This is a genomic window from Sinomonas atrocyanea, assembly GCF_001577305.1.
GTDB classification, from domain to species: domain Bacteria; phylum Actinomycetota; class Actinomycetes; order Actinomycetales; family Micrococcaceae; genus Sinomonas; species Sinomonas atrocyanea.
Genome location: NZ_CP014518.1, coordinates 3,002,348 through 3,058,175 on the forward strand (window position 1 = coordinate 3,002,348; position 55,828 = coordinate 3,058,175).

The 55,828-nt window shown below is 72.6% G+C and carries 55 protein-coding genes and 1 tRNA gene (2 of these 56 cut by a window edge); 21 read left to right on the plus strand and 35 right to left on the minus strand.

All coding sequences use genetic code 11. The annotated features are described in order from the left end of the window. Positions 1–52, minus strand: partial view of an MFS transporter gene (locus SA2016_RS13800; protein WP_066499080.1) — the 5' end (the start) only. The gene continues 1,205 nt to the left of window position 1, outside the view; the window shows 52 of its 1,257 coding nt (coding positions 1–52); its start codon is at positions 50–52; its stop codon lies off the left edge, out of view. Positions 53–153: 101 nt separating this feature from the next. Between SA2016_RS13800 and SA2016_RS13805 the strand changes: the two genes are divergently transcribed. The 5 genes from SA2016_RS13805 (at position 154) to SA2016_RS22510 (ending at position 3,937) form a co-directional block, all read left to right on the plus strand. Continuing rightward, entirely contained in the window at positions 154–690 is a 537-nt protein-coding gene (locus SA2016_RS13805) for an Lrp/AsnC family transcriptional regulator (RefSeq protein ID WP_066499083.1), read from the plus strand. After that, positions 687–1,685, plus strand: a complete 999-nt coding sequence (gene corA / locus SA2016_RS13810; protein ID WP_066499084.1) for a magnesium/cobalt transporter CorA — start codon at positions 687–689, stop codon at positions 1,683–1,685. The genes SA2016_RS13805 and corA overlap by 4 nt, the downstream gene beginning before the upstream one ends. Then, a complete protein-coding gene (gene zapE, locus SA2016_RS13815; RefSeq protein ID WP_066499090.1) occupies positions 1,682–2,137 on the plus strand; it encodes an AFG1/ZapE family ATPase in 456 nt (151 codons plus the stop codon). The genes corA and zapE overlap by 4 nt, the downstream gene beginning before the upstream one ends. Positions 2,138–2,146: 9 nt before the next feature. Beyond that, positions 2,147–3,136: a malate dehydrogenase gene (locus SA2016_RS13820; protein WP_066499093.1), complete on the plus strand. Its 990-nt coding sequence runs from the start codon at positions 2,147–2,149 to the stop codon at positions 3,134–3,136. A 99-nt stretch (positions 3,137–3,235) separates the two neighbouring features. After that, the gene (locus SA2016_RS22510; protein WP_084249530.1) at positions 3,236–3,937 is read left to right on the plus strand and encodes a DUF805 domain-containing protein; all 702 of its coding nucleotides are present in this window, start codon (positions 3,236–3,238) and stop codon (positions 3,935–3,937) included. A gap of 90 nt (positions 3,938–4,027) precedes the next feature. Here SA2016_RS22510 and SA2016_RS13830 read toward each other — a convergent pair. From SA2016_RS13830 to galU, 5 genes are all read right to left on the minus strand, one after another. Further along, positions 4,028–4,100 (minus strand) — tRNA-Ala (locus SA2016_RS13830). A gap of 88 nt (positions 4,101–4,188) precedes the next feature. Further along, positions 4,189–4,815, minus strand: a complete 627-nt coding sequence (locus SA2016_RS13835; RefSeq protein ID WP_066499098.1) for a hypothetical protein — start codon at positions 4,813–4,815, stop codon at positions 4,189–4,191. Next, the gene (locus SA2016_RS13840) at positions 4,758–5,087 is read right to left on the minus strand and encodes a hypothetical protein (protein WP_066499099.1); all 330 of its coding nucleotides are present in this window, start codon (positions 5,085–5,087) and stop codon (positions 4,758–4,760) included. The genes SA2016_RS13835 and SA2016_RS13840 overlap by 58 nt, the downstream gene beginning before the upstream one ends. Positions 5,088–5,205: 118 nt before the next feature. Then, positions 5,206–5,826, minus strand: a complete 621-nt coding sequence (locus SA2016_RS13845; protein WP_066499106.1) for a GNAT family N-acetyltransferase — start codon at positions 5,824–5,826, stop codon at positions 5,206–5,208. An 8-nt stretch (positions 5,827–5,834) separates the two neighbouring features. Further along, positions 5,835–6,755, minus strand: coding sequence for a UTP--glucose-1-phosphate uridylyltransferase GalU (galU, locus tag SA2016_RS13850; RefSeq protein WP_066499108.1), 921 nt, complete (start codon positions 6,753–6,755; stop codon positions 5,835–5,837). A 48-nt stretch (positions 6,756–6,803) separates the two neighbouring features. On the opposite strand from galU, the gene SA2016_RS13855 reads away from it, so the two are divergent. From SA2016_RS13855 to cpaB, 3 genes are all read left to right on the plus strand, one after another. After that, on the plus strand, positions 6,804–7,448 hold the full coding sequence (locus SA2016_RS13855) for a 5-formyltetrahydrofolate cyclo-ligase (RefSeq protein ID WP_066499111.1): 645 nt from the start codon (positions 6,804–6,806) through the stop codon (positions 7,446–7,448). A gap of 126 nt (positions 7,449–7,574) precedes the next feature. Further along, positions 7,575–7,841 carry an FmdB family zinc ribbon protein gene (locus SA2016_RS13860; RefSeq protein ID WP_066499112.1) on the plus strand — a complete coding sequence of 89 codons (267 nt, stop codon included), beginning with the start codon at positions 7,575–7,577 and terminating at the stop codon, positions 7,839–7,841. A gap of 94 nt (positions 7,842–7,935) precedes the next feature. Next, the gene (gene cpaB, locus SA2016_RS13865) at positions 7,936–8,751 is read left to right on the plus strand and encodes a Flp pilus assembly protein CpaB (protein WP_084249531.1); all 816 of its coding nucleotides are present in this window, start codon (positions 7,936–7,938) and stop codon (positions 8,749–8,751) included. Here cpaB and SA2016_RS13870 read toward each other — a convergent pair. The 13 genes from SA2016_RS13870 to SA2016_RS13930 form a co-directional block, all read right to left on the minus strand. Next, entirely contained in the window at positions 8,670–13,127 is a 4,458-nt protein-coding gene (locus SA2016_RS13870) for a DUF4011 domain-containing protein (protein WP_084249532.1), read from the minus strand. The two genes, cpaB and SA2016_RS13870, sit on opposite strands and share 82 nt — an antisense overlap. 122 nt (positions 13,128–13,249) lie before the next feature. Beyond that, complete coding sequence (gene guaA / locus SA2016_RS13875; RefSeq protein ID WP_066499114.1) at positions 13,250–14,800, minus strand: glutamine-hydrolyzing GMP synthase; 1,551 nt, start codon at positions 14,798–14,800, stop codon at positions 13,250–13,252. Between the two features lie 145 nt (positions 14,801–14,945). After that, positions 14,946–15,431 (minus strand): DUF3817 domain-containing protein, encoded by a 486-nt coding sequence (locus SA2016_RS13880; RefSeq protein ID WP_066499116.1) that lies wholly within the window; start codon positions 15,429–15,431, stop codon positions 14,946–14,948. Then, the gene (locus tag SA2016_RS13885; RefSeq protein ID WP_066499118.1) at positions 15,428–16,291 is read right to left on the minus strand and encodes an SURF1 family protein; all 864 of its coding nucleotides are present in this window, start codon (positions 16,289–16,291) and stop codon (positions 15,428–15,430) included. Before SA2016_RS13885 ends, SA2016_RS13880 begins: the two co-directional genes overlap by 4 nt. 67 nt (positions 16,292–16,358) lie before the next feature. After that, positions 16,359–16,853 (minus strand): PTS sugar transporter subunit IIA, encoded by a 495-nt coding sequence (locus SA2016_RS13890; RefSeq protein WP_066499120.1) that lies wholly within the window; start codon positions 16,851–16,853, stop codon positions 16,359–16,361. A gap of 5 nt (positions 16,854–16,858) precedes the next feature. Further along, positions 16,859–18,577: a glycerol-3-phosphate dehydrogenase/oxidase gene (locus SA2016_RS13895; RefSeq protein WP_066499122.1), complete on the minus strand. Its 1,719-nt coding sequence runs from the start codon at positions 18,575–18,577 to the stop codon at positions 16,859–16,861. A gap of 134 nt (positions 18,578–18,711) precedes the next feature. Then, a complete protein-coding gene (locus SA2016_RS13900) occupies positions 18,712–19,842 on the minus strand; it encodes a GuaB3 family IMP dehydrogenase-related protein (protein ID WP_066499124.1) in 1,131 nt (376 codons plus the stop codon). 140 nt (positions 19,843–19,982) lie between these two features. Then, on the minus strand, positions 19,983–21,497 hold the full coding sequence (guaB, locus tag SA2016_RS13905) for an IMP dehydrogenase (RefSeq protein WP_066499126.1): 1,515 nt from the start codon (positions 21,495–21,497) through the stop codon (positions 19,983–19,985). 177 nt (positions 21,498–21,674) lie between these two features. Beyond that, the gene (locus tag SA2016_RS13910; RefSeq protein ID WP_229710893.1) at positions 21,675–23,741 is read right to left on the minus strand and encodes an acyltransferase family protein; all 2,067 of its coding nucleotides are present in this window, start codon (positions 23,739–23,741) and stop codon (positions 21,675–21,677) included. Positions 23,742–23,799: 58 nt separating this feature from the next. Next, positions 23,800–25,848 carry an acyltransferase family protein gene (locus SA2016_RS13915; protein ID WP_066499129.1) on the minus strand — a complete coding sequence of 683 codons (2,049 nt, stop codon included), beginning with the start codon at positions 25,846–25,848 and terminating at the stop codon, positions 23,800–23,802. Between the two features lie 186 nt (positions 25,849–26,034). Beyond that, positions 26,035–27,648: a chaperonin GroEL gene (gene groL / locus SA2016_RS13920; protein WP_066499138.1), complete on the minus strand. Its 1,614-nt coding sequence runs from the start codon at positions 27,646–27,648 to the stop codon at positions 26,035–26,037. Between the two features lie 86 nt (positions 27,649–27,734). Beyond that, entirely contained in the window at positions 27,735–28,031 is a 297-nt protein-coding gene (gene groES / locus SA2016_RS13925) for a co-chaperone GroES (RefSeq protein WP_066499141.1), read from the minus strand. A 229-nt stretch (positions 28,032–28,260) separates the two neighbouring features. Then, complete coding sequence (locus SA2016_RS13930) at positions 28,261–28,647, minus strand: hypothetical protein (protein WP_066502576.1); 387 nt, start codon at positions 28,645–28,647, stop codon at positions 28,261–28,263. Between the two features lie 54 nt (positions 28,648–28,701). On the opposite strand from SA2016_RS13930, the gene SA2016_RS13935 reads away from it, so the two are divergent. Further along, positions 28,702–29,925, plus strand: coding sequence for a class I SAM-dependent methyltransferase (locus SA2016_RS13935; RefSeq protein WP_066499143.1), 1,224 nt, complete (start codon positions 28,702–28,704; stop codon positions 29,923–29,925). Positions 29,926–30,249: 324 nt separating this feature from the next. Here the strand turns inward: SA2016_RS13935 and SA2016_RS13940 are convergent, their stop codons facing one another. Both SA2016_RS13940 and SA2016_RS13945 read right to left on the minus strand, forming a co-directional pair. After that, complete coding sequence (locus tag SA2016_RS13940; protein WP_257125768.1) at positions 30,250–31,068, minus strand: shikimate 5-dehydrogenase; 819 nt, start codon at positions 31,066–31,068, stop codon at positions 30,250–30,252. Positions 31,069–31,111: 43 nt separating this feature from the next. Then, the gene (locus SA2016_RS13945) at positions 31,112–31,234 is read right to left on the minus strand and encodes a ribosomal protein bL36 (RefSeq protein ID WP_066499146.1); all 123 of its coding nucleotides are present in this window, start codon (positions 31,232–31,234) and stop codon (positions 31,112–31,114) included. Between the two features lie 82 nt (positions 31,235–31,316). Between SA2016_RS13945 and SA2016_RS13950 the strand changes: the two genes are divergently transcribed. The 3 genes from SA2016_RS13950 (at position 31,317) to SA2016_RS21485 (ending at position 34,407) form a co-directional block, all read left to right on the plus strand. Beyond that, positions 31,317–33,026, plus strand: a complete 1,710-nt coding sequence (locus SA2016_RS13950) for an acyl-CoA dehydrogenase family protein (RefSeq protein WP_066499151.1) — start codon at positions 31,317–31,319, stop codon at positions 33,024–33,026. A 71-nt stretch (positions 33,027–33,097) separates the two neighbouring features. Further along, positions 33,098–34,240 (plus strand): glutamate--cysteine ligase, encoded by a 1,143-nt coding sequence (locus SA2016_RS13955; protein WP_066502580.1) that lies wholly within the window; start codon positions 33,098–33,100, stop codon positions 34,238–34,240. Continuing rightward, positions 34,237–34,407: a hypothetical protein gene (locus SA2016_RS21485; protein ID WP_157089132.1), complete on the plus strand. Its 171-nt coding sequence runs from the start codon at positions 34,237–34,239 to the stop codon at positions 34,405–34,407. Before SA2016_RS13955 ends, SA2016_RS21485 begins: the two co-directional genes overlap by 4 nt. A gap of 18 nt (positions 34,408–34,425) precedes the next feature. On the opposite strand, the gene SA2016_RS13960 is transcribed toward SA2016_RS21485, so the two are convergent. The 6 genes from SA2016_RS13960 to alr all read right to left on the minus strand — a co-directional run bounded on the left by SA2016_RS13960 (position 34,426) and on the right by alr (position 39,564). Beyond that, a complete protein-coding gene (locus SA2016_RS13960; RefSeq protein WP_141305387.1) occupies positions 34,426–35,334 on the minus strand; it encodes a type IV toxin-antitoxin system AbiEi family antitoxin in 909 nt (302 codons plus the stop codon). A gap of 163 nt (positions 35,335–35,497) precedes the next feature. Next, positions 35,498–36,580 carry a tRNA (adenosine(37)-N6)-threonylcarbamoyltransferase complex transferase subunit TsaD gene (gene tsaD, locus SA2016_RS13965; RefSeq protein WP_066499154.1) on the minus strand — a complete coding sequence of 361 codons (1,083 nt, stop codon included), beginning with the start codon at positions 36,578–36,580 and terminating at the stop codon, positions 35,498–35,500. Continuing rightward, the gene (gene rimI / locus SA2016_RS13970; protein WP_066502581.1) at positions 36,577–37,053 is read right to left on the minus strand and encodes a ribosomal protein S18-alanine N-acetyltransferase; all 477 of its coding nucleotides are present in this window, start codon (positions 37,051–37,053) and stop codon (positions 36,577–36,579) included. Before rimI ends, tsaD begins: the two co-directional genes overlap by 4 nt. A gap of 47 nt (positions 37,054–37,100) precedes the next feature. Beyond that, complete coding sequence (tsaB, locus tag SA2016_RS13975; RefSeq protein ID WP_066499155.1) at positions 37,101–37,796, minus strand: tRNA (adenosine(37)-N6)-threonylcarbamoyltransferase complex dimerization subunit type 1 TsaB; 696 nt, start codon at positions 37,794–37,796, stop codon at positions 37,101–37,103. Next, positions 37,793–38,422, minus strand: coding sequence for a tRNA (adenosine(37)-N6)-threonylcarbamoyltransferase complex ATPase subunit type 1 TsaE (tsaE, locus tag SA2016_RS13980; RefSeq protein WP_084249533.1), 630 nt, complete (start codon positions 38,420–38,422; stop codon positions 37,793–37,795). Before tsaE ends, tsaB begins: the two co-directional genes overlap by 4 nt. Further along, positions 38,419–39,564: an alanine racemase gene (gene alr, locus SA2016_RS13985; RefSeq protein WP_066502584.1), complete on the minus strand. Its 1,146-nt coding sequence runs from the start codon at positions 39,562–39,564 to the stop codon at positions 38,419–38,421. Before alr ends, tsaE begins: the two co-directional genes overlap by 4 nt. Before the next feature lie 135 nt (positions 39,565–39,699). On the opposite strand from alr, the gene mshA reads away from it, so the two are divergent. Next, the gene (gene mshA, locus SA2016_RS13990) at positions 39,700–40,932 is read left to right on the plus strand and encodes a D-inositol-3-phosphate glycosyltransferase (protein ID WP_066502586.1); all 1,233 of its coding nucleotides are present in this window, start codon (positions 39,700–39,702) and stop codon (positions 40,930–40,932) included. A 193-nt stretch (positions 40,933–41,125) separates the two neighbouring features. Then, positions 41,126–42,853 carry a formate--tetrahydrofolate ligase gene (locus tag SA2016_RS13995; protein ID WP_066499156.1) on the plus strand — a complete coding sequence of 576 codons (1,728 nt, stop codon included), beginning with the start codon at positions 41,126–41,128 and terminating at the stop codon, positions 42,851–42,853. A gap of 33 nt (positions 42,854–42,886) precedes the next feature. Here the strand turns inward: SA2016_RS13995 and SA2016_RS14000 are convergent, their stop codons facing one another. Then, positions 42,887–43,180 (minus strand): helicase associated domain-containing protein, encoded by a 294-nt coding sequence (locus SA2016_RS14000; protein ID WP_141305388.1) that lies wholly within the window; start codon positions 43,178–43,180, stop codon positions 42,887–42,889. A 231-nt stretch (positions 43,181–43,411) separates the two neighbouring features. Between SA2016_RS14000 and SA2016_RS14005 the strand changes: the two genes are divergently transcribed. After that, positions 43,412–44,065, plus strand: a complete 654-nt coding sequence (locus tag SA2016_RS14005; RefSeq protein WP_066499161.1) for a MerR family transcriptional regulator — start codon at positions 43,412–43,414, stop codon at positions 44,063–44,065. 89 nt (positions 44,066–44,154) lie between these two features. On the opposite strand, the gene SA2016_RS14010 is transcribed toward SA2016_RS14005, so the two are convergent. Further along, on the minus strand, positions 44,155–45,240 hold the full coding sequence (locus SA2016_RS14010; RefSeq protein ID WP_244932792.1) for an inositol-3-phosphate synthase: 1,086 nt from the start codon (positions 45,238–45,240) through the stop codon (positions 44,155–44,157). A gap of 110 nt (positions 45,241–45,350) precedes the next feature. Between SA2016_RS14010 and SA2016_RS14015 the strand changes: the two genes are divergently transcribed. Then, positions 45,351–45,668: a PLD nuclease N-terminal domain-containing protein gene (locus SA2016_RS14015; RefSeq protein WP_084249534.1), complete on the plus strand. Its 318-nt coding sequence runs from the start codon at positions 45,351–45,353 to the stop codon at positions 45,666–45,668. 86 nt (positions 45,669–45,754) lie between these two features. Here SA2016_RS14015 and SA2016_RS14020 read toward each other — a convergent pair whose 3' ends face one another. Then, positions 45,755–46,651, minus strand: coding sequence for a diacylglycerol/lipid kinase family protein (locus SA2016_RS14020; protein ID WP_066499165.1), 897 nt, complete (start codon positions 46,649–46,651; stop codon positions 45,755–45,757). A gap of 182 nt (positions 46,652–46,833) precedes the next feature. Here SA2016_RS14020 and SA2016_RS14025 point away from each other — a divergent pair, with 182 nt between their 5' ends. After that, positions 46,834–47,097: a GlsB/YeaQ/YmgE family stress response membrane protein gene (locus SA2016_RS14025; RefSeq protein WP_066499166.1), complete on the plus strand. Its 264-nt coding sequence runs from the start codon at positions 46,834–46,836 to the stop codon at positions 47,095–47,097. 478 nt (positions 47,098–47,575) lie between these two features. Here SA2016_RS14025 and SA2016_RS14030 read toward each other — a convergent pair whose 3' ends face one another. Next, positions 47,576–47,887, minus strand: coding sequence for a MerR family transcriptional regulator (locus tag SA2016_RS14030; protein WP_066499168.1), 312 nt, complete (start codon positions 47,885–47,887; stop codon positions 47,576–47,578). A gap of 138 nt (positions 47,888–48,025) precedes the next feature. Between SA2016_RS14030 and SA2016_RS14035 the strand changes: the two genes are divergently transcribed. The 4 genes from SA2016_RS14035 (at position 48,026) to SA2016_RS14050 (ending at position 50,509) form a co-directional block, all read left to right on the plus strand. Then, complete coding sequence (locus tag SA2016_RS14035) at positions 48,026–48,448, plus strand: Hsp20/alpha crystallin family protein (RefSeq protein WP_066499169.1); 423 nt, start codon at positions 48,026–48,028, stop codon at positions 48,446–48,448. A 68-nt stretch (positions 48,449–48,516) separates the two neighbouring features. Then, the gene (locus tag SA2016_RS14040) at positions 48,517–48,876 is read left to right on the plus strand and encodes a J domain-containing protein (protein ID WP_066499171.1); all 360 of its coding nucleotides are present in this window, start codon (positions 48,517–48,519) and stop codon (positions 48,874–48,876) included. A gap of 39 nt (positions 48,877–48,915) precedes the next feature. Then, the gene (locus SA2016_RS14045) at positions 48,916–49,320 is read left to right on the plus strand and encodes a hypothetical protein (protein ID WP_066499173.1); all 405 of its coding nucleotides are present in this window, start codon (positions 48,916–48,918) and stop codon (positions 49,318–49,320) included. A 91-nt stretch (positions 49,321–49,411) separates the two neighbouring features. Further along, entirely contained in the window at positions 49,412–50,509 is a 1,098-nt protein-coding gene (locus tag SA2016_RS14050; protein WP_066499174.1) for a tartrate dehydrogenase, read from the plus strand. A 97-nt stretch (positions 50,510–50,606) separates the two neighbouring features. On the opposite strand, the gene SA2016_RS14055 is transcribed toward SA2016_RS14050, so the two are convergent. The 4 genes from SA2016_RS14055 to treY form a co-directional block, all read right to left on the minus strand. Next, a complete protein-coding gene (locus SA2016_RS14055; protein ID WP_066499175.1) occupies positions 50,607–51,491 on the minus strand; it encodes a DUF2382 domain-containing protein in 885 nt (294 codons plus the stop codon). A gap of 122 nt (positions 51,492–51,613) precedes the next feature. Then, complete coding sequence (locus SA2016_RS14060) at positions 51,614–52,231, minus strand: PRC-barrel domain-containing protein (protein WP_066499176.1); 618 nt, start codon at positions 52,229–52,231, stop codon at positions 51,614–51,616. Between the two features lie 71 nt (positions 52,232–52,302). After that, on the minus strand, positions 52,303–54,132 hold the full coding sequence (treZ, locus tag SA2016_RS14065) for a malto-oligosyltrehalose trehalohydrolase (RefSeq protein ID WP_066499178.1): 1,830 nt from the start codon (positions 54,130–54,132) through the stop codon (positions 52,303–52,305). After that, positions 54,125–55,828, minus strand: the 3' portion of a protein-coding gene (gene treY / locus SA2016_RS14070) for a malto-oligosyltrehalose synthase (RefSeq protein WP_066499181.1). 702 nt of this gene lie beyond the right edge of the window; the window shows 1,704 of its 2,406 coding nt (coding positions 703–2,406); its start codon lies beyond the right edge, outside the window — the gene reads right to left on this strand; its stop codon occupies positions 54,125–54,127. The genes treZ and treY overlap by 8 nt, the downstream gene beginning before the upstream one ends.

Here is a 55,828-nt window from a genome sequence, read left to right on the forward strand (position 1 = left end):
AGCCGGTGCGGGCCGCAGGCGCCCGCATGCGCAGCTCGGCAATCAGGGTCATGGCTACACGATCGGGGACAATGGCCCATGACGATCATCCGGACGGGCATCAATTGGCCTCCATGATCAAAACCTGTTCCGCTGCTGACCCTGGAGTGATCAATGAGCGCACTGGACGCCACCGATCTCCGACTCGTCCTGGCCCTCGTCGAGGACCCGCGGGCCCAGATCGCCGAGCTCGCAACGCGGGTCGGCGTGGCCCGCAACACGGTGCAGAGCCGCCTGCGCCGCCTCGAGCGGGCCGAGGTGCTCCGCGGCACCGGGCGCGACGTGGACCTCGAGGCGCTCGGCTACGACGTCGTCGCCTTCATCACCCTCGAGGTGGTGCACCGCGAGCTCGACTCCGTCGTGGCAGGCCTGCGCCGCATCCCCACCGTGCTCGAGGCCTACGAGATCTCGGGCCGCGGAGACATCTGGTGCCGTCTCGTCGCCGGTGACACCCACGAGCTCCAGGCCTCCCTGCGCCAGGTGCTGCGCATCAGGGGGGTCATCCGCTCCGAGACGGTCCTCGCGCTCCACGCCCACATCGCGTACCGCGCCGATTCGCTCCTGCGGCGCGCCGTGGACCGCACGCGGCGCGCCGCGGAGGCGGCGGCAGCACCGGCGTCGGACGCCGGGCCTTCGATAATGGACCGGTGACCATCATCGACAACGCCGTCTACGTCGACGGCCGCAGGGCGGCCCACCCCGAATCGCTCGAGCAGACCTTCGAGACGCTGGAGGCGACCGGCGGCAGCATGGCGTGGATCGGCCTCTACCGCCCCTCCGCCGAGGAAATGGCCGAGGTGGCCCACGAGTTCCACCTCCATGACCTGGCCGTCGAGGACGCCATCAACGCCCACCAGCGGCCCAAGATGGAGCGCTACGACGAGATGCTCTTCACCGTGCTGCGCCCCGCGCGGTACATCGACGAGACGGAGACGGTCGAGTTCGGCGAGCTGCACGTCTTCACCGGCCCGAACTATGTGGTCACGATCCGGCATGCCGAGACCGCCGGCGTGGGCCTGGTCAGGAAGCGCCTCGAGGCCGATCCCGGCCTCCTGCGGCACGGGCCCGAGGCGGTGCTGTACGCCCTGCTCGACCGGGTCGTGGACGACTACAAGCCGGTCGTCGCCGGCCTCGAGAACGACATCGACGAGATCGAGGACCAGCTCTTCGCCAACGACGCCGCCGTCTCGCGGCGCATCTACGAGCTCACGCGCGAGGTCATCCAGTTCCAGCGGGCCGTCCACCCCCTCAAGCGGATGGTGGAGAACCTCGAGGGAGGCTTCGGGAAGTACAAGGTGGAGATCGAGCTCCAGCGCAGCCTGCGGGACGTCCATGACCACCTCGAGCAGATCGTCTCCCGCGTCGACGCGTTCCGGGACCTCCTGCAGAACGCGCTCGTGCTCGACGGCACCCTCACGGCCAACCGGCAGAACGAGACGAGCCTCGCCCAGAACGAGCAGGTCAAGCGGATCTCCTCGTGGGCGGCGATCTTCTTCGCCCCGGCCCTCGTCACCGGCATCTACGGCATGAACTTCAAGACGATGCCCGAGCTCGAGTGGGACCTCGGCTACCCGTATGCGCTCGTCCTCATGGTGGTGGCCGGCTTCATGCTGTGGCTGGTCTTCAAGTGGAAGCAGTGGCTGTGAGCCGAGGCAGCGCGGTCGCCGGCGGCCCGGGGTGGGAGGCGGGCCGCGTGCTCGTGCCGGGCACCGAGGAGCAGCTCGGGGCGCTCGGCCTCTTCGCCCCGCCCGGGGAGGGGATGGACCTCGACGCGCCCGGCGGCGTCCTCCACGCCCGCGCCGCGGACGCGGAGCTGCTGTGGCTCGGCTTCGGGGAGGTGTGCCGCGCGGGGACCGCGGGCGTGAGCTGGGCCGAGCTCGCGCCGTGGCACGCCGTGTGGGTGGTCGACGGCGTGCCCGTCCTGCGCACCGCAGCCTCAGCGGACGCGGCGGCGTTCCTCGCCCTGGCGGAGGCGCTCCATGCCGCCGACGTCCCGCTCGTGCTCCTCGCGGCCAAGGACCCCGGCCCGCTGCCCCGACCGCTCCCCCTCCACGAGACGGCCGACGGCGGGCTCCCGCGGCTCCGCTGGGGCAGCTAGGCTGGCCGGATGACCGACCAGCAGCCTGTCACCGTCACTGTCACCGGAGCCGCAGGCCAGATCGGCTATGCGCTGCTCTTCCGGATCGCGAGCGGCGCCATGCTCGGCGAGGACGTGCCGATCCGGCTCAGGCTCCTCGAGGTTCCCGCGGCGGTGCGGGCTGCGGAGGGCACGGCCCTCGAGCTCGCCGACTGCGCGTTCGGCCCCCTCGTCTCGGTCGACGTCACCGACCGGCCGGCAGAGGCGTTCGACGGCGCTGACGTCGCCCTGCTCGTGGGCTCCAGGCCCCGCACGGCGGGCATGGAGCGCTCCGACCTCCTCGAGGCGAACGCCGGCATCTTCGGGCCCCAGGGACGGGCCATCAACGACCACGCGGCGAGCGGGGTGCGCGTCCTCGTCGTCGGCAACCCGGCGAACACCAATGCGCTCATCGCCGCGACGAGTGCCCCGGATGTGCCCCGTGAGCGCTTCACCGCCATGACGCGGCTCGACCACAACCGGGCCGTGGCCCAGCTCGCCGCCAGGCTCGGCTGCCGGGCCTCGGACGTGGACGGAGTGTCCATCTGGGGCAACCACTCCGCGACCCAGTACCCCGACGTCACCCACGCGACCGCGGGCGGCCAGCCCGTGCCGACGCTCGTGGAGCAGGACTGGCTCGAATCCGAGTTCATCCCGCGCGTGGCGCGGCGCGGGGCCGAGATCATCGACGTCCGCGGCGCGTCCTCCGCGGCGTCCGCGGCCAGCGCCGCGGTCGACCACGTGCGGGACTGGGTGCACGGGACGCCGGGCCGGTGGACCTCCGCCGGCGTCGCCTCGGACGGCTCCTACGGGGTGCCCGAGGGACTCGTGAGCTCGTTCCCCGTGCGCAGCGAGGACGGCCGGTTCTCGATCGTGCAGGGCCTCGACATCCCGGCCTTCTCCCGGGCCCGCATCGACGCCTCCGTCGCCGAGCTCGAGGCGGAGCGGGACGCGGTGCGCGGGCTGGGCCTGCTCGGCTGACCGCCCGGGCCTTCCTACCCTTCCACGGCCCTCAGGGCCGTTCCTAGCATGGTGGCATCGCCCACCATCCATCGCCCCTCCGGCGGAAGGAACGGTTCGATGACCATCCAGCAGCCCCCGTACACGGCAGGCGGCGCAGTCCCCCCGCTCGAACTCCCCTACTACGGCGCTCCCCCGGTCGAGGCCGTCAAGCGCGTCTTCCAGAAGTATGCGGTCTTCAGCGGGCGCGCAAGCCGCAGCGAATACTGGTGGTGGGCCCTTGCCTCGGCGATCGCGTCCGGGATCCTGAATGCGATCAGCCCCACCGTGGTCAACGGCCAGTCGACGGGTGCCAGCCCGCTCGGCGGCCTGTGGTTCTTCGCCACCGTGGTGCCGGGCCTCGCGGTCGCGGCGCGCCGGCTGCACGACGCGAACCTGTCCGCCTGGCTCCTGCTGCTCGTCCTCGTTCCCGTGCTGGGCTGGATCGCGCTGATCGTGATGCTCGTCCAGCGGGAGAACCCGCTGGGCCAGCGCTTCGACCGGTATCCCGGCAGCGGCTACCTCAAGCGCCGTGCCGACGCCCAACAGCCGCCGTACGGGTTCCAGCAGCCGCCCCAGGGCCCCGGGGAGCAGCCGCCGCAGTATCCGTACGGTGTCCAGCAGCCGCCGCCGTACCGGGCCGAGCAGCCGCCGCAGTATCCATACGGTGTCCAGCAGCCGCCGCCGTACCGGGCCGAGCAGCCGCCGCAGCCGCCGCCCAACCCGGCCGCGCCGGGCAGCGGCCCTGAGGCCGGCCCGGGGCCCGGGAGCCGGCCGGCCTGACGGGGCTGACGCTGGCCCGTCCCAGAACGCAGACAGGGCCCCAGCCGGTATGGCTGGGACCCTGAAAGTGCCCTGTGATGAGGGACAACGTGGAGCCTAGGGGATTTGAACCCCTGACCTCTTCGATGCGAACGAAGCGCTCTACCAACTGAGCTAAGACCCCTCGGTGCGGGCACTACGTTACTTGCGCGGCCGCCAAAATCCAAATCGGAACGGGGCGCCGGCCCGCTCCCGGCCGCTGTGCTGACGGGCTAGGCACGGCGCCGCTGGAGGACCTCGTCGAGGTTCCCCAGGGCTCCCCCACGGGCGGCCGTCTTGGCCGTGCCGAGGGCCGGGACGCCGGGCGCGGACCCGGGCTCGGGGCCCTCCGCCGCGGGCTTGAGGGGAAGGCCCTCCGGCGTGGGCTCGGCCGCAGTCTGGATCGGAGCGGGCTCAGGCCGCTCGGCCTTCGCGGCGTCGAGATAGGCGGGCCGGGGCACCTCCACGGGCTCCCAGCCCGGGGCCTGCTCGCCGCTGGCCCGCGCCGCCTCCTCCGCGCTGGCCTGGGACGCCTTCGCGACGTCGAGCGCGATCGCCCTGAGTTCCTCTCGGCTCACGGGGCGCGGAGCGGGTGCAGGCTCCCGCCCGGCATCGAAGACCTCGCTCGGCGTCACCGTCCGCGCAGGCGCTGCGGGCCTCGGCGCGGGGGCGCCCATCGCGGCACCGAAGGCACGGTCCATCCGCCGCTTCCGGTCGCGCACGGCGAGGGAACGGAGCAGTGCGACGGAGCCGACGGCGGTGGCCAGGCAGGCCAGCGGGACCCAGGCAGGGACGCCCACGATCATGAGGACGAGGGTGACCACGGCCGCCACGAGGGCGCAGAGGCCCGTGAGGGCCACGGCGAGCCGTCCCCAGCGGACGCGCAGGCGGGGCTTCGGCGCACCGCCGGGCAGGCGGCCCTCGGCGCGGGGGCGGCCGAGGAGCCGCCGGTCCCCGAGGAGCTGGACGGCGTGGCCTCGCGTCGGAGCGGCTCCATGGACTCCATGAGCAGGGCCGCCTCGCCGGCAGGCTGCTCGGCGGCGCGGCGGCGGAGGAAGTACGGGGCGACCCACAGCAGCCACACGAGCACGGCAGCGCCGAGCACCGTCGAGCTGCTGAGGGCGAAATCCATACTCAGAACGGTAGGAGGATCGCCGGGGCGCTGCCCGTATTAGCGCCGGTGTGTCGCGAGAACCTCAGCGGGAAGGCGCGGGCGCCGGCTCCGTCCGGAGCCGCCGTCGTCCGCCGGCTCAGCGTCGCGAGGCGAGCCACCGGCCGAGCAGGCCGCCTTCGGGGATCTCCTCGGCGGTGAGGGCGAAGGACTCATGGTCCGCCCAGGCCCCGTTGATGTGCAGGTAGCGGGGGCGCAGGCCCTCGTGCCGGAATCCGAGCTTCTCGACCACGCGGAGGCTCGGGGCGTTCTCGGGGCGGATGTTGATCTCCATGCGGTGCAGGCCCATCTCGCCGAAGCAGTGGTCAGTCACGAGCGCGACCGCCGTCGGCGCGATCCCGCGGCCGGCGTGCTCGCGGTCCACCCAGTAGCCGAGCGTGGCCATGAGCGCCGAGCCCCACACGATCGAGGACACCGTCAGCTGCCCGACAATGGGCGCCCTGCGGAGGCGGGGATCGTCGAGGGTGATGACGAAGGGCAGCGCCGTCCCCTCCCTGGCCTGCCGCGTGAGGGACCGCACCATGTCCCGGAAGGTGGGCAGAGTGCCGCCCGGCTGGGGGTTCGAGGCCTCCCAGGGGGCGAGCCAGGCCCTGTTGCGGGACCGCACGGCCATCCACTCCGCGCGGTCCCCCATCCGCAGCGGCCGGAGAGCGAGGTCCCCGGCGCGCAGGGTGACGGGCCAGAGGCCCGATGCCGACATACTCCGGGTCAGCCGCGGGCCGACGCCGTGTCCGCGCCCTCGGCCACGAAGTCCGCGAGCCACGAGCGCAGGTCTGCGCCGAACTCGTCGCGGTCGCAGGCGAGGGTCACGACGGCCTTGAGGTAGGAGAGCTTGTCCCCGGTGTCGTAGCGGCGGCCGCGGAAGACCACACCGTATACCCCGCCGCCCTCGCCCTCGCGGCGCGCCAGCGTCTGCAGGGCGTCGGTGAGCTGGATCTCGTCGCCCCGGCCGGGCTCGGTGCTGCGCAGCACGTCGAAGACGGCGGGGTGGAGCACGTAGCGGCCGATGATGGCGAGGTTGGACGGCGCATCCTCGGGCGCGGGCTTCTCGACGAGCCCGTGGACCTGGACGTAGCTCTCGCCCTCCACCTCGGTGACGTCGGCGCAGCCATAGGAGGAGATCGTCTCGCGGGGGACCTCCATGAGCGCCACGACGGAGCCGCCGGTGGCCTGCTGGACCCGGATCATCTCGCCGAGGAGCTCGTCCCGCTCGTCGATGAGGTCGTCGCCGAGGAGCACGGCAAAGGGCTCGTTGCCGACGTGGCGCTCGGCGCACAGCACGGCGTGCCCGAGGCCCTTCGGGTCGCCCTGGCGGACGTAGTGGATGTCGCCGAGGTTGTTGGACTCCTGGATCGCTGCGAGCTTCTTGCGGTCGCCCTTCGCCTCGAGCGCGGACTCGAGCGACGGGACGCGGTCGAAGTGGTCCTCGAGCGCGCGCTTGTTGCGGCCCGTGATCATCAGGATGTCCTCGAGGCCCACCGACACCGCCTCCTCGACCACGTACTGGATCGCGGGCTTGTCGACGACGGGGAGCATCTCCTTGGGCATGGCCTTGGTCACCGGCAGGAACCGAGTCCCGAGACCAGCGACAGGGATGACGGCTTTCCTGACAGCTCTGGAGGTAGACACGAGCCACACTCTATACGAGTACGGGACATGCACGGATAGAGTCGCGCCATGGACACCGCCGAGCTCAAGTCGTCCCTGCGCGCCCGGATCTGGTCGGCGCGCCGCGCCCTCGCACCCGCCGAGGTCGCCGCCGCGGCTCCCCTCATCGCGGGGCACGGCCTCGCCTGGGCCCGACGGACCGTGGCCCCGGGGGCCGTCCTGACCGCCTATCTCGGCGTCGGCGTGGAGCCGCCCACCGCGGGCCTCCTCACGGACCTGCACGAGGCGGGCTTCCGCATCATGCTCCCGATCTGCCTCCCCGAGCGGCAGCTCGGCTGGACCGAATGGCACCCGGGCATCGAGTTCGCGCGGAGCCGCTACGCCCCCGTGCAGGAGCCGGTGGGCACCGTGGTGCCGGCCGAGCAGGTCCTCGCCGGCGGCCCCGACCGTCCCCCCATCGCGGGGATCGTCCTGCCGGCCACGGCCCTGGACAGCGAGGGGCGCCGGCTCGGCCAGGGCGGGGGCTACTACGACCGCTTCCTCGCCCTCGCGGCGGCGCTCGGTGCCCGGCTCCCCACCGCGGCGGTGGTGTACGACGGCGAGGTGCTCGCCTCGGGCGAAGTCCCGGCCGATGTGCTGGACCGGCGCGTCGACGCGGCCCTCACTCCGGGCGGGATCGTCGATCTCGGCGGCGCCGGCCAGACCACGGAATAGGCGCACGCGGCAGCCTGTTAGAATTAGCACTCGAGGCCCGCGACTGCCAACCGGACCGACGTCCCAGTGCCGGGACGCCGCCGGACGACGGTGCTGCGGCCTCTGCCCTGTCCAGAAGGAGTTCCTGTGCCTACTTACGCCTACGCCTGCAAAGACTGCGACCACGCCTTCGAGACGGTGCAGTCGTTCAGCGACGCCTCGCTCACGGTCTGCCCCGAGTGCGGCGGGACCCTGCGCAAGAAGTTCAACACCGTCGGCGTCGTCTTCAAGGGCTCTGGCTTCTACCGCACCGACTCCCGGGGCGGCAGCTCCAGCAGCGCCCCGGCCGCCTCCCCGGCCAAGGAATCTGCTCCGAAGGACACCAAGCCGGCTCCCGCGGCCGCAGCCAACTGACCTTCTTCCCCTCCCCCGGCTGCGCGCCGGGCGCGTCGTCCACATAGACGCGTTCCCCGACCCGTCGTCTGCGCCGCCGCCCTAGCGTGGCGTCATGACACGCAGCCCGGCGCCGAAGCGCCAGCCCGCCCCGGTGCGCCCCTGGGCGTCCGCCCCGCGCAGCCCCCTTCGCCGCTTCCTCGACCGGCGCCGCCGCACCCTCGCGGCGGCGCTCTTCTGCGTGGCGGCGGGGGCCGCCGTGCACGAGCTCACGCCGCCTTCGGCCGCGATGGCTCCCGTGGCCGTTGCGGCCCGGGACCTCGCCGGCGGGGCCACCGTCGCGTCAGGCGACGTGCGCGTGGCCAGGCTCCCTGCCGACGCGGTGCCGCGGGGCGCCTCGTCGGATCCCTCCCGGCTCGTGGGGCAGCGCCTTGCAGGCCCCGTGCGCAGTGGCGAGGCCATCACCGACGCCGGCCTCGTGGGGCCGGGGCTCCTTGCGGGATCAGCCCCGGATACGGCCGCGGTCCCAGTCCGGGTGGCCGATCCGGCCTCGCTCCAGCTCCTGCGGCCGGGCCAGCTCATCGACGTCGTGCTCAGCACGGACGCCGGCGGTGGGCCCGGAGCGGGCACGACGCTCGCCGCCCAGGTTCCCGTCCTCTGGGCCGGCGGACCTGGCGGGGCAGGCGGGGCCGCCCCGTGGCTCGGTTCGCAGGATGCCGAGGGACTCCTTGTCGTCGCCGCGCGCCCGGACCAGGCACTCCGGCTCGCGGGTGCGTCGGCCCGCGGGAAGGTGTTCTTCACCCTCGTCGAGGCCGGGCCCCGCTCATGCGGGTCGCGCCCGCCAGCCGCTCAGCCCCAGTGGGGAGGCCGCTGCTCCTTGAGCCACCGCTCGCGCGCACGCTCGGCGCTCCGACGCGTCACCGGCTCGTAGGGCCGCTGGACGGCCGCGGACTCCGGCTCGTCCGCCTCGGCGGGCCCCGTGCCGGGAACGGTCACGCGGCGGGACCCGCGGGGGCGGCGGAGCTCGCCGGTCTCGGTGGGCTCGCCGGCGGCGGCCTCCGCCTCGTCCCTGTCCGCCTCAGCGGAGGTGCCGCCGTCCTGCGGCCCCGCCTCGTCGGTGCTCCCGCCGTTGGCGTCGGAGTCACCGCTGTCAGCGTAGGCGTCGGCGCCGCCAGCGGCCCCGGCCTCCCCCGCCGACGGGTCCTCAGCATCGGCCGCGTCGCGGTCGGCGAACCACGACCCGAAGCCTTCCGGACCCGCGGCTGCGGCGCCGGAAGCGTCCGGCCCGGCACCGGCCGGGCCCTCGCTTCCGCGGCCCCCGTCCGCGCTGTCCGCGCTGCCTGCCCGGTCCCGCCGATCGGGGCCCTGGGCCTCGTCACGCTCGCTCATGGCCGTGGTCCCCTCGCTCTCCCGCTGGCTGCGGGTCCTCCCGTCGGCCTCCCAGGCCTGCGCGGACGTGACGGGGCGGTGGCGCCCGTCGTGGCCGCCGCCCCAGGCCCCGTCGAGGAATCCGGCTGTGCCGTTCTCATCGGCATCCGTGGCCAGGCCCAGCTCCCCGGCGATCATCTCGGCGCAGCCGCTGGGATCCGTGAAGACTTCGATGGTCCACAGCGTGAAGTGCTTCCACCCGAGGCGTCCGAGGAGCTCTGGCCGCTGGCGCGTGCGCTCGCGCACGCTCATGGAGCGGTACCGGGCGGTGCCGTCGGATTCGACGGCCACAGGGACGCTCGTCTCGTGGTCCTCGCGGCCGATGGTCAGCACGGGGTCGATGGCGGCCGCCATGTCCACCGCACCGTCGTAGTGGTGCCAGACGCGGGCGCCGCGGGAGCTCAGGCGGTCCCCCAGGTCCGTGACGAGGGGGTCGGCCCCCAGCGCTTCGGCGCTGGCCGCGGCGCGGGTGGCCGGAGTGCCGAGCTGGGTGTTGCCTCCGAGCTCGCGGTCCAGCAGCTCGTAGAAGTCCGAGGCCCCTTCGCTCAGACGCGTCACGTCGAGCTCGGACGGCTGGAAGCAGCTGAGCACGTGCAGGCTGTGCCTGGCCCGGCTCATCGCGAGGGCGAAGCGCCGCCGGCCGCCGGGCTCGCTCAGCGGGCCGAAGTGGTGCATGGCGCGCCCGTGCGGCGTCCGGCCGAACCCGAGCGAGAAGATGACGTGGTCTCGGACCAGGCCTCCGGCCCGGTCGATGTGCACCACGCGGAACGGCTCGGTGCCGCCGCTGAAGAAGGCGACGAGATCCGGATGGTTGGCCATCTGGAGCCGGATGGCCTCTCCGACGCGGGCGGCGTGGTGGGCGCTGGCGGTCACCACGGCAAGGGAGACGCCCGGGCGGTGCCGCGCGTGGTCGAATACCAGGTCGACCACCCTGTTGACCTCGGCGGCGACCGACTCGACCCCGCCGTCCTCCCCGCTCGGCAGCCCCGTGCCGTCCGGCAGGTACTCGAGCAGGAACGGCCGGTCCAGTCCGGTCACGCTCGGCCCGTCGGGGAGCCGCCGGAGGCGCCCGGAGTAGAAGCGCCGGCTCAGCTGGAGGTCCAGGTCCTCGTCCACGGACCGGTACGTGGTCCGCAGGCGCACGGAGGGCAGGACGCGGGACAGCGCGGTCAGGGCGCTGTCCACCGAGGGGGCGAGCGGCTGTCCGGCCTGCTGCTCGACCGAGACCGAGAAGGGGCGCGGGTTGGCCACCTGCGGGTCGCCGAAGGCGATGATCTGCTGCCCGCGGCCGATGCCGGGCAGGGCCGCCCGCAGCGGCATCGAGTCGGCGTCGAGCAGGAGGACGGCGTCGAACCGGCGGTCCCGCGGCAGGGCGGCGGCGAGCGCGTAGGGGCTGCACATCCACACCGGCACGAGCGGCCGGATGAGCCGCGGCGACTGGCGCTCGAGGGCGGTCAGGCTGATCCGGCCGTCCTTGAGGATTGCCCGCAGCGACTCCGCTTCCCGGGGGTGTCGCTCGATGGCTTCGGCCCACTCGCGGGCAAGCCGCCAGCGCAGCCTCGCAGCACCGCTGGCGATGTGCGCGCGGTCCGCCCTGGCGAACTCCGATTCGGCCCGGCGCAGCTGCTCGCCGTCGGACATCGCGAGGTAGTCGTCGCCGCTGATCATGGCCTCGAGGACGGACTGCCACCACGCGAGCTCGAGCTCGGCGGTGACGACGGCGGGCGCGGCCTCGCGCTCGGTGAGGTCGGCTAGGAGGTCCGTGAGCCCGTGCTCGCGGAGCTCGTCCTCGAGCAGCGTCCGCTCCGGGAGGGAGCGCAGAATCCGGGAGTCCTCCGCCAGCGCGTCCAGACGGGTCCGCAGCTCGGCGATGTCCGTCTCGAGCAGGCGTCCCCCGAGCTTGGTGGGCGCCACGATGGCCCCGAGGCGCCGCAGTCCCCGCTCGGCCGCCACGTACGCCTCGCGGAGCTCAGCGAGGCCCGAGGGAACCGAGGGGTGCCGCTGCGACACGGCGCAGGCGGACCAGGCCTCGCGCTGGGACTGGACCAGCACGAGCGAGCTGTGGAGGTCCGCAAGGTGCACTCCTGGGCGCACGTATTCCTTGGCAACCCTGCGCAGGCGCGAACGCTGCAGCGCGGTGACCTCGATGCCCCGCTCGCGCCGCCATGCGGCCGGGGCGGTCGCGGCGATGAGGTCCATGACGGGGCGGTCGAAGATGTCGGGCGTGAACTTGTCCAGGCTCTCCCGCACGGCGACGAGGAGCTCGAGCTGGCGCCCCCAACCGCCCACTGTCCGCTCGAGACGGATGGCGGCGTGCTCGGCCACGGCGTTCATGCGCTCCTCGAGCGCGGGGACCTCGGTGGCCAGCCGGGCGGCCAGCTCGCGGGCCTCTTCGGTCTCGCGCCGGGTGACGAGCCGCGCCCCGTGCCAGGGGCTCTCGGCCGCGGCGCGGCTGAAGCTGCCCAGCTCGGCCGCCCGGCGGAGCCGCTCGCTGAGGCCCGCGCGGTCCCTGATGCTGTCCAGCACACTGCGCTTGAGCCGCACGGTGGTGGACGGGGCGGGATGGAGCGAGGTGAGGGCGGCGAGGGACTGCATCGCCTCGTACGGGGAGCAGCCCCAGCGCTCCCTCACGTTGTGGAGGGAGGCCACGTGGTCCATGAGCTGGTGACGGCGCTCCCGCAGGACCCGGTACACGCCCTGGAGCCGGGGCTCCTGCGACTTCTCGTTGCGGACGATCGAGCGGACCACCTGCTGCCGCAGCTGGCCCGGAGTCACCGTGGCGCCCAGCTGCAGTGCCAGGGAGCCGAGTCCGAGCTCGTCGCAGCGGCGGTGCAGCTCAGCGAGGCTCGCGCGCCGCTCGGCGATGACCAGGACGGAGCGGCCCGATTCGACGAGGGTCGCGAGCGCGTTCACGGCGGTCTGCGTCTGGCCGGTGCCCGGCGGGGCCTCGACCACGAGCGAGTCGCCCGCCCGCACGGCATCGATGACGAGCTGCTGGTCCACGTCCGCATCGAGGACGAGGAACTCCTCCTCGGGGTCGCGCTCGTCGAGGGCCTTGAAGCGCGAGTCGTCAAGCGGTTCCGGAGCGGGGTGCACCGATCCCGAGGTGGAGGCCAGGGCGGCGAGGACAGGGTGCGCCGCGCTGATGGAGGGGTCCTCGAGGGACTCCTCCAGGTCCGCGAACGTCGAGACGAGGAGCCGGGACTCCACCTGTGCGCCCGCGATGGGGGCGATGAGGGTGCGGATGCGGTCCAGGACCGGCTGGGGGTCGAGCCGGGCTGTGCTGTAGGCGAGCTTCTCGATGGCGGGGGCGTCGACGTCGATCCGGTGGATCGAGCGCAGGTGCCGGACGAGGGCCGGATTGATCCGGGCCTGCTCCGTGAGCTTGAGCTCGAAGTCGTCCTGCTCGGGACGGACGGTGAGCGCCACTGCCGCGAGCAGCACCGGCGCGCTCACGCGCCGCGGCTTGCCGCCGACGGCGGACGTCCACGTGGCGAGCCCGGCGGCGAGATGGCCGGCGTCGACGCCGCGCTCGTTCGCGAGCTCGTGGGACTTCGCCCGCAGGTTGCGGGCCGCGCGGGCGGCCCGGGTGTAGTCGTGGCGCTCCCGCAGGAGCGTCGAGAGGCGGGTGCGGCGGCCGGCGAGGAGCTGCGCGAGGCCGGAGGCGTGGGCGCGGGTCAGGTCGATGCTGCCGTCGGTCCCCGGGTAGTACCCGAGCATCGTGTCCGGTCCGGTGACGCCGGGCAGCGCGGAGAGCCACGCCTCAAGACGCGCCTCCTCCTCGGGGGACGTCGTCTCGGGCACGTCTTCGCTCTCTTCGCGCTCGTCGGCAGCCGTTGCAAGGGTGCTGGCTCGTTTGCCTGTGGACCATCTCGGCATAGCTTCGAGGTTAGCCTGTCAAGGGGCTCACCCATGGGTGCAACGCTGTGGGAGCCCAAATCGGCGCCGGCCGGTACCCCGCAGGGGCACCGGCCGGAGACACGCAAGAGGCAGCGGCCCGCCTACTCCCACTCGATGGTGCCCGGGGGCTTGCTCGTGACGTCGAGCACCACGCGGTTGACGCCGTCGACCTCGTTGGTGATGCGGTTGGAGATCCTGGCGAGCAGGTCGAACGGCAGTCGCGACCAGTCGGCCGTCATGGCGTCCTCGCTCGAGACCGGCCGCAGCACGATCGGGTGGCCGTAGGTGCGGCCGTCGCCCTGGACGCCCACGCTGCGCACGTCGGCGAGGAGCACGACGGGCATCTGCCACACCTCGTCGTCGAGTCCGGCCGCGGTCAGCTCGGCGCGGCCGATGGCGTCGGCCTTGCGCAGCAGCTCGAGGCGCTCCGCGGTGACCTCGCCGACGATGCGGATGCCGAGGCCGGGACCGGGGAACGGCTGGCGGCCGACGATCTCCTCGGGGAGGCCGAGCTGCCGGCCGACCGCGCGGACCTCGTCCTTGAAGAGGGTGCGCAGCGGCTCGACGAGCTCGAAGCGGAGGTCCTCGGGGAGGCCGCCCACGTTGTGGTGGCTCTTGATGTTGGCCGCGCCCTCGCCCCCGCCCGACTCGACGACGTCCGGGTAGAGCGTGCCCTGGACGAGGAACTTGATCTGCTCGCCGGCAGCCTGCGCCTCCTCGATGATGGCCCGCTCGGCCTCCTCGAACGCCCGGATGAACTCGCGGCCGATGATCTTGCGCTTCTGCTCGGGGTCGGTGACCCCGGCGAGCGCGCTGAGGAAGCGCTCCTGCTCGTTGGCGACGTAGAGCTTGACGCCAGTCGCGGCGACGAAGTCGCGCTCGACCTGCTCGGCCTCGCCCTCGCGGAGGAGGCCGTGGTCCACGAACACGCACGTGAGCTGGTCGCCCACCGCGCGCTGGACGAGCGCGGCGGCCACGGCGGAGTCGACGCCGCCGGAGAGCCCGCAGATGACGCGGGCATCGCCGACCTGGGCGCGGATCCGCTCGACCTGCTCCTCGACGATGTTGCCCGTGGTCCAGTTGGGCTCGAGCCCGGCCACCTCGAACAGGAAGTTCTCGAGGACCTTCTGGCCGAAGTCCGAGTGCTTGACCTCGGGGTGCCACTGGACGCCGCCGAGGGCCTTCTCGGCGTTGACGAACGCCGCCACCGGCGCTCCGGCCGTGGTCGCGAGGACCTCGAAGCCCTCGGGCGCGCTCTGGACGGAGTCACCGTGGCTCATCCACGTGTTCTGGGTCGCGGGCACCCCGCTCAGGAGCGAGTGCGGCTCGCCGACCGAGGTGGTCACCGTGGCCCCGTACTCACGCAGGCCGGTGCGGGCCACGACTCCCCCGAGCGCGTTGGCCATGGCCTGGAAGCCGTAGCAGATGCCGAACGCCGGCACCCCGGCCTCGAACAGGTCTGCTCCGACGCTCGGCGCACCGTCGGCGTACACGCTCGAGGGGCCGCCGGAGAGGATGATGGCGGCGGGATTCTTGGCCAGGATCTGCTCGGTGGTGAAGGTGTGCGGGACGATCTCCGAGTACACGTTCGCCTCGCGGACGCGGCGCGCGATCAGCTGCGCGTACTGTGCCCCGTAGTCCACCACCAGCACCGGCCTGTGGGCGGTCTGGACGCCGTGCTCCTCCGCCGAGGTCTGGGAAGCTGTAGTCACCCATCAAGGGTACCGGACCACGGCGCCGGTTCCCGGGGCCGTGTGGCGTCCGCCTCACTCCCCGGGAGAGCCCGTGGCGGCCCCGTCAGTAGCGCTGGCCGGCGTCGGGGTGCGACTCGAGGTCGCGCTCGGCCTCGGCATGCATGCGGCGCTCGACGATGAAGCTCAGGAAGGGCACCACGCCGCCGAGGGCCATGAGGATGAACCGCGGGAAGGGCCACCGCATGAGCGACCACAGGCGGAAGTTCGAGATGAGGTAGATCACGTACATCCACCCGTGGACGATCAGGATGGTGATGGAGAGGTTCGCGCCGCCCACCACTCCTGCGGGGTCGGCATCGGCGAAGCCGAAGCCGAACGGCTTGCCCGTGAAGGCGTCCGAGCCGCCGGCGTAGAGGAACTGGCCGAAGGCGTAGCGGGCGATCATCTCGGCACACAGCAGCAGGAGCATGGTGCCGGTGATGTACGCCGCGAACCGGTAGAACTTCAGGGCAGAGCGGATCTGCGCGACGGTGCCTCCGAACCTCCGCTGCCCGGCAGCGCGGCCCAGAGCGGGCTTGGGGTCAATCACGGGTTTCCTCCGGTCTCGGAGGGCGCCTTCTCGGCGCCCGGGGTGGACTTCTCAGCAGTGTCGGCCCCGCCACCGGCGGCTTCGGCGGCCGCGGCATCGGCGAGGGCGTCCTGGGTGCGCTCGTAGTCGTCCCGCACGAGCCTCCACCACAGGAAGATGGAGAAGCCGGCGAAGACGACCCACTCGACGGCGTAGAAGATGTTCAGCCAGTTCACGGGCTGCTCGATCGGCTGTGCCTCGATACTCAGCGGCTGGAGGCCAGGGGACGCGGCCGCGGCGGCGCCCGACGGCGTGACCTCCTTGGTGACGCCGACGAACCCCGTGTAGCTGGGCACGTCCCAGACGTTGATGAGCTGGGCCACCGAGAGGGTGGCGATCTGGCCGGGCGCCACGTCCTGCGCCGCCTGGGGCGCCTCGGACGGCTCGAGCCGCCCGGTGAGGGTCAGGTGGCCCGACGGCGGCGGGGCCGCGTCCTGCGGCGAGGTGATCCATCCGCGGGCCACAGGCACCACGGCGCCGTGCTCGCCGCCGACGGCGGGCGCGCCGTCGACCGTGAAGGCGGTGACGACCCACCAGCCCTTCTGCCCGTTCTGCAGCCGGTCCCGCACGAGCACCTGCCGGCGCGGATCGTAGGAGCCGCGGAACGTGACCATCTGGTCGGCGGCGGGGGCCGGGAAGACCTCGCCGGGGCGCAGGACGCCGGTGAGCGGCTTGACCTCCTCGATGGCGCGCGGCGCGGGGGGCGCCTCCGAGACGGAGCGGGAGAACTGCCACTGGCTCAGGAGCACGAACACCCAGGACACCACAAGCGCTCCCACGAGCGCCGCGATCCACTGGGGCTTGAGGGCAGTTCGGAGCACCCGTTAACGGTACTCCGACAAGCTGTAGAAAACGTAAACGCCCCCGGGCCGCCCGGGGCGGGCGCGCTCAGGGATCGGCGAAGAGGAGCGCGGAGTTGACGAGCTCGGCGATGATGTCGGGATCGTTGGCGCGGCGCAGCGAGTCGCGGAAGCCCTCCTTGGACAGCGAGCGGGCCATCGTGGCGAGGACCTCGAGGTGCTCGGAGAAGGAGGCGGCCGGCGTCGCGATCAGCAGGACCACGTAGGCGGGCCCGTCCATCGCCCCGAAGTCGAGGGCGTGCCCGTACTTGGTGATGCCCACCGCGATCGAGGGCTGCCGGACGTGTTCGCTGCGGGCGTGGGGCAGGCCGATCCCGCCGGGCAGGCCGGTGGCGAGCTGGTGCTCGCGCGCCGCGACGTCCGCGAGGAACCCCTCGAGGTCGTCGATCCGGTCCTCGGCGGCGAGGCGGGTGGCGAGCTGGCGGGTGGCGTCCGCCCGGCCGTCGGCAACCATCTCCAGGATCACCAGGCCCGGGGTGGTCAGCTGGGCGTCGTAGCGGTCGAAGGAACCGGGCAGGGGCATGCCCGTTACTTTACCGGGACGATGTCTTCGGCACCCATCCGCGCGGCCTCCGCGGACTCGTCGTCCGGCTGCTGCTGGCTCAGCCGCTCGGCCTCGACGCGGGCGAGGTAGTGCGCCACCTCGTTGTCGCGCTGGGTCTGGCTCCAGCCGAGGATCGGGGCCATGAGGTCCGCGACGACGGGCGCCGCGGACACGCCGCGGTCCCACGCCTCGATGGAGATGCGGGTGCGGCGGGTCAGGACGTCCTCGACGTGCCGGGCGCCCTCGTGGGTGGTGGCGTACACGGCCTCCGCACGGAGGTAGTCGTCGGCGCCCGGCAGCGGCTCTGCGAGCTCGGGCCGCTCCTTGACGAGCGCGAGGACCTCCTCCGTGAGCGAGCCGAAGCGGCGCAGGAGGTGCTCGACCCGGGCCACGTGGACGCCAGACCTGTCGGCCAGGCGGTGCCGCCGGTTCCAGACTGCCCGGTACCCCTCGGCCCCCACGAGCGGGACCCTGTCGGTGCAGGAGGGAGCGATGCGCTCGTCCATGGCGCGGGTTGCCTCGTCCACCGCGTCCTTGGCCATGACCCGGTACGTCGTGTACTTCCCGCCCGCCACGACCACGAGGCCCGGGACAGGATGGGCGACGACGTGTTCCCGGCTGAGCTTGGTCGTGGACTCGCTCTCACCGGCCAGCAGCGGCCTGAGCCCGGCGTAGACGCCCTCGACGTCCTCCCTCGTCAGGGGCCGCTTCAGGACCCGGTTGACGTGCTCGAGGATGTAGTCGATGTCGCTGCTGGACGCGGCCGGATGGGCCTTCTCGAGCTTCCAGTCGGTGTCCGTGGTGCCGATGATCCAGTGCCGCCCCCACGGGATGACGAACAGGACCGACTTCTCGGTGCGCAGGATGAGCCCGACCGTGGACTGGAACCGGTCCCGGGGCACCACGAGATGGACGCCCTTGGAGGCGCGCACCTTGAGCTGACCCCGGTCGGTGACCATCCCCTGGGTCTCGTCCGTCCATACCCCGGTGGCGTTGATGACCTGCTTGGCCCGCACCTCGAATTCCGAGCCGGTCTCGTGGTCCCGCATCCGCGCCCCGACCACGCGCTCGCCCTCGCGCAGGAAGTCCACGACCGCCACCCGGTTGGCCGCGTGCGCGCCGTACTGCGCCGCGGTCCGCACGAGCCCGGCGACCATGCGGGCGTCGTCGACCTGCGCGTCGTAGTAGCGGACGGAGCCGATCATGGCGTCCTCGCGCAGGCTCGGCGCGGCCCGGAGCGTGCCGCGCCGGAACAGGTGCTTGTGGATGGGCAGCCCGGTGCCGTGGCGGGTGAGCCCCAGCGTGTCGTAGAGGACCATGCCCGTGCCCACGTAGGGCCGCTCCCAGAAGCGCCGGGTGAGCGGGTACAGGAACGGCACCGGATGCACGAGGTGGGGTGCGATCCGCTGGAGCAGGAGGCCCCGCTCCTGCAGGGCCTCCTGGACCAGGCGGAAGTCCAGCATCTCGAGGTACCGCAGACCGCCGTGGATGAGCTTCGACGAGCGGGAGGAGGTCCCGGAGGCCCAGTCCCGCATCTCGACGATCCCGACCTCGAGCCCGCGCGTCGCCGCGTCGAGCGCCGAGCCGGCGCCGACCACTCCGCCGCCGACCACGAGGATGTCGAGCTCGCGGCCGGGCTGGGTGGACTCCCTGAGCCGGGAGAGGGAGGCTTCCCGGTACTCCGGGCTGAGCTGTGCGGTCATCGTGTGCCCCTTCGCCTCGACGAGGCAGCCCTGCCGCCAGGGCGCCTCTGCGGAACCTGCCTGGTTCCGAGTCTAGGCGCGCCCGCGGCGGATCGTCAGGGGCGGAGCAGGCACCGCGCGGACACGCCCGGGCCTCACCGCTGGGGCGCGACGACGACGTCGACGCGCTGGAATTCCTTCAGGTCCGAGTAGCCCGACGTGGCCATGGAGCGGCGCAGCATCCCGATCAGGTTGCTCGTGCCGTCGGCGTGGTGGCCCGGGCCGAAGAGGACCTCCTCCATGGGGCCGACCGTGCCGACGTTGACGCGCTCGCCGCGCGGCGTCTCGGGGTGATGCGCCTCGGCTCCCCAGTGCCAGCCGCGGCCGGGGGCCTCCTCGGCGCGGGCGAGGGCCGAGCCGAGCATGACGGCGTCCGCACCCATCGCGATGGCCTTGACGATGTCGCCCGAGGTGCCCATGCCGCCGTCGGCGATCACGTGCACGTAGCGGCCGCCGGACTCGTCCATGTAGTCGCGGCGCGCGGCGGCGACGTCGCTGATCGCCGAGGCCAGCGGAGAGTGGATGCCGAGCGCGCGGCGGGTGGTCGTCGTCGCACCTCCCCCGAAGCCGACGAGCACGCCGGCGGCGCCGGTGCGCATGAGGTGCAGCGCGGGCGTGTAGCCGGCGGCGCCGCCGACGATCACGGGCACGTCGAGCTCGTAGATGAACTTCTTGAGGTTGAGCGGCTCCTGGTTCTTGGAGACGTGCTCGGCGGAGACCGTGGTGCCGCGGATCACGAAGAGGTCCACGCCGGCGGCGAGGACCGTCTTGTAGTGCTCGAGCGTGCCGGACGGTGTCAGCGACCCGGCCACGGTCACGCCGGACTCGCGGATCTCGGCGAGGCGCGCGGTGATCAGCTCGGGCTGGACGGGCACGGCGTAGAGCTCCTGCAGCCGGCGGGTGACCGCCGGGCTGGAGGGCTCCCCCTCGAGGCCGGCGATCTCCGCCAGGACCGCCTGCGGGTCCTCGTAGCGGGTCCAGAGGCCTTCGAGGTCCAGGACGCCGAGGCCGCCGAGCCGGCCGAGCGTGATGGCCGAGGACGGGGACATCACCGAGTCCATCGGGGCGGCGATGACGGGCATCTCGAACTGGTAGGCGTCGATCTGCCACGAGACCGAGACGTCCTCGGGGTCACGGGTCCGGCGGTTCGCCACGATCGCGATGTCATCGAGGGAGTAGGCACGGCGTCCGCGCTTGCCACGGCCGATTTCGATCTCGTAAGTCACGGCTCCAAGCCTACTGGACTGGGGCGGCCGGTCCCCCGAAGCCGCCAGCGGGCCGGACGGGACCGCGACGCACGACGGCGGCCCTCCCCTCGCGCGGGGAGGGCCGCCGTCGTCTGCGGTCGGCTCGGGCGCCGGGTGGGCTACCGGCGGTAGTTGGGCGCCTCGACGGTCATCATGATGTCGTGCGGGTGGCTCTCCTTGAGGCCCGCCGAGGTGATGCGGACGAACTTGCCCTTGGCCTTGAGCTCGTCGATGGTGTGGGCGCCGACGTAGAACATGGTCTGGCGCAGGCCGCCGATGAGCTGGTGGGCCACGGCCGAGAGCGGGCCGCGGTACGGGACCTGGCCCTCGATGCCCTCGGGGATGAGCTTCTCGTCGCTGGGCACGTCCGCCTGGAAGTAGCGGTCCTTCGAGTAGGAGGTGTTCTTCCCACGCGTCTGCATCGCGCCGAGCGAGCCCATGCCGCGGTAGGCCTTGAACTGCTTGCCGTTCATGAACACGAGGTCTCCGGGGGCCTCGGCGGTGCCGGCCAGGAGGGAGCCGAGCATGACCGAGTCGGCGCCGGCGACGATCGCCTTGCCGATGTCGCCCGAGTGCTGCAGGCCGCCGTCGGCGATGAGCGGGACTCCGGCGGGGAGCGCGGCCTTCGAGGACTCGTAGATCGCGGTGATCTGGGGCACGCCGACGCCCGCGACGACGCGGGTGGTGCAGATCGAGCCCGGGCCGACGCCGACCTTGATCGCGTCCGCGCCCGCGTCGACGAGCGCCTGGGCGCCCTCGCGCGTGGCGGCCTGGCCGCCAATGATGTCCACGTGCGCGGCGGCCGGGTCCTTCTTGAGCCGGGCGATCATGTCGAGCACGCCCTGGGAGTGGCCGTTGGCCGTGTCCACGACGAGGACGTCCACGCCGGCCTCGACGAGGGCCATGGCGCGCTCGTAGCCGTCACCGAAGAAGCCGACGGCCGCGCCGACGCGGAGGCGGCCGGCCTCGTCCTTGGTGGCGTTCGGGTACTGGTCCGCCTTCTCGAAGTCCTTGACGGTGATGAGGCCCTGCAGGATGCCCATCTCGTCCACGAGCGGGAGCTTCTCGATGCGGTGCTTGCCGAGGAGGCCGATCACCTCGTCGCGGCCCACGCCCACCCGCGCGGTCACGAGCGGCATCGGGGTCATGACCTCGTGGACCTTGCGGGTCGCAAACTGGTCCTGCGGAATGAAGCGGGTGTCGCGGTTGGTGATGATGCCGAGCAGCTTGCGGTTCGCATCGACCACCGGCAGGCCCGAGACGCGGTAGTGCGCGCAGAGGTCGTCGAGCTCCCGCAGGGTCGCCTCGGGGCCCACGGTGACGGGGCGGGTGATCATCCCGGACTCGCTGCGCTTGACCTGGTCCACCTGGTCCGCCTGGTCCTGGATCGAGAGGTTGCGGTGCAGGATGCCGATGCCGCCCTGCCGGGCCAGGCTGATGGCCATGCGCGACTCCGTGACGGTGTCCATGGCGGCGGAGAGGATCGGCATGCCGAGGCGGATACGCCGGGTCAGCCGCGTCGAGGTGTCCGCCTCGGACGGGATGACGTCCGTGGGGCCGGGCAGGAGCAGGACGTCGTCATACGTCAGGCCGAGGAAGCCGAACGGATCGTGGGCTGGGGTGGGCGTGGTCATGAGTGCTCCTTGGCCGTGTGCCGGGTGGGCATTGCAGGGGTGCGCTGATGACCAGCCAGTGCTTACGGGACTGGTCTGCTGCGGTGGGTTCTATCCTAAACTTCCCCCGCCCCAGCGGGTATTCCGCGGGGCGGGCCGGGTGAGGAATGCCACACCCGGACCGCGCCGGACCGCGGCCTAGGACCAGCCGGTCGCGCGGGAGATGCGCTGGTCCAGGATCGAGGACATCGAGGCGGCGTAGGTCGCGCTGATGTGGTTGTCGTCCAGGTACACGTACACGTTCCCGATCACGCCCCCGCACTGGCCCTGGGGGCAGAGCATGTCGGTCATGTCGATCGGGTGGAAGCCCTTCGTGTAGGTCTTCGCGAGCGGTGCGAGCGGGTCCTCGGCGGCAAGCGCCTGGGAGACGGGCACGCGGCAGGAGTCCGGATCCGAGCCGGCCACGCAGTCGGCCATGTTGAAGGTGAAGCGCGGGTTGTCGCGCAGTGCGATGACGTTGACGTCCTCGGCCTGGAAGGTCTTCAGGAGGTCCTCCAGGCCCGGTGTGGTGGTCTCCTGGGGGCTCGACGGCGCGGCCGCCGTGCCGACGAGCACCACGGCGTCCGGCTTGTGGGCCGCGATCTGCTGGACCACGGCGCGGTTGAACTGGTCGCATTCGTCCCCATCGTCCCCGCGCGGGGGCTGGAACTGGCAGCCGCCCTTGAGGAGCTGGTAGAGGCGCCAGTTGCGCTGCTGGGCGATCGGGGCGAGGGCGCCGAGCCACTGCTGGGCGTGCGAGTTCCCCACCACGACCACCGTCTTGGACGCGCCCGAGGCGCCGACCTGGGTGCAGCCGTGGTCACGGAGCGCGTCGGAGAGGCCGAGGTCGTCGTCGCACGGGTTCGGCAGGGCCGCCCAGTCCGACGGGAGCTTGTCCGCGGCGGGCAGGATCTCGGCCTTCGGATCGGGGTGGCCGTTGTAGCCGGGCACCAGCACGGCGGCGCCCGGGTTGTCCCGCGAGGCGTTGGCGAGGGCGCGGTGGTTCGCCGCGTCGAGGGAGGTCTGGACGCTGCCCACGAGGACCGCGACGGCCGCGCCGCACGCGGCGAGCGAGGTGAGGCCCCGCCGTCGGTTCTTCTCGGGCCACGCCCAGGCGCGCCACGGGCGGTCGATGAAGCGCGTGGTCAGGTATGCCAGGACCACCGAGCCGGCGATCGCCGCGCTGCCGGAGAGCCAGCCCATCCGCTCCTTGCCGGAGACGGCGAGGGCGATGACGAGGACCGGCCAGTGCCACAGGTAGAGGCTGTAGGAGATGTCGCCGAGCTTGCGCAGCGGCGGAGTGTCCAGCAGCCGGTGGACGCCCCACCGGCCGCCGGAGTCGGCGGCGAGGATCACGGCGGAGGCCGAGAGCGTGGGCCACAGGGCCGCGGCGCCGGGGAACATGCCGTCCACCCGCAGGATGAGCCCGCAGGTGACGATCCCGGCGAGGCCGATCCAGCCGGCGATCGCCGCCACGCGCGCCGGCAGGTCGACGCGCTGCGCGACCAGCGCCACGAGGGCCCCGAGGGCGAACTCCCACAGGCGGGCGAACGTGTCGAAATAGGCCTCGGACTGGGACACGGCGGTGAAGTAGACGGAGTACGCGAGCGAGCAGAGGAAGATCGCCCCGAAAACCTTCAGGATCACGCCCCAGTAGTCCAGCCCGCGGGCCCGGCACAGGGCAGAGACCGCCACGAAGATCACCGGGAAGACGATGAAGACCTGCCCCTGGATCGAGAGCGACCAGAAGTGCTGGAACGGGCTCGCGAGGGCGTGGTCCCCGGCGTAGTAGTCCACGGCGTCCCGCTGCAGGACGAAGTTCTCGACATACCCCAGCGACGCCCAGGCCTGCTCGAGGACGGGGCCGAGCCGCGTGGGCGGCAGGAACGCGAGCACGGCCACCACCGTGCCGATGATGGTCGCCACGGCAGGGGGCAGGAGGCGGCGGAAGGTGTGGATCCACCGCTTCACGAGCCCCACCCGCACGCCGCGCCGGTGCCGGTCGAGGAACTGCCCGGTCATGAGGAAGGCCGAGACGAGCAGGAACACGTCCACGCCCCCGGAGACCCGTCCGAGCCAGACGTGGTACGCGACCACGAGGCCGAGCGCGACGGCCCTCAGCCCCTGGATCTCGGGCCGGAACCCGCGCCTCGCCGACCGCGCGGTGCCCGTGGGCCGCTCCGGCTGACGGACCGGGTCCAGGGTCTCAGGGCGCGCGGGCGTCACGTCGAGGGCCTCCTCAGGGCTGGGCGGAAGCTCCCAGTCTAGACGAGGCCGCCACTCATCACGTAAGGCCAGCCGCTGAAAGACGCTGCCCGAGGATGGTCGCCATCGACGCCGAATAGGTCCTCGTGACGTGGTTGTCGTCGAGGTAGACGTACGTGTTGCCGATGACCCCGTGGCACACGCCGCCCGGGCAGAGCAGGTCGGTCATGTCGATCTGCACGAAGTGCTGACGGTGCGCGGCCGCGAAGTCGGCGAGCGGGTTCTTGGGGGCCAGCAGGGACGACTGTGGGGCGCTGCACTTGGGCGACGAGGCGCCGTTGCGCGCCACGCAGTCGGCCATGTTAAACGTGAAGCGCGGGTTGTCGCGGACCGCTACCACGGTGGAGCCCTTCGCCGTCAGCGCGGCGACGACGGCGTCGAGTCCCGGCGAGAGCGTCTCCGCGGGCGAGGACGCCGCAGCCACGGTGCCGACCATGAACACGGTCCCGGGCGGGTTCGCCGCGAGGTAGGCGGCCACGGAGGCGTTGAACGCGTCGCAGTCGGGGTTGCCGGACTTGGTGGTGGGCGCATAGATGCAGCCGCCCTTCAGCAGGGAGACGACGCGCTCCCCGCGCTGCTCGGCCACCGGCTCGAGGGCGGCCATCCACTGCTCGGAGTGCGAGTCGCCGACCACCACGATGGTCTTGGCCTCGCTCGCCGCGACCGCGTTCATCCCGCAGACGGAGGCGAGGGAGTCGGGGACCTTGAGGTCGCTCGAGCACTTCTTGGGCAGCCCGTACCAGTCGGTGGGCACCTTCTGGGCCACCGGTATGAGGCTCGCCGTGGAGGAGGCCTTGTCGTCGTAGTCCGGGTCGAGGGCCTTGGCTCCCGGGTTGTCGACGGCGGCACGGGCCTCGACCTGCGAGGTGGTGGTCTGCACGCTGCCCTGCACCGCGGCGATCGGCGCGACGCCGACGAGCACGCACGCGGCCACCCCGGCGAACCCGTTGCGCAGGCGCAGCTCCGGCCACCGCCATGCCCGCCACGGGGTGTCGACGAAGCGGATCGTCGCCCAGGCGAGCAGCACCGAGACGAGGATGGCCAGGGTGCCGAGGAGCCAGCCGGCTTCCCCACGCTGGCGCCAGGTGAGGGCGATCACGAGCACGGGCCAGTGCCACAGGTAGAGGCCGTAGGAGATGTCCCCGAGCTTCCGCAGCGGCTTCGAGGCGAGGACCTGGTGGACGCCGAAGCGGCCGCCGTGCTGGGCAGCGAGGATCACCGCCACCGCCGAGAGCGTGGGCCACAGCGCGATCGCGCCGGGGAAGAGCCCCTGGACGTCGAGCACAAGCCCGCAGGCCACGATCGAGGCCACGCCGCCCCAGCCCATCACGAGCGCCGCGCCCTGCCCGATGCGCACGCGGTCGATCGCGAGCGCGAGGAGGCTGCCGAGCGCGAACTCCCAGATGCGGGCCGGCAGGGAGAAGTACGCCTGCACCTGGTCCGCGGCGGTGAACCAGACCGAGAACGCGAACGAGGCGGCGAAGACCGCCGCGAAGCCCACGGTGAGGACCTTCTCGTAGGCGAGGCCCCGGCGTCGTGCGAAGGCTCCGAGCGCCACGAAGACCAGCGGGAAGAGGATGAAGATCTGCCCCTGGATCGAGAGCGACCAGAAGTGCTGGAAGGGACTCGCGAGCGAGTGGTCCTGGGCGTAGTAGTCCACGGCGTCGCTCTGCAGGAGCCAGTTCTCCACATAGCCGAGGGACGCCGCGCCCTCCCGGAGCACGTCCCCCCACCGCGTGGCGGGGAGGAAGATGACGGCGGCGATCACGGTTCCGGCGATCGTCACGGCGGCGGCGGGAAGAAGACGCCGGAAGACGTGCAGCCAGTGCCGGAGCAGGTGGGTGCGCTCGCCGCGGCGGTGCCGGGCCACGAACTGGCCGGTCATGAGGAACGCGGAGACCATGAGGAACACGTCGACCCCGCCGGAGACGCGCCCGAGCCACACGTGGTAGAGCACCACCAGCGCCACGGCGACCGCCCTCAGGCCCTGGATCTCCGGTCGGAAGACACGCCCCCCACTCGCTTGCCTGTGTCCTTCGGCCACCACGCCAGCCCCACTCTCCTTCACGTCAGCCGATTTTCCTGCCCCTCCATTGCGCCCCGCCCACCTGTGCGTTCCCTGTGAGCGGCGTTGCCCCTCCCTATGCAAAGCACCCCGGCACGCGGGGCCCTGCCGGACGGACGACGGCGGCCGCGCCCCTCGTGCGGGAGGGGCGCGGCCGCCGTCGTGCTCGCCTGAGCGGGAGGGCCAGCCTCAGTGGCTGTGGCCCGCGTGGGCGTCCTCGGCCTCGGCCGGCTTGTCCGCCACGAGGGTCTCCGTGGTCAGGACGAGGGCCGCGATCGAGGCGGCATTCCGCAGCGCGGAGCGGGTCACCTTGACCGGGTCGATGATGCCGGCCGCGAGGAGGTCCTCGTACTCGCCCGTCTTGGCGTTGAAGCCGTGGTTCACCTCGGCCTCGGCCACGCGGGCGGCGACGACGTAGCCGTCGTGCCCGGCGTTCTGGGCGATCCAGCGCAGCGGCTGGACGAGCGCGCGGCGCACGATCGAGACGCCCACCGCGGCGTCGCCGTCGAGGGCCTTGACGTCGGCGTCCTCGTCGAGGGCGCGGACCGCGTGCACGAGGGCGGAGCCGCCGCCGGCCACGATGCCCTCCTCGAGGGCTGCGCGGGTCGAGGACACGGCGTCCTCGATGCGGTGCTTCTTCTCCTTGAGCTCGACCTCGGTGGCCGCGCCGACCTTGATCACGCCGATGCCGCCGGCGAGCTTGGCGAGGCGTTCCTGGAGCTTCTCGCGGTCCCAGTCCGAGTCGGTGCGGTCCAGCTCGGCGCGCAGCTGCGCGACGCGGGCCTGCACATCCTCGGCCGTGCCGGCGCCGTCGACGATGGTCGTGTTGTCCTTCGTGACGGTGATGCGGCGCGCGGTGCCGAGCTGCTCGAGGCCGACCTGGTCCAGGGAGAGGCCGACCTCCGGGGAGACGACCTGCGCGCCGGTGAGGGTCGCGATGTCCTGGAGCATGGCCTTGCGGCGGTCGCCGAAGCCCGGGGCCTTGACGGCCACGACGCTCAGGGTGCCGCGGAGGCGGTTGACGATCAGCGTCGAGAGGGCCTCGCCGTCCACGTCCTCGGCGATGACGAACAGCGGCTTCGAGGCGGAGAGGACCTTCTCGAGGAGCGGCAGGAAGTCCTGCAGCGAGGAGATCTTGCCCTGGTGGATGAGGATGAGCGCGTCCTCGAGGACGGCCTCCTGGCGCTCCGCGTCCGTGACGAAGTACGGCGAGAGGTAGCCCTTGTCGAACTGCATGCCCTCGGTGAGCACGAGCTCGGTCTGGGTGGTCGAGGCTTCCTCGATGGTGATGACGCCGTCCTGGCCCACCTTGTCGAAGGCTTCGGCCAGAAGCTCGCCGATCTCGTCGGACTGGGCGGAGATCGCCGCGACGTTCGCCACGTCGCGGCCCGAGACCTCGCGGGCGTTCTCCTTCAGGCGGGCGGCGACGGCCTCGACCGCCACCTCGATGCCGCGCTTGACCTCGCCGGGCGCCGCACCGGCGGTCACGTTGCGCAGGCCCTCCTTGACGAGGGCCTGGGCGAGGACGGTCGCCGTCGTCGTGCCGTCGCCGGCGACGTCGTTGGTCTTGGTGGCGACCTCCTTGGCGAGCTGGGCGCCGAGGTTCTCGTACGGGTCGTCGAGCTCGACCTCGCGGGCGATCGTCACGCCGTCGTTCGTGATCGTGGGCGCGCCCCACTTCTTGTCGAGGACCACGTTGCGGCCGCGCGGGCCGAGGGTGACCTTGACGGTGTCGGCGAGCTTGTCGACGCCCGTCTCGAGGGCCTTGCGCGCGGCGTCGCTGAATGCGAGCTGCTTAGCCATTCGCTACTCCTGTGTCTGGATCAAGTGTCTGGATCAAGCACGACACCCCGGCCGCAGTGAAACGGCCGGGGCGCAGCGCGGGAGCGTTACTTGACGACGATCGCCAGGACGTCGCGGGCCGAGAGCACGAGGTACTCGGCGCCGCCCGTCTTGACCTCGGTGCCGCCGTACTTGGAGTAGAGGACGACGTCGCCGACGGTGACGTCCACGGGCACGCGGTTGCCGTTGTCATCGACGCGGCCGGGGCCGACGGCGACGACCTCGCCCTCCTGCGGCTTCTCCTTCGCGGTGTCCGGGATCACGAGGCCGGACGCGGTGGTCTGCTCGGCCTCGAGCGGCTTGACGACAATGCGATCCTCGAGGGGCTTGATGGAGACCGACACGGATCTCTCCTTTACATCAACGGGTCACGGATGGTGAGCCGGGCAAGCAACCGTCGTCGCGGGTGCCGGGAGCGTGCCTGACAGGGTTAGCACTCGGCACGGCCGAGTGCTACTGGCGACTCTAGTGAGCACGCTGGCACTCGGTCAAGGCGAGTGCCAACTGGGTGTCGGGAAGGGGCCGGGAACCGGGGCGTTGGCGGGTGCACCCGAGGGGTCCGGCACCGGGGGCCTATTCGCCCGCGAGCTCGTCGTAACCGAGGTCATCGCCGTCGTCGTCGGCGTCGAGGCCGCGCGTGGCGTACATGACGGCGACCGAGACCACGAGCGCGACGCCGCCCACGACGAGGGCGACGATTGCCCCGATCTTGGCGCCGAGGAACTGGTCCCGCAGCGACCGCGCCTCGTCCGTGGCGTCGCTGATGTTCTTGCCGCCCACGGAGTAGACGGTGGCGTTGAAGGCATCCAGGGCCATCACCACGACCAGCAGCACGGCGGCGACCACTGTGATGACGATGCCCGCGATGAGCACGGGCCGGGCGTACGGCCGGAGCCGGGTGAGGAGGCCCGCCCCCTCCGGTCGAGCTGGAACGGGATCGACGCTGGGGCTGGTCTCCATGCCCACCAGCCTATCCAATGAGCTGCGGGCGCGGAGCGCACTACGCTGGATGGCATGCCCGACGACCGACATGCCCCGGACCAGCTGGCCCCTCTGCTGACACCCGAGGGCTGGGCACTGCTCAACTCGCTCGGCCCCTACCGCGAGGAGGACGCCCTCGCGATCAGCGGCCGGCTCCGCAAGGCGGGGCACTCCCCCGAGCTCGTCTCGGCGGTCCTCTCCCAGTCCCGGCTCCGCGCCCGCGCCGCCGCCAAGTTCGGCGAGTTCGCCTCCAGCATGCTCTTCACCCGGGCCGGCCTCGAGCAGGCCACCCGGCTCTCCGTCGCGGCCCGCCACGCCCGGCGGTTCGTCGACGCCGGCGTCCGGCGTGTCGCGGACCTCGGATGCGGGCTCGGCGCGGATGCCATGGCCATGGCGTCCCTCGACCTCGAGGTCACCGCGGTGGAGCTCGACGAGACCACCGCCGCGTGCGCCACGATGAACCTCATGCCGTTCCCGCAGGCCCGGGTCGTGCACGCCGACGCCCAGTCGGTGGACCTCGCCGGGGTGGACGGGGTCTGGCTCGACCCCGCCCGGCGTTCGACGTCGGCCTCCGGCACCACCCGCCTGTGGGACCCCGAGGAGTTCTCGCCGCCGCTGAGCTTCGTCGAGGGGCTCGCCCGCCGCGGACTGCCCGTGGGCGTGAAGCTGGGCCCGGGCCTGCCCCACGAGTCGGTGCCCGCGGGCTGCGAGGCCCAGTGGGTCTCGGTGCAGGGTGACGTCGCCGAGGTCGCCCTGTACTTCAACGCGCTCAAGCGGCCCACCGTGCGCAGGGCCGCCCTCGTGCTGGCGAGCGACGGCGCGGCGGAGCTCGTGGCGGAGACCGACTTCGGCGCCGGGGCCGAGCCGCGGATCGGCCCGCTCGAGGGCTTCCTCTACGAGCCCGACGGCGCGGTCATCCGGGCCGGGCTGGTGGCCGAGCTCGCCGAGCGCCTGGGCGGCACGCTCGTGGACCCGCACATCGCCTACATCTGCGCGCCCCAGCTCGTGCAGACGCCGTTCGCCAAGGCATACCGCGTGCTCGAGGTGCGGCCCTACAACGTCAAGGCACTGCGGGCGTGGGTGCGCGAGGAGGGCATCGGCGTGCTCGACATCAAGAAGCGGGGCGCCGCCGTCACGCCCGAGGAACTGCGCAGGGTGCTCCTCGCGGGCCAGCGCAAGGGTGCCACCGGCAAGGCCACGCTCGTGCTCACGCGCATCGGCGACGACCGCGTGGCCGCCGTGGTCGAGCCCGCCTGACCCGGGGCCACGCCTCACCCGCCCCGGGGTCACGTCTCACCCGCCCCGGGGTCACGTCTCACCCGACCCGGGGTCACGCCTCACCCGACCCGGGGTCACGCCTCACCCACCCCGGGGTCACCTCTCACCCGACCCGGGGTCACGCCTCACCCACCCCGGGGTCACCTCTCACCCGACCCGGGGTCACCTCTCACCCGACCCGGGGTCACCTCTCACCCACCCCGAGGTCACGTCCGAACCTGACCCCGCGTCCGCCCAAACCTGACCCCGCGTCCGCCCAAACCTGACCCCGGGTCCATCAAGACCTGACCCCGGGTCGGGGCGTCACTGGGCGCGCATGAACTCCTCGGCGGCGCGCACCTGCTCGTCGGTCGGGCGCATGCCCGTGTAGAGGACGAACTGCTCGAGCGCCTGGATCGTCATGACCTCGGCACCGGAGATGACGGTCTTCCCCGCGGCGCGGCCGGCCTTGATGAGCGGCGTCTCCGCCGGGAGGGCCACGACGTCGAAGACGACCCGCGCGGCGTCGACCGCCGAGACCGGGAAGGACAGCGATTCGGCATCCGGGCCGCCCGCCATGCCGATGGGGGTCACGTTGACCAGGACGTCCGCGGTGCGGTCCCCCAGCTCCGGGGCCCAGGCGAAGCCGTACAGCTCGGCCAGCCCGCGGCCGGCGGACTCGTTGCGGGCCACGATCGTCACGTCCGTGAAGCCCGCGTCGCGGAACGCCGCGGCGGTGGCCTTGGCCATGCCGCCGGAGCCGCGCAGCAGGACGGACCACGCCGGGTCCAGCGCGTTGCGCGCAATGAGCTGGGCGATCGCGGTGTAGTCGGTGTTGTACGCGGTGAGCACGCCGGAATCGTTGACGATCGTGTTGACCGAGTCGATCGCCGCCGCGGACGGGTCCATCCGGTCCACGAGTGCGATCACGTCTTCCTTGTACGGCATCGAGACCGCGCAGCCCCGGATCCCGAGCCCGCGCACCCCCGCGATGGCCTGGGCGAGGTCGGTCGGCGCGAACGCCTTGTAGATCCAGTTCAGCCCGAGCGCGTCGTAGAGGTAGTTGTGGAATCGCGTCCCGTTGTTGCTCGGCCGGGCCGAGAGGGAGATGCACAGCGTCATGTCTTTGTTGAGGATCGGCACGGCACAAGGCTAGTGCCGCGCCGACCCCGCGCGCGCGGGCCTGCTAGCCCTGGCGCGCCGAGAGCCGCGGGCTCCTCTTGTTGATGACGAACGTCCTGCCCCGGCGGCGCACCACCTGCGCCCCCGGGACCTTCTTCAGCGCACGCAGCGAGTTGCGGACCTTCATGATGCTCCTTCCATGGATTGATGAGAGTCGTTTGCAATAACAGCGTCTGGCCCTGCCGCATTCCCCGGTGTGCAATGGGAGCATGGAGCACACCGAGGGGGCCGCGGACGCCGCCAACCAGGCGCCCCCGCGGGCCGGGATCGACGAGTTCTCCGCCAATGCCGCGCTGGTCGACGGCGTCCGCCGATTCGGCGCGAGCTGGGCCTCGGGCGAGCTCGCCGCGGTGGGGCGGCTCGTCGGGTCAGAGCAGTTCGCCGAGAACGCGCGGCTGGCCAACATGCACCCGCCCCTGCTGCACGCCCTTGACCGGTACGGCGGCCGCCGCGACGAGGTCGAGTACCACCCCGCCTACCACCATGTGCTCGCCGCGGCGGTCGCGCACGGCGCCGACACCGCGGCGTGGGCCGACCCGAGGCCCGGCGCCCACGTGGCCCGGGCCGCCGCGTTCATGCTGTTCGCCCAGGTCGAGCCCGGCCACGCCTGCCCGGTCTCGATGACCCACGCCGCCGTCCCCGCCCTGTCGCGGCAGCCCGACGTCGCCCGCCTCTGGCTCCCCCGCCTCTACGGCGACGGCTACGAGCCCCGCCTCCTCCCGTCCGCCCGCAAGCCGGGAGCGCTCGTGGGGATGGCGATGACGGAGCGGCAGGGCGGCTCGGACGTGCGCTCCATCGCCACCTCGGCGCGCGACGCCGGCCACGGCACCGCCCTGCTGACCGGAGCGAAGTGGTTCTGCTCGGCTCCCATGAGCGATGCATTCCTCGTGCTCGCGCGGGAGCCGGATGGACTCTCCTGCTTCCTCGTCCCGCGGGTGCTGGAGGACGGCGCGCGGAACCCGTTCCGGCTCGTGCGCCTGAAGTCGAAGCTCGGCAACCGGGCCAATGCCTCCGCCGAGGTCGACTTCGAGGACACCCTCGGATGGCGGATCGGCGAGCCCGGACGCGGGGTCCGGACCATCCTCGGCATGGTCCACGAGACCCGCCTCGACTGCATCCTCGGCACGGCGGCGGGCATGCGGCAGGCCGTCGCCGAGGCGCTCTGGCACGCGCGGCACCGGCGGGCGTTCGGGCGCCGCCTCGTGGACCAGCCCGCCATGGCCGCGGTCCTCGCCGACCTCGCCCTCGAGTACGAGGCCGCGGTGGCGCTCGGGCTGCGGCTCGCGGCCGCGGACGACGCCGTGTGGTCGCCGCCGGCGGGATCGGCCGCCGCCGCGGGGGATGCGCCGTCGTCCGTCCCGAGCCCCGCAGCATCGGAGCGCGCACGGCGCGAGCGGGCGTTCGCGCGGATCGCGACCGCCCTCGGCAAGTACTGGGTGTGCAAGCGCGGGCCGGGGCACGCCGCCGAGGCCCTCGAGTGCCTGGGCGGCAACGGGTACACCGAGGACTTCCCGCTGGCCATGCGGTACCGGGAGCAGCCCGTCATGGCCATCTGGGAGGGATCCGGCAACGTCGTGGCTCTCGACGTGCTGCGCGCCCTCGAGCGCGAGCCCGACTCCGCGGAGGCGCTCGCCGAGGAACTCGAGCTCCACCGCGGCGCCCACCCGGCCCTGGACGCCCACCTCGAGCAGGCCCTCGCGCTCATGGCCGACGCCGCCCGCGAGCCCGCGGAGGCGCAGGCCTGGGCGCGGCGCCTCGCCGAGACGCTCGCGCTCGCCCTCCAGGCCACGCTCCTGCTCGACGGCGAGCCGGCCGTGGCCGAGGCCTTCATCGCCGCGCGCCTGGGGCCTGGCCGCGGACTCGGATACGGCTGCCTGCCCGACGCGGCAAGGACGGACGCCATCCTCGCCCGGGCCTGAGGACCCGTAGACTTGGGACCACTCGTGCACAGCCAGCCGGCGCCGCCGGCCTCACCCCCGGGGGTTCCACACTGGAGATCGACTTCGCGCCGTCCGAGCAGTCCACGATCGGACTCGAATGGGAGATGGCCCTCGTGGACAAGCACGGCGGCGAACTGGTCTCCCTCGCGCCCCAGATCCTCGAGCGGCTGACCGCCGAGCGCCCCGAGCTGTTCGGCGACACGCCCCGCATCCACCAGGAGCTCCTGCTCAACACGGTCGAGCTCGTGACCGGCGTGCACAGCACGGTCGGGGACGCTGTGGCGGACCTGGGCGAGTCGCTCGCGGCGGTGAGGAGCATCACGGACCGGGTCGGGGTCGAGCTCTTCTCCGCCGGCAGCCACCCCTTCAGCCAGCCGCGGCTCCAGCCGGTGACGGACAAGGAGCGCTACGCCAAGCTGATCGACCGCACGCAGTGGTGGGGGCGCCAGATGGTGATCTACGGGGTGCACGTGCACGTGGGCCTGGACCGGCGGGACAAGGCCATGCCCGTCCTCGACGCCCTCGTGAACTACTTCCCCCACTTCCAGGCGCTCTCCGCCTCGAGCCCCTTCTGGAGCGGGGAGGACACCGGATACGCCTCGCAGCGGGCGCTCATGTTCCAGCAGCTGCCCACCGCGGGGCTGCCGTTCCAGTTCCCGGACTGGGCCGGGTTCGAGCACTATGTCGACGACATGCTCAAGACGGGCGTGATCGACCTCATCAGCGAGATCCGGTGGGACATCCGCCCCGTGCCGCGCCTGGGCACGATCGAGATGCGCGTCTGCGACGGGCTCTCCACGCTCGAGGAGATCGGCGCCATCGGGGCGCTCACCCAGTGCCTCGTCGAGGAGGCGTCCCGCTCGCTGGACGCCGGGGAGCAGATCCCCACGATGCCGCCGTGGCACGTGCAGGAGAACAAGTGGCGCGCCGCGCGCTACGGCCTCGACGCGATCATCATCCTCGACGCCGAGGGCAACGAGCGGCTCGTCACGGAGCACCTCGCCGAGACGCTCGGCCGGCTCGCGCCTATTGCCGAGGACCTGGGCTGCGCCAAGGAGCTGCGCGGCATCGAGGGCATCATCACCCGCGGCGCCGGCTACCAGCGTCAGCGCCGGGTGGCCGAGGCCCACGGCGGTGACCTGCGCGCCGTGGTGCTCGAGGAGGCCCGGCTGATGCGCGAGGGCTACGCGTGAGCACCCGCCCGCAGCGGCGCTCCGCCCCGCGGATCGTCTTCCTGCTCGTGATCGTGGCCGTGGTGCTCGCGGCGACCTCGCACGGGCAGGCGGCGCTGTGGGTCGCGGCGGCGGCGGCCGTGTACGCGCTCGTCGAGGGGCTGCTGGCCTGGCGCGCGCGGCGGTAGCGGGCATTTCGACACAACTCACGCGGCGAACGGCCCCGTTCCGGGCCGCTTCGGGGCTGACTTGTGTCGATATGCCCGGGTCACGTCCGCTACCACAGCGCCGACCCACCTCCGGTGCCCCATGATGTGCTCCCACGAGAACCGCAGGACGACCCGTCCAGCCCGCACCAGTTCGTTGTACCGCGTGCAGTCACGGTGCAGGTCCTCGCGGCCTCCGTGCCACTCGAAGCTGTCCGCCTCGGTGACCACGGGAGTGTCCTCACTGCCGAGGTCCACCACGTAGGGCCCGCCCGCAGTCATGATCCGCATCTGCGGCCGGAGGACCACGCCTGCCTCGAGGCAGGCCGCCCGGAGCCCGGATTCGAAGGGGTTCGCGGCCCTGGCGTCCATGTGGTCCAGGACCAACCTCTGAGCCGACCGGTTCCGCCCGGTCCACGTCGCGGCCGCGGCCTCCAGCCCCTCCGGGGTGGCGAGCCCGCGCCGGAGCGCGGAGTCGGCAATGGCAAGGGCTTCGGCGAAGGGCAGGGCGGCCGCGCAGTCGAGCACGGTGCGGGTGGGGGACGTCGCGGTCACCATGCCCACGTGCCAGAGATCCTGAGGCGGCAGGAGGCGGGTGACGATCGTGGCACCGGGACGGGGGCGGACCTTGATGCCCCGGGCCACCGCAAGCTCCACGGGCCGCGGCCGGTGCAGCACCCCCATGCCGTGGGCGAGCGCCGCCGACCGGCCGTAGAGCACTGCCCCGCACTCGAGGGAGAGCCGGTGAGAGGCCGCGACCGAGGCCAGAGCGTAGGTGCCGTGGCCGGCCCGGACGACTTCTCCGTCCTCGACGGCGCGTTCGAGGGCACGCCGGCCACAGCTGCGCCGCAGTTCGTCGAAGGGCGCGCTGCCCCCGGCCGCTGCCAGCACTTCCAAAGGTCCGCTCATGGGCACAGCATGGCCCGGATCACGGGACAGCCCCGGCTGCCGTGAGGGCTATGTGGACAGCGGTCCGCGGGCATTTCGACACAACTCGCGGTCCGGCGCGGCCCCCGGAATGCCGTTTCGGCGCCGAGTTGTGTCGATATGCCCGCACGGACGCGGGCCGGCCCTACCGGGCGACGACCGTGGTGACCGGCAGCGACGACTCGGGCGCGACCTCGAGCCCGCTGGGCTCCCCGCCGTCCATGATCACGCGGGCAGCGAGGGCGGCGACCATGGCGCCGTTGTCCGTGCACAGCGAGAACCGGGGCACCGCCAGGGAGATCCCGGCCTCCTCGCACCGCTGCCGGGTGAGCTCGCGCAGCCGCGAGTTGGCGGCCACGCCCCCACCGAGCAGCAGGTTCTGGATCCCCTGCTCGCGGCAGGCCAGGATCGCCTTGGAGGTGATGACGTCCACCACGGCCTCCTGGAACGAGGCCGCGATGTCCGCGACCGGCACCGGCTCCCCAGCGGCCTCGAACTGCTCGACGCACCGCGCCACCGCGGTCTTGAGCCCGGAGAACGACCAGTCGTAGCGGTGGGGGCCGGGCTCCTCGGCCGTGCCCATGTACTTGGGCTGCGTGAGCCCGCGCGGGAAGCGGATGGCCTTGCGGTTGCCCTCGCGCGCGAGTCTGTCGATCACCGGGCCGCCCGGGTACCCGAGGCCCAGCAGCCGTGCGACCTTGTCGTAGGCCTCGCCGGCGGCGTCGTCGATCGTGGAGCCGAGGAGCTCCACGTCGCCGGCGATGTTCCGTACCCGCAGCACCTCGGTGTGGCCGCCCGAGACGAGCAGGGCGCCCAGGCGCGGCGGCAGTTCGCCCTCGTAGACGCCGTCGTCGAGCAGGCCGACGCCCACGTGCGCCACGAGGTGGTTCACGGCGTAGAGGGGCTTGCCCGTGGCGACCGCGAGCGCCTTCGCGCCGCACACCCCCACCATGAGCGCGCCGGCGAGGCCGGGGCCGGTGGTGACGGCGAGCGCGTCGACCTCCTCGAGGGTCACGCCAGCGGTGTGGAGGGCCTCCCGCAGGGTGGGGACGAGGGCGTCGAGGTGGGCGCGGGAGGCGATCTCGGGGATCACGCCGCCGAACCGGACGTGCTCGTCCATGGAGGAGGAGACGGTGTTGGCCAGCAGCGTGGTGCCGCGCACGATCCCCACCCCGGTCTCGTCGCACGAGGACTCGATGCCCAGGACGAGCGGCTCCTGGCGGTTCATTCGGTCTCCTCTCCCGCGGGTGCGGCCGGTCCGCCGGCCCGCAGCGGCAGCTGCATGATGAGCGCGTCGGCACCGTCGCGGTAGTAGCGCCGGCGCATGTGGATCTGGGTGAAGCCGAAGCGGCGGTAGAGGGCCTGCGCGCGGGGGTTGTCCGCGCGAACCTCCAGCAGCACGTCCTCGGCGCCGCGGCGACGGGCCTCCGCGATGAGCTCGGCCAGAACGGCGGAGCCGATGCCGCGGCCCTCCCGCTCGGGCACCACGGCGATGGTCTGGACGTCGGCGATCGGCTGGACGCACATCACGCCGGCGTACGCGACGATCCGGGCCCCCTCCGGCGCGGCCTCCTCGGCGACGTAGTAGCGGCGGGTCGCCGGCTGGCTGAGCTCGTCGCGGAACATCTGCTCGGGCCATGCGTCGACGGGGAACAGGGCGCGCTCGAGGGCGTGGACCGCTGGCACGTCCGCCTCCGTCATGTCGCGGAGCACGACGCCGGCCGGCAGCCGGGCGGGCACCTCGCCGTTCACAGGGCGCGCTTCCGGGGGCCCGGGACCTGGGCATCGGAGTCGCGCAGGTACAGCGGCGTGGTGTCCAGCAGGGGCGCGCCCGCGCCGAGGCGGGCGGCCGCGACGAGCCCGAGCGAGGCCGCCGCGGGCTGCGCCTGCGCGAACGCCTCGTCGACGCTCGCCCCGGCGTCCTCGAGCTGCCACCGGTAGAGGCCTGCGCCCGCGCCGTACGCGGGGAGGCTGGGCAGCTGCTGCGGCGCGGTCACATGCGGGCCGTCCACCAGGGTGCCGTCGGCGGCGTACTGGGCCCAGTACAGCTCGCGCCGGCGGGCGTCGATGGCCACGGTGAACCCGTCCGCCGGGGCTCCGGACTCCACGACGTCCCAGGCCAGCGCATCGAGGCTCATGACCCCGTCCAGGGGCACATCCCAGGCGAAGGCGAGCGCGCGCGCCGTCGCGATGCCGGAGCGCAGGCCCGTGAAGGGGCCCGGCCCGACGCCGACGACGATGCGGGCGATGTCCGCCCCCGCGAGCTCCTGCTCGGCAAGGAGGGCCCGGATGCCGGGAGCGAGGACCTCGGCGTGGGAGCGGGTGTCCTCCGTCGCGAAGGAGGCGAGCACCGCGGCGCCCGCGGCCTCGGGGACGAGGGGCTCGTGGCAGCGGATCAGCGCGGCCGAGGCGACCGCGGAGGTGTCGATGGCGAGGATGATCACCGGTCCTCCTCCGGGGTGTGGGTCGCGGCGGCGTCGAGCGCTGCGGGATCCACGCGCTCGACGGCGGGCCAGTGCACGCCGGGGTGCTGCGCCCAGCGGGGGCCATAGGCGCGGATCAGGACGAGGCGGGGCTCGTCGTCGTCCTCGGTGTCGAAATCGAGGGTGGGCGCGCCATCCGGAGCGCCAGCGGCGGGGGGCGCGGCGTGCGGCCGGCGCAGCTCGATGTCGAGGCGGCTGTCGGAGAGGTCCTCGACGAGCCCGCGGCCCCACTCGACCACCGTGACGGCGGAGTCGGCCCAGTTCTCGAGGTCCAGGTCGGTGATCTCGCCGTGGCCGCTGAGCCGGTAGGCGTCCACGTGGACGAGGTCCGGGCCGCCCGGGCGGGGGCCGTGGATCAGGTTCGGGTGGATCCGGACCAGCACGAAGGTCGGGGAGATGATGCCGGGCCGGACGCCGAGGCCCTCGCCGAGCCCCTGGGTGAAGGTGGTCTTCCCGGCACCGAGCTCGCCGGTGAGGACCACGAGGTCGCCCGCCCCGAGCACCCCGCCGAGCGCCGCGCCGAGGGCCTGGGTCTCCTCCGCGGAGGCCGGCGCGAACGCGGCCTCCCACTCCGGGGCGCCGCTCATGCGCCCTCCCCCACGTAGACCCGCGGGACGCGCTGGCTGATGCGCGTGACGATCTCGTAGTTGATGGTGCCGGTGGCCCGCGCCCAGTCGTCGGCAGTGGGGCCGCCGTCGGCGCCGGACCCGAACAGGACGGCCTCCGCGCCGGCGAGCTCGGCCGGGTCCGCGGAGGCGCCGAGGTCCACCACGATCTGGTCCATCGCCACGCGGCCGGCCACGGGGTAGGTGCGCCCGGCGATCCGGACCGGGCCGCGGTCGGAGGTGCGCGGGACGCCGTCGGCATAGCCGAGGGGGACGAGCCCGAGCGCGCCGGCGGAGGCGGTGCGGTAGGTGAGCCCGTAGCTCACGCCCTGGTCCGCGGGGACGCGCTTGGCCTGGGAGAGCGTGGCGCGCAGGGTCATGGCCGGGCGCAGGTGCAGGTCCGCGGAGGTCTGCTCGGCGAACGGGGAGAGCCCGTAGATCGAGATGCCCGCGCGCACGAGGTCGAAGTGGGCGTCCGGGCGCGAGAAGATGGCGGGCGAGTTGGCGATGTGGCGGACGTCGAGGTCGCAGCCGGCGTCCTCGGCGAGGGCCACGGCTTCGCGGAACGCGTCCAGCTGCGCGTCGGTCTCGGGGCGCTCGGGCTCGTCGGCCACGGCGAGGTGGCTGAACACGCCGGCCACGCGCAGCAGGCCCTCGTCCTGGTACTCGACGGCCTCCCCGACCACGGCCTCCCACCGGTCCGCCGTGACGCCGTTGCGGCCCAGGCCCGTGTCGATCTTGAGGTGCACGCGCGCGGGGCGCTCCTGCTCGCGGGCCGCGGCCACGATCGCGTCGAGCTCCCAGCCCGAGCAGCCCAGGTCGATCCCGGCCGCGACGGCGGCGGAGAAGTTGGAGTCCGGGGTGTGCAGCCAGGCCAGGATCGGCGCGTCGATGCCCGCCGCGCGGAGGGCCAGCGCCTCGCTGATGTGCGCGACGCCGAGCCACGAGGCACCGGCCTCGAGGGCGGCGCGGGCCACCGGGACGGCCCCGTGCCCGTACCCGTCCGCCTTCACCACAGCCATGACCCGGGCCGGCTCCGCGACCTTGCGGACCACCCCCACGTTGTGGCGGATCGCGTCGAGGTCGATCACGGCGGCGCGCTCCGGGAGGCGGGTGCTGGGCATGGCGGAAGGGGCAGTGGTCGGCTCGGAGGTCACCACCCGAGTCTACTCGGGGCGCACGACGCCGCCCGGCCGGCTCGGGCGTCCCGTCCGGGGCCACGTAGCCTAGGGGACGTGCAGCACCGTGACCGCGTGGCGATGATCTCCCTCCACACGTCCCCCCTGGAGCAGCCGGGCGCTGGGGACGCGGGCGGGATGAACGTCTATGTCGCCCAGCTCGCGCGCTCCCTGGCCGCCGGCGGCGTGGGGGTGGACATCTACACCCGGGCCACTGCCCCGGGCCAGCCGGCCACGGTGGACCTCGCTCCGGGCGCGCGTGTGCACCATCTGGCCGCGGGGCCGCAACGCCGCCTGGCCAAGGAGCAGATGCCCCCGCTCGTGGAGGAGTTCGCCGCGGCGATGCTCGCGAGGATCATGGACGCGGCGGCCGCCGGGCAGCCGCGTCCGCGGATCGTGCACAGCCACTACTGGGTCTCGGGCCTCGCGGGCCTCGAGGTGGCGGGCGCCCTGGGCGTTCCGCTCGTGCACACGATGCACACGATGGCCCGGGTCAAGAACCAGCACCTAGCCGCCGGCGACGTGCCCGAGCCGAGCAACCGCGAGCGCGGCGAGCAGCGGCTGGCGGACGAGGCGGCCCGCTTCACGGCCAACACCTCGGCCGAGCGGGACGAGCTGGTCCGCCACTACGACGTGGACGACGACCGCATCGACGTGGTCTCCCCCGGGGTGGACCTGGGCGTGTTCCGCCCGGCGTTCCGGGGCCGGTCCCGCAGCGCCCGCGGGGTCGGCGCCGAGGAGTTCCATGTGCTCTTCGCCGGCAGGATCCAGCGGCTCAAGGGCCCGCAGGTCCTCGTCGCGGCGGCGGCGGAGCTCCGGCGCCGCCGTCCGGACATCCCCTTGCGCGTCTCCATCATCGGTGCCCCGAGCGGCTCGGCGGGGCTCGATCTCGACCTGCTCGCGCAGAGCGAGGGCCTGCGCGGCGTGGTCCACCGCCTCCCGCCCGTGCCCGCGGAGGAACTGGCCGAGTGGTTCCGGTCAGCGGACGCGGTGGCGATGCCGAGCTTCTCAGAGTCGTTCGGGCTCGTGGCGCTGGAGGCGCAGGCCTGCGGGACGCCAGTGGTCGCGGCACGGGTGGGCGGGCTGACCCAGGCCGTGTGCGACGGCCGGACGGGCTTCCTCGTGGACGGCCATGAGCCGTCGGCGTGGGCGGCGGTCCTCGAGCAGCTGCACGACGACCCGGAGACCCGCGGCGACCTCGGCCGCGCGGCCTCGATCTACGCCGAGCGCTTCGGCTGGGAGCAGACCGCCGAGGGCACCCGCGCCGCCTACCGCGCGGCGCTCCACGAACTGGCGGGCCTCCGCCTCCCCTGACCGCGGCGTCGCCCGGAGGAGCGGGCACGCGGACGACGGCGCGTGGCCGCCTTCGCGACATCCGGCACCGGAGGCTCCACCCGCCGTCGTGCCTCCCACCCGGCTACGGCACCCGAGGGGCGACCTCACGCACCGCGGGGTGACCTCGCGCGCCCGCCGCCCCACCTCGGCGGTTCGCGGGTAGGGTGGCGCCATGACCGCCACGGCACCGTCGCCCAGCGCCAGCCCGGACTCGAGCGCCACGGGCGCCCTCGTCCGCTCGGACCTCGAGATCGCCCGGGCCGCGACGCTCAGGCCCATCGTCGAGATCGCCGCAGCGGCGGGGATCCCGGAGGACGCGCTCGAGCTCTACGGGCGGTACAAGGCCAAGATCGACCTCTCCCGGCTGGGCGCCGAGGACCGCCACGGACAGGTCGTGCTCGTCACGGCGATCTCCCCCACCCCGGCCGGCGAGGGCAAGTCGACCCTCACGGTCGGCCTCGCGGACGCCCTCGCCCGCGCGGGGAAGCGGACCATGATCGCCATCCGCGAGCCGAGCCTCGGCCCCATCCTCGGCATGAAGGGCGGCGCGACGGGCGGCGGCCTGTCCCAGGTGCTGCCCATGGAGGACATCAACCTCCACTTCACCGGCGACTTCCACGCCATCACGGCCGCGAACAACGCCCTGTGCGCCCTGATCGACAACCACATCTTCCAGGGCAACGCCCTGGACATCGACCCGCGCCGCGTCACGTTCAAGCGCGTCATGGACATGAACGACCGTGCCCTGCGCAGCATCGTGATCGGCCTCGGCGGCCCGGCCCAAGGCGTGCCGCGCGAGGCCGGGTTCGACATCACCGTGGCCTCCGAGGTCATGGCAGTGTTCTGCCTCGCCTCCTCGGCGGCGGACCTCAAGGAGCGCCTGGGCCGCATCACGTTCGGCTACACCTACGGCCGCAGGCCCCTCACGGTCGCGGACCTCGGCGCCGCCGGGGTGATGGCCATGCTCCTCAAGGATGCGATCAAGCCCAACCTCGTCCAGACCATCGCCGGCACCCCGGCGCTGGTCCACGGCGGCCCGTTCGCGAACATCGCCCACGGCTGCAACTCGGCCCTCGCGACCACGACGGCGCGCCGCCTCGCCGACGTGGTGGTCACCGAGGCCGGGTTCGGGGCGGACCTCGGGGCCGAGAAGTTCATGGACATCAAGGCCCGCTACGCGGACGTGGCGCCCTCCGCGGTCGTGGTGGTCGCGACCGTGCGGGCGCTCAAGATGCACGGCGGCGTGCCCAAGGACGCGCTCACCGAACCCAACGTGGAGGCGCTCGAGCGCGGCTTCGTGAACCTCGCCCGGCATGTGGAGAACGTGCGGAAGTTCGGCCTCGAGCCCGTGGTGGCGGTCAATCGGTTCGGGACGGACGCGCCCGAGGAGCTCGACGCCGTCGTGCGCCTGTGCCGCGGGGCCGGCGTCCGTGTCGCGGTGGCGGACGTGTGGGGCCGCGGCGGCGGGGGCGACGGCGGCGACGACCTCGCGCGGGAGGTGCTCGCCGTGCTCGAGGCGCCGGGGACGCTCAGGCACCTCTATCCGCTCGAGATGGGCGTCGAGGAGAAGATCGGCACGGTGGTGCGCGAGGTCTACCGCGGCGCCGGCGTCGAGTTCTCCGACCAGGCGCGGCGGACGCTGCAGCAGATCCACGAGAACGGCTGGGACGGCCTGCCGGTGTGCATGGCCAAGACGCAGTACTCGTTCTCCGACGACCCGTCGCTGCTCGGCGCGCCGGAGGGCTTCACGGTGCACGTGCGCGAGCTGTGGCCGCGCACGGGCGCCGGGTTCATCGTCGCCGTGACGGGCTCGCTCATGACCATGCCGGGTCTGCCGAAGCAGCCGGCCGCGCTGCGCATGGACCTCGACGACGAGGGCCAGGTCACCGGCCTCTTCTGAAGGGCCCCGAGCGGGGCCCGCCCGAAAGCGCGGTCAGCTCCGCGAGAACCATCGCGGGCCGAGGAGGCCCTCGAGCCGGACGCGGCGCTCGGGGCACAGCACGCCGCCGTGGTCCGCCCGCCGCTGGGCCTCGATCCACAGGCCGAGGCGCGCCTCGTCGGGCTCCTTCGCGGTGCGCTCGGGCACCCGGCCGCACTCCTCCACGAACGCCTCGAGCCGGCCGAGCAGGGCCGCGAACTCGTTGTCGTCCAGCTGCCTCGGCTCCTCGATTCCTGCGATCTGCCTCGACAGGATCCGCCACATCGCGTTGTCCACTTCGCCCCCCATGACGCTGTGATTCCCATGCGGGACCAATTTTACATGTAAAATCCGAAAAATGCTGCCAATGAGCACGAGCCCCCGGGTCCGAGGGAGCGCCCCCCACGAAGTCCATACAACGCTCCCTCGGCCCCGCGGGCTCAATTTCTAAAAATAGTGGGGATATGTCTATTCGCGCCACCAAGAGAGTGTGAAGGCACCCCGCTATCCAATGTTCCCGCCCTGGAGGAAGGAGGCCCCATGAAGCTGGGTGAGCTTGCCGCGCGGACCGGGACCCCGGCCGCGACCATCAAGTTCTACCTCCGCGAGGGCCTCCTGCCCGCCGGGAGGGCCGTCAACGCCACGCTGGCCGACTACGGCGACCCGCACGTGCGCCGGCTCGGCACGATCCGGGTGCTCCGCAAGGGCCTCGGGCTCAGCGTGGCGACGGTGCGGGCCATCGTGGACCTCATCGAGGGCGGCGAGGACCGCATCGAGGTGATGAAGGCCCTCCGGTCCGTGGTCCTGGGGCTGGGCACGCCGCAACCGGGACGCACCGAAGCAGCCAGCAGGGTGGTCCGCGAGCGCGGCTGGCCGGACGTCCCGACGGCGGCGCGGGCGGCGCTGGACGACCATCTCGAGGCCATGGAGCGTCTGGGCGCGCCGGTGTCGGAGCGCGTGCTCAGCGCCTACGCGGAGGCCGCGGACCTCATCGCCGCCGCGGACGTTGCGGATGTGGACGGCGCCGGGGACCTCGAGGATCTCGTCTCCCGCGCGGCCGTCGGGATGCACATGAACCGCCAGCTCGTGCTGCGCCTCGTGGCTCTCGCGCAGACGAGCCGCTCGATCCTGCACTACGGGCCGACCATGTCCGGGCCGAGCCGCCTCGCGCCGCCCGCACCCGACCACGACTAGAGGCGGGCGGACGACGCCGGGTGCCTGCCCGGCGTCGTCCGCCCGCCTCGGGTGCCACTCGCCCGAGGCATCCGCCCCGGGCGCGCCGCCTAGCGCTCGAGCTCGCCGCGGATGAACGCCTCGACGTCGGCGCGGGCCACGTCGTCGGCCTTCTGCACCGGCGGGGACTTCATGAAGTAGGCGCTCGGGGAGGTGAGCGGGCCGCCGATGCCCCGGTCGAGGGCGATCTTCGCCGCGCGGACGGCGTCGATGATCACGCCGGCGGAGTTGGGCGAGTCCCACACTTCGAGCTTGTACTCGAGCGAGACGGGCGCGTCGCCGAAGTTGCGGCCCTCGAGGCGGACGAACGCCCACTTGCGGTCGTCGAGCCACTGGACGTAGTCGGACGGGCCGATGTGGACGTCGCGCTCGGCGAGCTCGGCCTCGACGTTGGAGGTCACGGCCTGGGTCTTGGAGATCTTCTTGGACTGGAGCCGCTCGCGCTCGAGCATGTTCTTGAAGTCCATGTTGCCGCCCACGTTGAGCTGGTAGGTGCGGTCCACGGTGACGCCGCGGTCCTCGAACAGCTTGGCGAGGACGCGGTGGGTGATGGTGGCGCCGATCTGGCTCTTGATGTCGTCGCCCACGATCGGCACGCCCGCCGCGCGGAACTTCTCGGCCCACTCGGGGGTGCCGGCGATGAAGACGGGCAGGGCGTTGACGAAGGCCACGCCCGCGTCGATGGCGCACTGGGCGTAGAACTTCGCGGCCTTCTCCGAGCCCACGGGGAGGTAGCAGACCATGACGTCGACCTGCGCCTCGCGCAGGGCGGCGACCACGTCGACCGGCTCCTCGTGGGACTCCTCGATCGTTTCGAGGTAGTACTTGCCGAGGCCGTCGAGCGTGTGGCCGCGCTGGACCGTCACGCCGGTCGGGGGGATGTCGGCGATCTTGATGGTGTTGTTCTCGCTCGCGCCGATCGCGTCGGCGAGGTCGAACCCGACCTTCTTGCCGTCCACGTCGAACGCCGCGACGAACTCGAGGTCGCTGACGTGGTAGTCGCCGAACTCGACGTGCATGAGGCCGGGGACGGTGTCCGCCGGGTCGGCGTCGCGGTAGTAGTGCACCCCCTGGACGAGGGAGGCTGCGCAGTTGCCCACGCCCACGATGGCTACTCGGATCTTCTTCTCTGGCACGGTACTCCTCATCGCGTAGACCGGCGGAGCCGGTCCACGGGCTCCGCTGCTCGGCTCATCCTATCCGCGTGGCACTCCCCCGCCCGCTGCCCGGTCCCTAGACTGGCGGAATGGGACGCAAGAAGAACAAGAAGTGGTCAGAGCTCAGCGGCGGCCAGCGCTTCGGCGTCGTCCTGGGCGCCCTCGTGCAGTTCGCGCTCCAGGGCGCGGCGCTGCGGGACCTCGCGAAGCGGCCGAAGGACCAGGTCAACGGCCCGAAGGCGGCGTGGGCCGCGGCGAGCTTCATCAATACGATCGGCCCGATCGCGTACTTCCTCCTGGGCCGCAAGCACAGCCCGGCGCCGGCGGCGAAGGGCTCCGGGACGAGCGCGGCCTCCTCGGGCCTGAAGACGTCGATGGGGGTCTCGATCGGCAAGAAGCTCGGCTGAGCCCCCTTCCGTAGACCGGCGCACGACGCCGGGGGCGCACCGCGCGCTCCCGGCGTGGCCCGGCGTGGCCGGTGCGCCCGGGCCGGTTAGGCCCCCTGCGGCGCCCGCACCGTGAGGGCCCCCTGGTCGACGCGCGCGGTGAACACCCTGCCCTGGCCGAGGTGGTCGCCGTCGAGCTGGATGTCGTGCGGGTGCGCGCTGGCGAGCCGGACGCGCTTGCCCTCGAAGTGCCCGAGGTCGGGCGGGGAGTGGCGGCGGAACCTGCTCAGGAGCGCCCCCACCACGCGGAACCAGCCGCGGAAGCCGCTGGGGGCCACGGCGAGGACGTTGAGGATGCCGTCGTCCACCTTGGCCCCGGGGAAGACCTCGACGTTGCCCTGGATGCGGCCGCAGTTGCCGACCATGACCCCGCGCTGGCGCCGGTCCATCGCGAGCTGGCCGTCCACGTCGACCCGGATGCGGTGGGACTCGCCCACGATGTTCTGGGCGGCCGAGACCACGTAGGCGAACCAGCCGGCCTTGGCCTTGAGGTCGTCGTCGGTGTTGGCCATGACGGTCGCGTCGAGGCCGAGGCCGGCCATGACCACGAAGGCGAGCTCGTCGCCGTCGTCCATCTTGGCCCAGGCCACGTCGATGCGCCGCTCCGCGCCGCCCATGGCGGTGTCCAGGGCGCGCTCGGGGTCGTCGATCGGCAGCCCGAGGTTGCGGGCCAGCAGGTTCCCAGTGCCGAGCGGGACCACCCCGAGCGGCGTCCCGGTGCCGGCGAGCGCCCCTGCGGCGGCGCGCACGGTGCCGTCCCCGCCGGCCACCACCACGAGCTCCGCGCCCTTGTCGAGGGCCTCCCGGGCCATCCCCGCGCCCGGGTCCTCGACGGTGGTCTCGAGCACGAGCGGTTCCGCCCCGCGCGCGGCGCAGCGGGCACGGAAGGACTCCACGACCGCCTCCGCGCCCTGCTTGACGGGATTCACGATCAGCGCCTCCACGGGGCCCCCTCATCCTCTGCGTTGTCTGGGGTCCAACGTTACCGAACCGTTCCCCGGTAAAGATGCGGCAACGGAGTGCCGCGCGCCGTGACCCGGCGCGGCTGGCGTGCTACTACAGAGGCAGCTTGGCTTCCACCGCAAGCGGAAAAACCGATCATGCTCGCACCATCTAGGGAGTTGACATGGGATTTTTCGGGTTCCTCATCCTCGGACTCATCGCTGGGGCCATCGCCAAGGCCATCCTGCCGGGCAGGCAGGGCGGCGGCTGGCTCGTGACCCTTCTGCTCGGCGTCGTCGGTGCCATCCTCGGGGGCTGGATTGGGGGGCTGATCTTCGGCGGCAACACGCTGGGCAGCTTCTTCGAGATCCGGACCTGGGTGACCGCGATCGTCGGATCGCTCATCGTCCTGCTCATCTGGGGGGCGCTCGCCAAGCGCCGGGCCTGACCCCCCGCCCCTCCCCTTCTGAAGGTCACCTCCTGAGAGTCACCTTCTGAAGGGCATCTTCTGGGAGTCACCTCCTGTAGGTCATTGTCAGGACTTTGACCTTCAGGAGGTGACTTTCAGGTTTCTGGGGGGGACGACGCCGGCCGCCCGCCTCGTGCGCCCGCGCTCACCCCATCTGGGAGTCACCTTCTGCGAGTCCTTCTGAAGGGCACCTTCTGGGAGTCACCTCCTGTAGGTCATTGTCAGGACTTTGACCTCCAGGAGGTGACTTTCAGATTTTTTGGGGGGACGACGCCGGCCGCCCGCCTCGTGCGCCCGCGCTCACCCCATCTGGGAGTCACCTTCTGCGCGTCCTTCTGAAGGGCACCTTCTGGGAGTCACCTCCTGGGGGTCACCTTCTGAAGGGCACCTCCTGCGAGCCTTTGTCAGGACTTTGACCTTCAGGAGGTGACTTTCAGATGGTTGGTGGGGTGTGCACTCAGTCGGGCCTGCCACGTCGGGCTGCGGACCGGAGGCTGTCCAGCTCCCGCCGCAGCCGCGCGTTCTCGTCCTCGAGCTCGAGCACGAGCCGGATGCCCTCGATGGTGAGGCCCGCCTCGACGAGGTCGGCGATCCGGCCCAGCCGCTCGACGTCGTCCTCGCTGTAGCGGCGCGTGCCGCCGTCGGTGCGGGAGGGCGTCAGCAGGCCCTTGCGCTCGTACAGGCGCAGGCTCGAGAGGGCCATGCCGGAGAGCTCGGCCGCCACCGAGATCGCGTACACGCCCTCCGAGGAGCGCCGCTCGCGTGCCATGCCGCTTTCCTTCCGACAACCCCTTGATCTCTTCCTTCCGAAATACTATATCTGTGTCTGTAGAGGCAGATCCAAGGGTGATCGCCCTACAGAGGAAGTCTTTGGCAATCCGATATCGAACATCTGGAGGTGGCAGAGATGCTGATGCGAACCGATCCATTCCGTGAGCTCGACCGCCTGACGGAGCAGGTCTTCGGTACCGCATCCAGGCCCACGACCATGCCGATGGAGGCCTGGCGCGAGGACGGCGAGTTCGTGGTGGAGTTCGACCTGCCGGGCGTGGACCCGGAGACGATCGACGTCGACGTCGAGCGCAACGTCCTAGCTGTCCGCGCAGAGCGGAAGTCGCACCGGCCGGACGGCGCGGAGGTGGTCGCGGCGGAGCGCCCGTCCGGCACGTTCGGCCGCGAGCTGATCCTCGGCGACGCCCTGGACACCGGGAAGGTCACCGCGAGCTACGCCGACGGCGTGCTGACGCTGCGCATCCCCGTGGCCGAGGAGGCGAAGCCGCGCAAGATCGCGGTCTCCACGAAGTCGTCGAAGAGGGAGATCGCGGCCTGAGGGACCGCCGCCCCGGCCGGGCAGGCAGCCCGGCCGGGGCCCGCGGCCTCCACCGTGCGGAGGCTGCCATGCGCGCGAGGGACTTCTACGAGGTGCTCGGAGTGGACCGGACGGCGAGCCGGGAGGAGATCCGCGCGGCGTACCGGCGGCTCGTCCGCGAACTGCATCCCGACGGCGTCGGCCCGGACGGGTGCGGGACCGGCTCCGACAGTGACCGCGAACGGCTCAGGGAGGTGATGGACGCGTACGCAGTGCTCGGCCGCGAGGACCGCCGGGCCGCCTACGACGCAGCGCTGGCGCGCGCCGAGACCGCCCTGTGGGCCCAGCCGCCGCCGCGCCGCCCCGTGTGGCTCGCTCCCAGGACGCCGATGGACGAGCCGCTGAGGGAGGAGGACCTCCTGTGGTTCCTCTTCCGCTGGTTCCGCTGAGCCGGAGCCCGTTGATCCATTGCCTGTGAAGGAGGGGCCGTGAGCCCAGAGCAGAGCAGCGGCTGGCGCCGCTACGACACCACGCTGTTCCCCGTGTTCCACGAGAGGTTCGAGGAGAAGTGGGGCGAGGGGACGGCCCCGTTCCTGGACCCCAGCGTGTTCGAGAACGACCAGCCACGGCCGCGCGCCCAGTGGATCAATGTGGACACGGGAGCGGCGGTCGCCGTCGTGCCGGTGTGGGAGGACGATCCCACGGCGCGCTCGTTCGCCGTGTTCTATCTGCCTCCCTCCGGGGGCATCTGGGTGCTGCGGCCCCCGGGCCTGTCGAGCTACATCGAGGCCGTGGCCAACGGCACCGCGGCGAGCAAGGACGCGGTGGCCCTGCGCAACGACTCGTTCCACAAGGCGGTGGCGCACGCGGAGGCCTTCATCTTCGGCACCTGACGCGCTGCGGCCGGCCTCTGCCGTCATCTGGAGCTTCTTCTCCTACGCTAGCGGTGACTGAAGCGCCATCCACAGCGGAGAAGGACCGATTATGACCAGGACCCATCGCATCGCGGTCATCGCAGGTGACGGCATCGGGCAGGAGGTGGTGCCCGAGGGCGTGCGCGCGCTGGAGGCCGCCGCCGAGGCCTACGGCTTCGAGCTGAGGACCACGGAGTTCGACTACGCGAGTGCGGACTACTACCTCAAGCACGGCACGATGCTCCCCGACGGCTGGTTCGAGCAGCTGAGCGCCTACGACGCGATCTTCTTCGGAGCCGTCGGCTGGCCCGAGGTCGTGCCGGACCATGTGTCGCTCTGGGGCAGCCTCATCCAGTTCCGCCGGCACTTCGACCAGTATGTCAACCTCCGGCCGGTCAAGCTGCTCGAAGGAATGAAGAGCCCGCTCGCGGGCCGCTCCCCGGGGGACGTCGACTTCTACGTGGTCCGGGAGAACACCGAAGGAGAATACTCGAGCATCGGCGGGAAGATGTTCGAGGGCACCGACCGCGAGACGGTCATCCAGGAGACCGTGATGACGCGCACCGGGGTGGACCGCGTCCTCACGTACGCGTTCGAGCTGGCCCAGCGCCGACCGCGCAGGCACCTGACCTCCGCCACGAAGAGCAACGGCATCTCCATCACCATGCCCTACTGGGACGAGCGCGTCGAGGAGATGGGCCGCCGGTACCCGGAGGTCGACGTGGACAAGTTCCACATCGACATCCTGGCCGCCAACTTCGTCCTCCACCCGGACTGGTTCGACGTAGTCGTGGGCAGCAACCTCTTCGGGGACATCCTCTCCGACCTCGGCCCGGCCTGCACCGGAACCATCGGGATCGCTCCGAGCGCCAACATCAATCCCGAGCGCCGCTTCCCGAGCCTGTTCGAGCCCGTGCACGGCTCCGCCCCGGACATCGCGGGAAGGGGCATCGCCAACCCCGTCGGCCAGATCTGGAGCGCCGCCCTGATGCTCGAGCACCTCGGCGAGCGCGAGGCCGCCGCCGGGATCCAGCGCGCCTTCGAGAAGGTCCTGGCCGGCAGCCCGCGCGAGGTGCTGACCCCGGACCTCGGCGGCGACGGGTCCACCCAGTCGCTCGGCAAGGCGGTAGCGGACGGGATCCTCGCCGGAGCCTCCCCGCAGGCCTGAGCGGCCCACGGCCTGGGAATTCCCCCGCCGGGCACAAGCGAAAGGGCGCGGGGAGGACGGTGTCCGTCCTCCCCGCGCCCTTCCAGGTCAGCCGAGGTCAGGGCCTGCGGCCCTCGTCGAAGCCATCGGTCTCGATGTGCTCCTTGGCGACCTCCTCGTTCACGGTCTCCTCGCCGGTGCGGGTCTCGGTGCCGAGGCGGACCCGCTCGACGGGCACGGTCTCCTTGTCGACCACGGGGCGCTCCTCGTGGAGGGTCACCTCGTGCTCCTCCTCCGAGAGGTCGGGACCGTCCAGGGCGGCGCCCCGGTTCTCGTCCGTGATCGGCTCGCGCTCCACGCGCACCTCTTCCCGCTGGACCGGGACGGTCTTGGTGACGTTCTCCGTGGTGACGTACTTGCGGAGCCGGGCGCGGCCGACTTCCTGCCGCTCGGTGCCCACGTTGAGCCGCTCCTCGGAGCGGGTCATCGCATCGTCCGTGGCGGGCCCCGAGGTGTCGCGGCCCACGGTGCCGGTGCCGGAGACCTCGCTGGCGTTCTCGGTCCGCTCCGTGTCGGTGCCTGCCAGGCCCGCCGATTCGCCGGTGCCGCCGTAGGCCGCGCCGCCCTCGCCGTAGACCGAGCCGGTCTGCGTGCCCGCGGTGTCCCGGACGCCCTGGGCTGCGCCGTTGGAGCGCCCGTAGTGCTTGTACAGCCGGTCCTCCTCGCCGGGCTCGAGATGCCCGTCGGGATCGACGTGCGGCGCGTCCTTCACCTGGTCCTTCGTGTACGGGACCACGAGGTCCTCGCCCCGCACGTCCGCCCCGTCGAGGGGAACGAAGGACTCCCTCGTGCCGAAGAGTCCGGTCTTGACCGTGACCCACGTGGGCTGGTTCGTCTCGTCGTCGACGTAGAGCTCGCCGATCCCGCCGATCTTCTCCCCGTCCTGTCCGATGACGTCTCCGCCGCCGCGTCCGAGGGTGTCGATGTTCTCGCGTGTGACCATGGTGGTTCTCCTTCAGGCCATTGGAATGTGCATTCTGGAGCGCCCCCGCTTCTTGAGGACCCGGGCCGCCGCAGCGGCCGCGATACTGCGCTTGATAGCCGCTGGAGCCCGAGCGCAAACAATCACAGGAGAAAAGCGCTGTCAGGCCCTGCGCTTGTCGTGGACCCCGGGAATGTCGCTGGTCTCCTTGGGGCCGACGTTGCCCTGCCGCTCCGCCCCGGGGCGGCCCGGCCCTCCGACACCTCGCTGGCGCCCTCGGACGACTCGTCGTCAGTGCCCGCGAGGCCTGCGGACCCGCTGCCCGCGCCGTAGGCCGAGCCGCCCTCGTCGAAGACCGAGCCGGTGTCGCCCTTGATCGGGTCGAGGTTCTCGTCCGCGGTCATCACCCTCAGGCCCTGGGAGCCCACGGCCGGGCCCTGCGAGCCCGGGACACCGTAGTGCCGGTAGAGGCGGTCCTCCTCGCCGGGGTCGAGATGGCCCTCGGGGTCGATCCGCGGAGCGTCCTTGACCTGGTCCTTGGTGCACCGGACCACGAGATCGCTCCCGCGCATGGTCGCCTGCCGCAAGGGGACGAACGACTCCTTCAGGCCGAACAGGCCTGTCTTGACCGTGACCCACGCGGGGTCTTCGGTGTCGTCGTCGACGTAGAGCCCGCTGAGCCGTCCGATCTTCTCGCCGTCCTGCCCGATGACGTCCCCGCTGCCGCGCTTGAGCCCCTCGAGGTCTTCGCGTGTGATCATGGCCGTTCCTCCTGAAGGTCAGTGGACTGTGTGCAGGGGTACTTACCCACTGACCTCCCCAGGGAACGGCTTCAGACCGAGAGGACGACGGCGGCGAGGCCCGGCAGGCGCACGGCGTCGCCGGAGGCGGTGCCCACCACGGCGCACCCGGGATCGGTGGCCACGGCCGCGGCGCCGGCGAAGCCCTCCGGCAGCGGCACGTCCACCGGGCCGGGCCCGAACCCGACGCACACGATCGCGCCGGGCCGGCGCCACGAGATCCAGCGCGGTCCGCCGTCCTCGCCGGGGGCCCCTCCGCCGCCGGCGAGCACCTCGGTCTCGTCGAGCCGGCCGGACCACAGCCCGGGCAGCTCGGCGCGCACCTCGATGAGGCGCCGGTAGAGCGCAAGGAGGCGGGCGCCGTCGTGCGTCTGCGCCTCGGACCAGTCCAGCACGGACCGCTCCCGGGTCGCGGGATCCTGCGGGTCCGGCACCTGGGCGGGGTCCCAGCCCATCCGCTCGAACTCGGAGAGCCGGCCCTTCGCGGTGGCCTCGGCGAGCTCCGGCTCGGGGTGGGAGGTGAAGAACTGCCACGGGGTGGTGGCCCCGTACTCCTGGCCCATGAAGAGCATGGGGGTGAACGGGGTGGTGAGTGCGAGCACGGCCTCGACCGCCTTCGCGTTCCATCCGAGGGCGGCGGTGGGCCTGTCCCCCACGGCGCGGTTGCCCACCTGGTCGTGGTTCTGGGTGCAGACCACGAGCTGGGAGGGATGCACGAGGTCGGGGTCGAGCGGCCTGCCGTGGTGCCGGCCGCGGAAGCTCGAGTAGCTGCCGTCGTGGTAGAAGCCGCCGAGGAGGACCTTGGCGAGGGCGTCCGGGTCGGCGAAGTCCTCGTAGTAGCCGTCCGCCTCGCCGGTGAGGGCCACGTGGAGGGCGTGGTGCACGTCGTCGTCCCACTGGCCGCCGAGCCCGTAGCCACCGGCGCGGCGCGGGTTGACCAGGCGCGGGTCGTTGAGGTCCGACTCGGCCACGAGGACCTTGCGGCGCCCGGTCTCCCGGCCCACTGCCTCGGCGAGGTCCTCGAGCTCCTCGAGGAGGGTCAGCGCGCGGTGGTCCTGGAAGGCGTGCACGGCGTCGAGCCGGAGCCCGTCCACGCGGTAGTCCTCGAGCCACATCCGGGCGTTGCCGAGGATGAACGCACGGACCTCGTCCGAGCCGGGCCCGTCGAGGTTGACCGCGTCGCCCCACCCGGTGGCGGCGCCGGAGAGCATGTACGGGCCGAACTTGGGCAGGTAGTTCCCGCTGGGGCCCAGGTGGTTGTAGACCACGTCCTGGATCACGCCGATCCCCGCCGCATGCGCGGCGTCGACGAAGCGCTGGTAGGCCTCGGGGCCGCCGTACTGCTCCTGGACGGCGTACCAGAGCACGCCGTCGTAGCCCCAGTTGTAGGGGCCGTTGAACGCGTTGACCGGCAGGGGCTCCACGAACCCGACGCCCAGCTCGGCCAGGTAGGGCAGGCGGGCGGCCGCGGCGTCGAGCGTCCCCTCCGGGGTGAACGTGCCCAGGTGCAGCTCGTAGACCACGGAGCCGGCGAGCTGGCGTCCGGTCCAGCCGTCATCGCCCCACGCGTGCCGGGACGGGTCGAACCCGGCGGAGAGCTCGTGGACGCCCTCGGGCTGGCGGCGCGAGCGCGGGTCCGGGAAGGGCCCCTCGCCGTCGAGGACGTAGCCGTAGCGCTCCCCCGCGGCGAGCGCGGAGGCCACCGTCGAGGCCTCGGCGGACGACGGCGCCCACCACCCGCCGCCTGCATCCTCCAGGGGCAGCCGCTCGCCGCCCAGGACCAGCTCGACCCGGGACGGGATGGGCGCCCAGACCGAGCCGGGGGCCGACCGCTCTGCTGCGTCGCGGCGGTGCTCAGGCATGGTGGTCCTCCTCCTCGGGGACGAGCAGTGCCACCGGCAGCGTGCCGAGCACCTCGCCCACCAGTACGTCGCCGGGTCCGAAGGACCGGCCGGTGAACGCGTCCCGGGCCGCCCGGGCGAGCCGGACCGTGGTGGTGCCCCAGCCGCCGTCGCGCTCGAGGCCGGCCGGGAGACGGGTCGCGAGCGCCGTCACGCCCCGCTCTCCGCGCCGGAAGCCCACGAGGTGCTCCGCGGCGGGGCCCTCCGCCTCGACCGGGGCGTAGCCGGCGAAGAGCTCGGGCCGGTCGCGGCGCAGCCGCAGGGTGCGCGAGACGACGAGGAGCTTGGCCTCCTCGGCGAGCGGGCCGAGCACGGGCATGCCGGCGTCGAGCGCGGCGAGGGCCTCGGCGCGGGCGGCGAAGTCCACGGTGCGCCGGTTGTCCGGGTCGCACAGGGACCGGTCCCAGAACTCGGTGCCCTGGTAGACGTCCGGGACGCCGGGCATGGCGAGTTGGATCAGCTTGGCGGAGAGGGCGTTGGAGGCCCCGAACGGGGCGACGCGCTCGGCGTAGGCGGAGATGGCCGTGTGCGCCCCGCTGGCCGGGTCCACGGCGGCGTGCACGAGGCGGCGGACGGCGTCCTCGAAGGCCTCGTCCGGGTCGGTCCAGAGGGTGTGCACCCCGGCCTCGCGGGCGGCCTTCTCGGCGTACTGGACGAGGCGGTCCTCCTCGGCCGGCCAGGCGCCCAGGATGGCCTGCCACAGCAGGTTCGCGAGCGGCCCGTCCTCGAGCGGCGCGGCCTTGAGCAGCCGCGGGAGCACCTGCGCCCACTCGTCGGCGAGCTCGGCGAGCACGGTGATGCGGGCGCGGGTGTCCTCGCTGCGCTTGGTGTCGTGCGTGGTGAGCGTGGTCATGGAGTGCCCGAGGTGGCGCTCCCGCTCGGCGAGCTCGGCGTGGAATGCGGCGGGGGCCAGGGCGAAGGCCGTGGGGTCCCCGCCGACCTCGGTGAGGGTGCCGAGCCGGCTGTAGCGGTAGAAGGCGGTGTCCTCGACGGCCTTGGCCATGATCATGCCGGTGGTCTGCTGGAACCGGCGGCACAGCTCCTCGGACGGGTCCGCGAGCCGGGGCTCGAGGGCCCCGATCGTCGCGGCGAGTTCGGGGCGCTGCGCGGCGGCGGCGCGGCACGCCTCGGCGAGGACGGCGGCGTCGTGCTCCCCGCCCCCCTGCTGAGGGGTCACGTCCCCGTCCTGAGCGGTCATGTCCCTGAAGTAGGTGCGGTAGACCGGGAAGTGCGCGGCGATCTCGGCGAGGGCGTCGGCGAGGACGTCGAGGGGCTCCGACTCGGCTTCGCTCCCCCCGACGCCGCCTCCGGCCGCCGGCGCGGCCGCGAGTCGGGCCAGGCGGAGGATCTCGGCGTGCAGGAGTCCATCCGCCATCCAGCGCTTGGTCCCGTGGATCATCTCCGCATAGTCCGCGGCCTCCCCCCGCAGGCCGGTGTCGAGGGCCGTGAGCGGCTCCTCCCCCGCCGGGTCCACGAGGACGCGGTCCACGAGCCCGAGGGCGTCGTAGCCGGTGGTGCCCTCGCACGGGAAGTCCGCGGGCAGCGCCTCGCCCGGCTCGAGGATCTTCTCCACGAGCGTGTAGGCCCCGCCCGAGAGCTCGCGGAGCCGCTCGAGGTACTCGGCCGGGTCGCGGAGCCCGTCCGGGTGGTCGATCCG

Bases quoted from the DNA above. Each gene is read 5' to 3' on its own strand.
- SA2016_RS13820 (WP_066499093.1), top strand. From the start codon at position 2,147: ATGACCGACCAGCAGCCTGTCACCGTCACTGTCACCGGAGCCGCAGGC.
- SA2016_RS13855 (WP_066499111.1), top strand. From the start codon at position 6,804: ATGGACACCGCCGAGCTCAAGTCGTCCCTGCGCGCCCGGATCTGGTCG.
- rimI (WP_066502581.1), bottom strand. From the start codon at position 37,053: ATGACGGAGGCGGACGTGCCAGCGGTCCACGCCCTCGAGCGCGCCCTG.
- SA2016_RS14035 (WP_066499169.1), top strand. From the start codon at position 48,026: ATGCTGATGCGAACCGATCCATTCCGTGAGCTCGACCGCCTGACGGAG.
- SA2016_RS14060 (WP_066499176.1), bottom strand. From the start codon at position 52,231: ATGATCACACGCGAAGACCTCGAGGGGCTCAAGCGCGGCAGCGGGGAC.
- guaB (WP_066499126.1), bottom strand. From the start codon at position 21,497: ATGACCACGCCCACCCCAGCCCACGATCCGTTCGGCTTCCTCGGCCTG.
- SA2016_RS14030 (WP_066499168.1), bottom strand. From the start codon at position 47,887: ATGGCACGCGAGCGGCGCTCCTCGGAGGGCGTGTACGCGATCTCGGTG.
- tsaD (WP_066499154.1), bottom strand. From the start codon at position 36,580: ATGAACCGCCAGGAGCCGCTCGTCCTGGGCATCGAGTCCTCGTGCGAC.
- SA2016_RS13845 (WP_066499106.1), bottom strand. From the start codon at position 5,826: ATGTCGGCATCGGGCCTCTGGCCCGTCACCCTGCGCGCCGGGGACCTC.
- mshA (WP_066502586.1), top strand. From the start codon at position 39,700: ATGATCTCCCTCCACACGTCCCCCCTGGAGCAGCCGGGCGCTGGGGAC.
- SA2016_RS14055 (WP_066499175.1), bottom strand. From the start codon at position 51,491: ATGGTCACACGCGAGAACATCGACACCCTCGGACGCGGCGGCGGAGAC.
- SA2016_RS14005 (WP_066499161.1), top strand. From the start codon at position 43,412: ATGAAGCTGGGTGAGCTTGCCGCGCGGACCGGGACCCCGGCCGCGACC.
- SA2016_RS13895 (WP_066499122.1), bottom strand. From the start codon at position 18,577: ATGACCGCACAGCTCAGCCCGGAGTACCGGGAAGCCTCCCTCTCCCGG.
- SA2016_RS13840 (WP_066499099.1), bottom strand. From the start codon at position 5,087: ATGGATTTCGCCCTCAGCAGCTCGACGGTGCTCGGCGCTGCCGTGCTC.
- treZ (WP_066499178.1), bottom strand. From the start codon at position 54,132: ATGCCTGAGCACCGCCGCGACGCAGCAGAGCGGTCGGCCCCCGGCTCG.
- SA2016_RS22510 (WP_084249530.1), top strand. From the start codon at position 3,236: ATGACCATCCAGCAGCCCCCGTACACGGCAGGCGGCGCAGTCCCCCCG.
- SA2016_RS13805 (WP_066499083.1), top strand. From the start codon at position 154: ATGAGCGCACTGGACGCCACCGATCTCCGACTCGTCCTGGCCCTCGTC.
- SA2016_RS14000 (WP_141305388.1), bottom strand. From the start codon at position 43,180: ATGGGGGGCGAAGTGGACAACGCGATGTGGCGGATCCTGTCGAGGCAG.
- cpaB (WP_084249531.1), top strand. From the start codon at position 7,936: ATGACACGCAGCCCGGCGCCGAAGCGCCAGCCCGCCCCGGTGCGCCCC.
- SA2016_RS14040 (WP_066499171.1), top strand. From the start codon at position 48,517: ATGCGCGCGAGGGACTTCTACGAGGTGCTCGGAGTGGACCGGACGGCG.
- alr (WP_066502584.1), bottom strand. From the start codon at position 39,564: ATGCCCAGCACCCGCCTCCCGGAGCGCGCCGCCGTGATCGACCTCGAC.
- SA2016_RS13890 (WP_066499120.1), bottom strand. From the start codon at position 16,853: ATGCCCCTGCCCGGTTCCTTCGACCGCTACGACGCCCAGCTGACCACC.
- SA2016_RS13950 (WP_066499151.1), top strand. From the start codon at position 31,317: ATGGAGCACACCGAGGGGGCCGCGGACGCCGCCAACCAGGCGCCCCCG.
- SA2016_RS13960 (WP_141305387.1), bottom strand. From the start codon at position 35,334: ATGAGCGGACCTTTGGAAGTGCTGGCAGCGGCCGGGGGCAGCGCGCCC.
- SA2016_RS14050 (WP_066499174.1), top strand. From the start codon at position 49,412: ATGACCAGGACCCATCGCATCGCGGTCATCGCAGGTGACGGCATCGGG.
- SA2016_RS14025 (WP_066499166.1), top strand. From the start codon at position 46,834: ATGGGATTTTTCGGGTTCCTCATCCTCGGACTCATCGCTGGGGCCATC.
- groL (WP_066499138.1), bottom strand. From the start codon at position 27,648: ATGGCTAAGCAGCTCGCATTCAGCGACGCCGCGCGCAAGGCCCTCGAG.
- SA2016_RS13995 (WP_066499156.1), top strand. From the start codon at position 41,126: ATGACCGCCACGGCACCGTCGCCCAGCGCCAGCCCGGACTCGAGCGCC.
- SA2016_RS13935 (WP_066499143.1), top strand. From the start codon at position 28,702: ATGCCCGACGACCGACATGCCCCGGACCAGCTGGCCCCTCTGCTGACA.
- SA2016_RS13930 (WP_066502576.1), bottom strand. From the start codon at position 28,647: ATGGAGACCAGCCCCAGCGTCGATCCCGTTCCAGCTCGACCGGAGGGG.
- SA2016_RS14015 (WP_084249534.1), top strand. From the start codon at position 45,351: ATGGGACGCAAGAAGAACAAGAAGTGGTCAGAGCTCAGCGGCGGCCAG.
- SA2016_RS13945 (WP_066499146.1), bottom strand. From the start codon at position 31,234: ATGAAGGTCCGCAACTCGCTGCGTGCGCTGAAGAAGGTCCCGGGGGCG.
- SA2016_RS13870 (WP_084249532.1), bottom strand. From the start codon at position 13,127: ATGCCGAGATGGTCCACAGGCAAACGAGCCAGCACCCTTGCAACGGCT.
- tsaE (WP_084249533.1), bottom strand. From the start codon at position 38,422: ATGAGCGGCGCCCCGGAGTGGGAGGCCGCGTTCGCGCCGGCCTCCGCG.